The sequence below is a fragment of the Galbibacter sp. genome, assembly GCF_035306585.1.
GTDB lineage: Bacteria > Bacteroidota > Bacteroidia > Flavobacteriales > Flavobacteriaceae > Galbibacter.
Genome location: NZ_DATGNU010000044.1, coordinates 1 through 57,671, shown reverse-complemented (window position 1 = coordinate 57,671; position 57,671 = coordinate 1). Strand labels below are relative to the sequence as shown.

Annotated in this window: 52 protein-coding genes and 1 pseudogene (1 of these 53 running past the window's edge); 23 read left to right on the top strand and 30 right to left on the bottom strand. The window is 38.7% G+C overall.

Translation table 11 applies throughout. The features are described from left to right. From VKY50_RS04960 to VKY50_RS04910, 11 genes are all read right to left on the bottom strand, one after another. A protein-coding gene (locus tag VKY50_RS04960) for a beta-ketoacyl-[acyl-carrier-protein] synthase family protein (RefSeq protein WP_324299469.1) crosses the window boundary here: on the bottom strand, window positions 1-57 show its beginning. It extends 1,170 nt beyond the left edge of the window; the window shows 57 of its 1,227 coding nt (coding positions 1-57); its start codon is at window positions 55-57; its stop codon lies off the left edge, out of view. Between the two features lie 11 nt (window positions 58-68). Further along, window positions 69-821, bottom strand: coding sequence for an SDR family oxidoreductase (locus VKY50_RS04955; RefSeq protein WP_324299468.1), 753 nt, complete (start codon window positions 819-821; stop codon window positions 69-71). Beyond that, window positions 805-2,028 (bottom strand): beta-ketoacyl synthase N-terminal-like domain-containing protein, encoded by a 1,224-nt coding sequence (locus VKY50_RS04950; protein WP_324299466.1) that lies wholly within the window; start codon window positions 2,026-2,028, stop codon window positions 805-807. Before VKY50_RS04950 ends, VKY50_RS04955 begins: the two co-directional genes overlap by 17 nt. A 1-nt stretch (window position 2,029) precedes the next feature. Next, entirely contained in the window at window positions 2,030-2,467 is a 438-nt protein-coding gene (locus VKY50_RS04945; RefSeq protein WP_324299464.1) for a 3-hydroxyacyl-ACP dehydratase FabZ family protein, read from the bottom strand. Further along, window positions 2,442-3,008: a 4'-phosphopantetheinyl transferase family protein gene (locus tag VKY50_RS04940; protein ID WP_324299462.1), complete on the bottom strand. Its 567-nt coding sequence runs from the start codon at window positions 3,006-3,008 to the stop codon at window positions 2,442-2,444. Before VKY50_RS04940 ends, VKY50_RS04945 begins: the two co-directional genes overlap by 26 nt. Then, window positions 2,983-4,389: an AMP-binding protein gene (locus tag VKY50_RS04935; protein WP_324299460.1), complete on the bottom strand. Its 1,407-nt coding sequence runs from the start codon at window positions 4,387-4,389 to the stop codon at window positions 2,983-2,985. Before VKY50_RS04935 ends, VKY50_RS04940 begins: the two co-directional genes overlap by 26 nt. 1 nt (window position 4,390) lies before the next feature. Beyond that, window positions 4,391-4,807 carry a hypothetical protein gene (locus tag VKY50_RS04930; RefSeq protein ID WP_324299458.1) on the bottom strand — a complete coding sequence of 139 codons (417 nt, stop codon included), beginning with the start codon at window positions 4,805-4,807 and terminating at the stop codon, window positions 4,391-4,393. Window positions 4,808-5,253: 446 nt separating this feature from the next. Further along, window positions 5,254-6,687 carry an alpha-amylase gene (locus tag VKY50_RS04925; protein WP_324299456.1) on the bottom strand — a complete coding sequence of 478 codons (1,434 nt, stop codon included), beginning with the start codon at window positions 6,685-6,687 and terminating at the stop codon, window positions 5,254-5,256. A gap of 72 nt (window positions 6,688-6,759) precedes the next feature. After that, window positions 6,760-7,899 (bottom strand): SusE domain-containing protein, encoded by a 1,140-nt coding sequence (locus tag VKY50_RS04920; protein ID WP_324299454.1) that lies wholly within the window; start codon window positions 7,897-7,899, stop codon window positions 6,760-6,762. A gap of 16 nt (window positions 7,900-7,915) precedes the next feature. Continuing rightward, entirely contained in the window at window positions 7,916-9,544 is a 1,629-nt protein-coding gene (locus VKY50_RS04915; RefSeq protein WP_324299452.1) for a RagB/SusD family nutrient uptake outer membrane protein, read from the bottom strand. A gap of 11 nt (window positions 9,545-9,555) precedes the next feature. Next, window positions 9,556-12,468, bottom strand: a complete 2,913-nt coding sequence (locus tag VKY50_RS04910; RefSeq protein WP_324299450.1) for a SusC/RagA family TonB-linked outer membrane protein — start codon at window positions 12,466-12,468, stop codon at window positions 9,556-9,558. A 294-nt stretch (window positions 12,469-12,762) separates the two neighbouring features. On the opposite strand from VKY50_RS04910, the gene VKY50_RS04905 reads away from it, so the two are divergent. The 13 genes from VKY50_RS04905 (at window position 12,763) to VKY50_RS04845 (ending at window position 30,384) form a co-directional block, all read left to right on the top strand. Then, window positions 12,763-13,785 carry a LacI family DNA-binding transcriptional regulator gene (locus tag VKY50_RS04905; protein WP_324299448.1) on the top strand — a complete coding sequence of 341 codons (1,023 nt, stop codon included), beginning with the start codon at window positions 12,763-12,765 and terminating at the stop codon, window positions 13,783-13,785. A 199-nt stretch (window positions 13,786-13,984) separates the two neighbouring features. Next, window positions 13,985-15,358, top strand: coding sequence for an MFS transporter (locus VKY50_RS04900; protein WP_324299446.1), 1,374 nt, complete (start codon window positions 13,985-13,987; stop codon window positions 15,356-15,358). An 81-nt stretch (window positions 15,359-15,439) separates the two neighbouring features. Then, window positions 15,440-16,099, top strand: coding sequence for a beta-phosphoglucomutase (pgmB, locus tag VKY50_RS04895; RefSeq protein WP_324299444.1), 660 nt, complete (start codon window positions 15,440-15,442; stop codon window positions 16,097-16,099). 1 nt (window position 16,100) lies between these two features. Next, complete coding sequence (locus VKY50_RS04890) at window positions 16,101-18,407, top strand: glycoside hydrolase family 65 protein (protein ID WP_324299442.1); 2,307 nt, start codon at window positions 16,101-16,103, stop codon at window positions 18,405-18,407. Between the two features lies 1 nt (window position 18,408). Next, window positions 18,409-20,517 carry a glycoside hydrolase family 97 protein gene (locus tag VKY50_RS04885; RefSeq protein WP_324299440.1) on the top strand — a complete coding sequence of 703 codons (2,109 nt, stop codon included), beginning with the start codon at window positions 18,409-18,411 and terminating at the stop codon, window positions 20,515-20,517. A 2-nt stretch (window positions 20,518-20,519) separates the two neighbouring features. Continuing rightward, complete coding sequence (locus tag VKY50_RS04880; RefSeq protein ID WP_324299439.1) at window positions 20,520-22,361, top strand: glycoside hydrolase family 13 protein; 1,842 nt, start codon at window positions 20,520-20,522, stop codon at window positions 22,359-22,361. Window positions 22,362-22,379: 18 nt separating this feature from the next. Continuing rightward, complete coding sequence (locus tag VKY50_RS04875) at window positions 22,380-24,266, top strand: alpha-amylase family protein (protein WP_414652294.1); 1,887 nt, start codon at window positions 22,380-22,382, stop codon at window positions 24,264-24,266. A gap of 30 nt (window positions 24,267-24,296) precedes the next feature. Next, a complete protein-coding gene (locus VKY50_RS04870) occupies window positions 24,297-25,058 on the top strand; it encodes a glycerophosphodiester phosphodiesterase (RefSeq protein ID WP_324299437.1) in 762 nt (253 codons plus the stop codon). A gap of 20 nt (window positions 25,059-25,078) precedes the next feature. Then, window positions 25,079-26,341: a BaiN/RdsA family NAD(P)/FAD-dependent oxidoreductase gene (locus VKY50_RS04865; RefSeq protein ID WP_324299435.1), complete on the top strand. Its 1,263-nt coding sequence runs from the start codon at window positions 25,079-25,081 to the stop codon at window positions 26,339-26,341. A gap of 88 nt (window positions 26,342-26,429) precedes the next feature. Continuing rightward, window positions 26,430-27,512 carry a diphosphomevalonate decarboxylase gene (locus VKY50_RS04860; RefSeq protein ID WP_324299433.1) on the top strand — a complete coding sequence of 361 codons (1,083 nt, stop codon included), beginning with the start codon at window positions 26,430-26,432 and terminating at the stop codon, window positions 27,510-27,512. A gap of 29 nt (window positions 27,513-27,541) precedes the next feature. Further along, on the top strand, window positions 27,542-28,480 hold the full coding sequence (locus tag VKY50_RS04855) for a mevalonate kinase family protein (RefSeq protein ID WP_324299431.1): 939 nt from the start codon (window positions 27,542-27,544) through the stop codon (window positions 28,478-28,480). Between the two features lie 15 nt (window positions 28,481-28,495). Continuing rightward, a complete protein-coding gene (locus VKY50_RS04850; RefSeq protein WP_324299500.1) occupies window positions 28,496-29,401 on the top strand; it encodes a geranylgeranylglycerol-phosphate geranylgeranyltransferase in 906 nt (301 codons plus the stop codon). A 107-nt stretch (window positions 29,402-29,508) separates the two neighbouring features. Further along, window positions 29,509-30,384, top strand: coding sequence for a pseudouridine synthase (locus VKY50_RS04845; protein ID WP_324299429.1), 876 nt, complete (start codon window positions 29,509-29,511; stop codon window positions 30,382-30,384). Between the two features lie 290 nt (window positions 30,385-30,674). Here VKY50_RS04845 and VKY50_RS04840 read toward each other — a convergent pair whose 3' ends face one another. From VKY50_RS04840 to VKY50_RS04790, 11 genes are all read right to left on the bottom strand, one after another. Next, complete coding sequence (locus VKY50_RS04840) at window positions 30,675-32,030, bottom strand: MptA/MptB family glycosyltransferase (RefSeq protein ID WP_324299427.1); 1,356 nt, start codon at window positions 32,028-32,030, stop codon at window positions 30,675-30,677. 39 nt (window positions 32,031-32,069) lie between these two features. Next, window positions 32,070-33,554: a cellulose synthase family protein gene (locus tag VKY50_RS04835; protein WP_324299425.1), complete on the bottom strand. Its 1,485-nt coding sequence runs from the start codon at window positions 33,552-33,554 to the stop codon at window positions 32,070-32,072. Beyond that, entirely contained in the window at window positions 33,551-34,243 is a 693-nt protein-coding gene (locus VKY50_RS04830) for a glycosyltransferase family 2 protein (protein ID WP_324299423.1), read from the bottom strand. The genes VKY50_RS04835 and VKY50_RS04830 overlap by 4 nt, the downstream gene beginning before the upstream one ends. 70 nt (window positions 34,244-34,313) lie before the next feature. Then, a complete protein-coding gene (locus tag VKY50_RS04825; protein WP_324299421.1) occupies window positions 34,314-35,909 on the bottom strand; it encodes a 4Fe-4S binding protein in 1,596 nt (531 codons plus the stop codon). Continuing rightward, on the bottom strand, window positions 35,887-37,200 hold the full coding sequence (locus VKY50_RS04820; protein ID WP_324299419.1) for an NAD(P)/FAD-dependent oxidoreductase: 1,314 nt from the start codon (window positions 37,198-37,200) through the stop codon (window positions 35,887-35,889). Before VKY50_RS04820 ends, VKY50_RS04825 begins: the two co-directional genes overlap by 23 nt. Before the next feature lie 182 nt (window positions 37,201-37,382). After that, complete coding sequence (locus VKY50_RS04815; RefSeq protein ID WP_324299417.1) at window positions 37,383-37,925, bottom strand: ClpP family protease; 543 nt, start codon at window positions 37,923-37,925, stop codon at window positions 37,383-37,385. A 29-nt stretch (window positions 37,926-37,954) separates the two neighbouring features. After that, window positions 37,955-38,854, bottom strand: a complete 900-nt coding sequence (locus VKY50_RS04810) for a sterol desaturase family protein (protein ID WP_324299415.1) — start codon at window positions 38,852-38,854, stop codon at window positions 37,955-37,957. A gap of 52 nt (window positions 38,855-38,906) precedes the next feature. Continuing rightward, on the bottom strand, window positions 38,907-39,737 hold the full coding sequence (locus tag VKY50_RS04805; protein WP_324299413.1) for a purine-nucleoside phosphorylase: 831 nt from the start codon (window positions 39,735-39,737) through the stop codon (window positions 38,907-38,909). A gap of 2 nt (window positions 39,738-39,739) precedes the next feature. After that, window positions 39,740-40,348, bottom strand: coding sequence for a TIGR04282 family arsenosugar biosynthesis glycosyltransferase (locus VKY50_RS04800; RefSeq protein WP_324299411.1), 609 nt, complete (start codon window positions 40,346-40,348; stop codon window positions 39,740-39,742). A gap of 9 nt (window positions 40,349-40,357) precedes the next feature. Continuing rightward, window positions 40,358-41,413 (bottom strand): arsenosugar biosynthesis radical SAM (seleno)protein ArsS, encoded by a 1,056-nt coding sequence (arsS, locus tag VKY50_RS04795; protein WP_324299409.1) that lies wholly within the window; start codon window positions 41,411-41,413, stop codon window positions 40,358-40,360. Window positions 41,414-41,443: 30 nt separating this feature from the next. Then, window positions 41,444-41,779 carry an arsenosugar biosynthesis-associated peroxidase-like protein gene (locus VKY50_RS04790; RefSeq protein ID WP_324299407.1) on the bottom strand — a complete coding sequence of 112 codons (336 nt, stop codon included), beginning with the start codon at window positions 41,777-41,779 and terminating at the stop codon, window positions 41,444-41,446. 133 nt (window positions 41,780-41,912) lie between these two features. Between VKY50_RS04790 and VKY50_RS04785 the strand changes: the two genes are divergently transcribed. The 10 genes from VKY50_RS04785 to VKY50_RS04740 all read left to right on the top strand — a co-directional run bounded on the left by VKY50_RS04785 (window position 41,913) and on the right by VKY50_RS04740 (window position 49,866). Beyond that, complete coding sequence (locus VKY50_RS04785) at window positions 41,913-42,692, top strand: HAD-IIA family hydrolase (RefSeq protein WP_324299405.1); 780 nt, start codon at window positions 41,913-41,915, stop codon at window positions 42,690-42,692. Between the two features lie 97 nt (window positions 42,693-42,789). Next, on the top strand, window positions 42,790-43,029 hold the full coding sequence (locus VKY50_RS04780; protein ID WP_324299403.1) for a MoaD/ThiS family protein: 240 nt from the start codon (window positions 42,790-42,792) through the stop codon (window positions 43,027-43,029). A 55-nt stretch (window positions 43,030-43,084) separates the two neighbouring features. Then, a complete protein-coding gene (gene moaA / locus VKY50_RS04775) occupies window positions 43,085-44,068 on the top strand; it encodes a GTP 3',8-cyclase MoaA (RefSeq protein WP_324299401.1) in 984 nt (327 codons plus the stop codon). 28 nt (window positions 44,069-44,096) lie between these two features. After that, window positions 44,097-44,570, top strand: coding sequence for a cyclic pyranopterin monophosphate synthase MoaC (gene moaC / locus VKY50_RS04770; RefSeq protein ID WP_324299398.1), 474 nt, complete (start codon window positions 44,097-44,099; stop codon window positions 44,568-44,570). Continuing rightward, complete coding sequence (mobA, locus tag VKY50_RS04765; RefSeq protein WP_324299396.1) at window positions 44,554-45,162, top strand: molybdenum cofactor guanylyltransferase; 609 nt, start codon at window positions 44,554-44,556, stop codon at window positions 45,160-45,162. Before moaC ends, mobA begins: the two co-directional genes overlap by 17 nt. Further along, window positions 45,155-46,222 (top strand): HesA/MoeB/ThiF family protein, encoded by a 1,068-nt coding sequence (locus tag VKY50_RS04760; RefSeq protein WP_324299394.1) that lies wholly within the window; start codon window positions 45,155-45,157, stop codon window positions 46,220-46,222. Before mobA ends, VKY50_RS04760 begins: the two co-directional genes overlap by 8 nt. Further along, on the top strand, window positions 46,213-47,001 hold the full coding sequence (locus VKY50_RS04755) for a sulfite exporter TauE/SafE family protein (RefSeq protein ID WP_324299392.1): 789 nt from the start codon (window positions 46,213-46,215) through the stop codon (window positions 46,999-47,001). Before VKY50_RS04760 ends, VKY50_RS04755 begins: the two co-directional genes overlap by 10 nt. A 4-nt stretch (window positions 47,002-47,005) precedes the next feature. Then, window positions 47,006-48,202 carry a molybdopterin molybdotransferase MoeA gene (locus VKY50_RS04750; protein WP_324299390.1) on the top strand — a complete coding sequence of 399 codons (1,197 nt, stop codon included), beginning with the start codon at window positions 47,006-47,008 and terminating at the stop codon, window positions 48,200-48,202. Window positions 48,203-48,221: 19 nt separating this feature from the next. Further along, window positions 48,222-49,256: an XdhC family protein gene (locus VKY50_RS04745; protein ID WP_324299388.1), complete on the top strand. Its 1,035-nt coding sequence runs from the start codon at window positions 48,222-48,224 to the stop codon at window positions 49,254-49,256. Window positions 49,257-49,266: 10 nt separating this feature from the next. Continuing rightward, on the top strand, window positions 49,267-49,866 hold the full coding sequence (locus VKY50_RS04740; protein WP_324299387.1) for a nucleotidyltransferase family protein: 600 nt from the start codon (window positions 49,267-49,269) through the stop codon (window positions 49,864-49,866). A gap of 13 nt (window positions 49,867-49,879) precedes the next feature. On the opposite strand, the gene VKY50_RS04735 is transcribed toward VKY50_RS04740, so the two are convergent. The 8 genes and pseudogenes from VKY50_RS04735 to bla all read right to left on the bottom strand — a co-directional run bounded on the left by VKY50_RS04735 (window position 49,880) and on the right by bla (window position 57,585). After that, window positions 49,880-50,614: an MIP/aquaporin family protein gene (locus VKY50_RS04735; protein WP_324299384.1), complete on the bottom strand. Its 735-nt coding sequence runs from the start codon at window positions 50,612-50,614 to the stop codon at window positions 49,880-49,882. A gap of 7 nt (window positions 50,615-50,621) precedes the next feature. Next, window positions 50,622-52,115, bottom strand: a complete 1,494-nt coding sequence (gene glpK, locus VKY50_RS04730; protein WP_324299382.1) for a glycerol kinase GlpK — start codon at window positions 52,113-52,115, stop codon at window positions 50,622-50,624. 113 nt (window positions 52,116-52,228) lie between these two features. Continuing rightward, on the bottom strand, window positions 52,229-52,861 hold the full coding sequence (locus VKY50_RS04725; protein ID WP_324299380.1) for a trimeric intracellular cation channel family protein: 633 nt from the start codon (window positions 52,859-52,861) through the stop codon (window positions 52,229-52,231). A gap of 21 nt (window positions 52,862-52,882) precedes the next feature. Then, on the bottom strand, window positions 52,883-53,710 hold the full coding sequence (gene ygiD / locus VKY50_RS04720; protein WP_324299378.1) for a 4,5-DOPA-extradiol-dioxygenase: 828 nt from the start codon (window positions 53,708-53,710) through the stop codon (window positions 52,883-52,885). Between the two features lie 11 nt (window positions 53,711-53,721). Beyond that, a pseudogene (gene rclC, locus VKY50_RS04715) lies at window positions 53,722-54,301 on the bottom strand (reactive chlorine resistance membrane protein RclC). A 13-nt stretch (window positions 54,302-54,314) separates the two neighbouring features. Continuing rightward, window positions 54,315-54,713 (bottom strand): OsmC family protein, encoded by a 399-nt coding sequence (locus tag VKY50_RS04710; RefSeq protein WP_324299376.1) that lies wholly within the window; start codon window positions 54,711-54,713, stop codon window positions 54,315-54,317. A gap of 559 nt (window positions 54,714-55,272) precedes the next feature. Then, window positions 55,273-56,538, bottom strand: a complete 1,266-nt coding sequence (locus tag VKY50_RS04705; protein ID WP_324299374.1) for a chloride channel protein — start codon at window positions 56,536-56,538, stop codon at window positions 55,273-55,275. A 243-nt stretch (window positions 56,539-56,781) separates the two neighbouring features. Continuing rightward, the gene (gene bla, locus VKY50_RS04700; protein ID WP_324299372.1) at window positions 56,782-57,585 is read right to left on the bottom strand and encodes a subclass B1 metallo-beta-lactamase; all 804 of its coding nucleotides are present in this window, start codon (window positions 57,583-57,585) and stop codon (window positions 56,782-56,784) included. Between the last annotated feature and the right edge of the window lie 86 nt (window positions 57,586-57,671).

Genomic DNA, 57,671 nt, shown 5'->3' with positions numbered 1-57,671 from the left:
AGTTCCTAAAGCACTCAGTACTCCCATTCCAGTAATTACTATTCTCCTTTTTTTCATTTCGAATTGATTTATCCAGATATTCCACCATCTACAATAAGTTCTTGTCCAGTCATATATTCCGGTGAAGTTGATCCGAGAAAGAACACCACACTAGCAACTTCATCGGCATATCCCATCCGTTTGTATATGCTATTTTCAATTCGGAGCTTGTAGTATTTTTCAGGGATATTCTGTACACTTTCAGTTTCTATAAAACCAGGAGCTACGGAATTTATGATGATTCCCATGGATCCAATCTCTTTTAGTACGGATTTCGAAAAGGCATTCACTGCGGCTTTGGCTGCTGCATATGGAGCGTGTCCTGGATTTCCTTTTAAACCTGAAATGGAGGTGATGTTGACAATTCTTCCTTTCTTTTTTTTGATAAACACAGGAAGGATTTCACGAACAGTGTTCACCACAGATTTTAGGTTTAGCTCCATGATTTCCCAGAAGTACTCATTACTACAGAACAAAAATGGAGCTGTTTTTCCGTGCCCACCAGTGTTGTTCACAAGTACATCAATTGCAGTGAATTCAGTTTTATTTTCTTTAAAGAGCTTCTTTACCTCCTGTGCACTGGACATATCACATTGGAATGCGACCGCCTCTGGGCAATTACATTTATTTTTGATGGTGGCCACTAATTCATCAGCGGCATTCTTATTTGATTTGTAAGTGAAATACACTTTATAACCGTTTTCGGCAAATTTTATGCAAATTGCTTTTCCGATTCCTCTTGAACCTCCAGAAACAAAAACAGTTTTATGATCGTTGGTCATTTCTCATTGATTTTAGCATTAATAATGTATTGCTGCCGCCTACAGAAAAGGTGTGCGTAATACTTGTAAATTCTTCCTTGGGGTTGAAAGGCACTAAACAGATATTTTTAGGGGGCTCGCCAAGTACAACGGCCTCTTTTAAAACATTCGCCAATCGTCCTTTAGTGTGGGCTAATAGGGTGGAGACTAAGGTGCAATTATTCGATCCAGATAACCCTTCTCCAATGGACGCTTTAACGTTTCCATAAGTAAACTCAAAAGAAAGTTTTGACAGCGCCTTCCATTCGTAGGATTGTATGTGCCAAGGCAGACAAGCAGATCCGTAGAATAATAACGGATCTTTGTCTTTTATTTGGTTTTCATTCAAAAGTTCGTTCAAATTATGTCGGAGTGAATCGGTGCATCTTTCAAATATGACTTTGCTTGAACGCTGATCTCTGAATTGTTTGTAATCGACAATTTCAGCATATATTTTGGCGCCTCTTTTCTTGGCAGATTCTAAAGATTCGATAACCACAAACGATGCAGCCTCGCTAAAAATCGACTGATCCTTTTGGGTATCATTGATCAAATGCTCGTACGTAGGGGTTCCATTTGGAGAAACTAATCGTGCTTTCTTATCAGCTAGTAATACATTTAATTCCGTAATTTCATCTACTCCTCCACACAGGACTATATCCGTGTGGTCATTGTTGATTAGATCAACACCATAGATGACACTTTCCTCACCATACACAAGAGAACCTGGCCCTTTAAGCCCTAATATTCTCGAAATATCACCAAGGATACTATTGGATGTTGCTTTAGAAAAATTAAACGGACTTACTCGATCAGGCCCCTTTTTGTACAATTTAGATAAATAGGATTGTATGGCAGTACTCGCGCCTAGAGTTGTGGTAATTACAAGACCCGCCTTTTGAGTAAGTTCTATATCTTCAGCTAACCCGGCATCTTTTAAAGCGTTCATGCAAGCCAATAGCCCTATACTCGAATATCTATTAGGAAAGGGTGGTCTTAGAGAATCAATCTGTTTTAAAATATCAAACTCAGGAATCGCGCCAAAGTAATGCGGCCCCAAATGCTCTAATTCCCAGTCCTCTTTCTTGGAATAAGCTAGTTTGTTGTCAAAATTAGATTCAAAATCTTGATTGGACAATCCGAAAGGACTTACAATACCCCATCCCGATATAACAATTCTTTTATACATTTTAAGAGAGTACTAATTCACTGTGACAAACCAATTTACCGTCCAAGTGTATCTGACAGTCGAACACGAAAAAGGTCATCATCTGATGTTTAAATTTTGCTAATATTTCAATAGACTGATCCGGTTTTACCTCTTTTGAGAACGAGGCATTTTTAACCTTTACAGCTCTTCCCATTATCATTGGAAATCCAGGGGTGGTTTCAGCAGAAATCCGTAAATACAATCCGCAGGTTTGAAACATGCTCTCTAGAAGAATAACTCCAGGAGTAATTGGATTTCCCTTAAAATGACCTTGGTAAAAAAAAGCCTTCTCATTAAAGGTGGTAGTAGCTTTTATCCATTTTCCAGGTTCAAATTCAGTGATCTGATCCACCAGTGACATGGGCTTATCATGTGGAAGAATATCCTCTGGTTTAGGAAACGTTTTGGTAGTTCGCATAATCAATTGCTTTTTTTAACATAATTTCTTTAATCAAAATAGTTTTCGGTTGGCCTTGATAACAAAGCACACAATGATAATCATGATGAATCTGGAGATACTCCGTTTTTATATTGTTCAACTCAAGGTGCTCTGGTTGAAAGTTTCCAAGACGTTGTCCCTTTAATTTTAAAACAGCCTCCAACCGACACCAATGGACTAATTGAGTAATGTTGAACGACTTCCCATAGCGTTCATTGGCAAACTCAAAGCATTTCATCGGTAGGGGACGCTTAAATTCAATATCAATACCCACAGGTTGATCTGAAATTGCACAGATAACGACATCCTTGGAATGTGAGATGCTAATATGGAATGATCCTCCCACAATTATAGGTTTGCGATGATGATCGTATTTAAGTTGTAACTGTGGTTGATCCTTTACCAAATAGTTAAATAGAATCCTGGAGAGTTTCTCAGAATAGGAGCCCTGTAGCGCTGTTTGACTATGGCCATAGAAGACCATTACCGTATCCTTATTTAGAAAAGGTAAATTTCTCATGGTGGTCGTTTATAATTAAAGATTGCATTACAGAAGGGCTAAATCGTTCTTTCAATCGATCTCTGAAATGAACTCCACTGTCGTTATTATTTCGTTTGTTTCTAATTAAACCAAGTTGTAATTTCTCGGTTTGATCACTATAAATATTCACCTTTAACAGGCCCGGTATTTCGTCAAAGAGAATGTCTTCGATTTGGAAACGCCATAGCGAACCCGCAGCCCTAAAAAAATCCGTTTCCCGGCCGAGAATATAATAATCTTGCTGTTGCTTGTACACGATATCCCTAGTCTCCAATCCAAGTGTTTTCTTATGGCAGTGCTGGTGGTCTATCAGGTAACCTGTATATACTGAAGGAGTGTTAATATGAAGATAGCAACTTACTTTTCCTTGGTAATTTCCAATTGCCTTACCCGTAGCTAATTGCACATTTTCCAATGGTGCACCTATATAATTTGGTTGGAAGTTATGGATTTGATCATAAGCTATGGTATAGGTGGATACGCGAGGTCCAGCTTCAGTTATGCCATAGGTTTTATAATAATATGCGCAAGTGAATTGCCGTGTAAACTTTACAAAACAGTTTTTACTTAGATACCCACCGCCAATAGCTACAAACTTCAACGGGTCACAATTTATATGGCTCTGGTAGGCGCTTAAAACACGAACAAGCGTAGGGGTTATAAAGAAATTTGTCGGCTGATGTTTTTTAAGGACTTCATTGAGGTAAAGTGGGATAAAGCGATTGGGAGCTAGAATAATATCCGCTCCAGCGATCAAATGAGATAAAAACTGTCCAATTAAACTATAGGAATAATATATGGGCAAGCAGATTAATGTACGATCCTTTTCATTAATTCCTAATGCTGTTATATTTGATTTTATATTCTGAAGAACCCCAGATTCCCTACATTTAATTATTTTTTTGGAACCAGTTGAACCGGAACTTGTCAGTAAAAGAGAACAATTTTCAACCATGGAAGTATCCAGTTGAGATTCGTTGATTCTCAGTTCTCCGAAGGGTGTTTTATAGGTTCGCAAATGGCTATCGGAAACACTTAAAAGACTTTGTCTTTGACCAATAATGGCAAAATAAGGTATTTCTTTTAACAGGTTTGGTTGGTTTTTAGACACTTCAAGAATTAGAGGAATTCCTTTTTGTTCCAAAACAAAAAGAAACAACACCACTAGATCCAAGGAATTCTCATAAAAGTCGAAGACAACTATTTTTTGCTCGAAATTTACATTGCGAAAGGTTTGTTTGAGTTGAGCGATCGCAGTGGAGACCTCTTGATAATTTAGGGTTTTATGCTCCTTTACATCTACAATTGATGACGATTTAAAATGGTTCAGGGCATATTTTATTTCACGAATTAAACCCATCTTAAGACAGCTCGTTTAGTTCCATAAACTTAGACATGAACCTTTGAAAGGATTCTTCGAAATCTTGATCTTCTACTTGATTTTTATGCTCGGTTAGATAGCTATAATCCTGTCTTAAATTATTGGATAACCCAAGTCCAAAGGGAATGTTTTTCTCGATCATAAATCTCAGAAATACAATTTCATAGGATTTTTGATGCGCTACAATGGGGTCCATCATTTCTTTATAAGTATGGAGAAGCTCTATTTTCTTTAATGGATTTAGTGCAATTTTAGCCTTGTATGCAGTCGCAACGGCCGAATAAGCTTGTAAAAGGGGAGTGGTTTTTTCTCTGGATTCGAGTTCCTTTATGAATTTTTTAATTTCCTTTTTGTTTCCTTCTCTACAGTTTGAAACCAGTCGTCTTATAGTATTCATGTTTTGGGGCTAAGGTTATCAAATGTAATCAATAACCTAAATTTTATAGTGTGTTACTTGTTAAAGAAATTGTTAATAAAAAGAACCCTTAAAGTTAATATCAGATTATTACTACAATTAGGGTGCTTTGAAATTTCACAACGAATAGGACAATATAATATTGTGTATTAGTGCAAAAAATATGTAAATTTCTTATATTATGGTACTATAATACGAAAATATATTTAATTTTTATGAAAATTTAAATAAATAATTAAACAATTCTTACAAGTGTCGTAATTATTAATCTTAGAAGTAAGTTGAAATTCTGGGGTGTTTGCTGCCTTGGGATGATCTTTTTTTGAAAGAAAAAAGCTATTAAAAAGGTTTTTTCAATAAACCTTAATAACAGCTTTTATTAGCATACTAAACTAACTAACTATAATAATGTTGTATGTAAAATCGTATTAATTTGTTTCTGCAATACTGTATATTGCAAAACCATTCGCAGGAACTTCTAATTGGCTCATGCCTTGTTCATCCACAGTGGCAACAAAGGAGGTGTTGTTACTGTAGTCTAATAATACGCGCTGTTTCCAATTTGTTGACACGGAACGTCTTTTAACAGTGTCCGAATGGTTGATATACAAAATTAGCCCAGGGTTGTTTTCATCTCCATCTCTTCTCATAATGTATTCATCACTGTCTACATAAAGGATATGGGTTTGTCCAACTGCTAAGCTGTTGTGTATTTTAATTAATTGTTTAATGGGGGTCTTAAAGTCTTGGTTTTCGTAATCCGAATAAAAAATAGTAGGATAACCAGGATGTGTTAAGATGTACGCATAAGCCTTTAATTTATTTTCAGGGGCTATGTTATTATCCTCATTGGTATCTTTCTCAGTATCGTGATTTGCAGTAAAGGTCACCGCTTTTTCTGGGTGCGTCTGCCATAACATGTCTTTATCCAAATAGGTCAGATCATTAAATCGATCGAGTGCTTCTTCCAGTTTATAAAAGGTAGAAAAATCAAAAACTCCGCTGCCAGTTTCATCCACAAATTTGGATAAAACAGTGGCGTTTCCGTCCCATAATTCACTTACTGAAAATCCACCAACCTCCTCGAGCCATGCTTTCACTACCCATGGTTCATATCCCAGCACATAGTCAAATCTCCAACCATCAAATCCCATGACATTTTTATAATATTTTGCCACAGAATTTTCAGATTTCCACAACCAATTCTGAACATAGGCTTGATTGTGATCTAAATTGGTTTCCTCATAAAACAAACTTCCATCATCATAGTTACTGGTACTATTTGGGTAGAAATTCTCATAGGTTCTGTTAAACATTCCAGAGGCGTTCCCATGAGTTTGATCAAATAAGGTATAGGTGTTTTTCTCGCGATACGGATTGTACTCTTGACCGCCACCCGAATTATGATTGATAACAATATCTGCGATAACCTCTAGACCCAATTCATGCGCCGTAGCAATTAAGGCTTCAAGTTCTTTTCTACTCCCGAATCGAGTAATCACAGTTCCATGTTGATTGTACTCTCCAAAATCAAAGTAATCTGAAGGGTCATAACCCATAGAATAACCACCTGATTGCCCTTTGGTAGCCACCGGTAACCATATTCTGTCTACTCCGCTCTTACGCCAATCCTTAAGATGGTCGGTTATAATGTTCCACCATTGCCCTCGGGGTTCAACGTCCCAATAGAAACTTTGCATCATCACCCCTTGTTCACTGTTATATGTCTCTAATGAAATTGGGGTGACCACTACATCCACTGGTGGAGGGTCTACCTCTGGCTCCTTCTCTAGCGAGTCATCACTTGAACAACCAATACTTAGCAGTGTAAGTAGAATGCTTAAAAAGTGTATTGCTTTCATACGTTGTTTTTAGCTTGGAAAATAAAAGCCTGATACATTACTTTTTGTACCAGGCTTCATTTATGTGGTTTATTATTGTTGCGGTATTAAAATATATCGTCCATCAAGATCATTAAACCATACATTGTACGTTCCCGCAGCTACTGGAATATTTGGATCATTATCGTTGAATCCTTGACCGCTTAGCGGTGTAGAAGCTCCCCAGCTGTTAGTCCAATCATCGTCCGCTCTGAATTTAACTTCCCCTTCGGAAAGCTCAATACCTTCTATTACCCATATATGCGGGTCAAAGGTGGTCGGTGTCATTTCTTGGTCTGCATCCCATCCATCAGCTGTGGCATCACCGATAAGTCCAATGGTTGTATAGGTAGGTGCCGTAGAAATATCCACTGCATCAAAGGTATAACTCATATCTTCCTTGTTAAGTGTTAGGCTATAGTAACCGTCCGCATTAACAGGGAATGCCGAAGGATCTGATCCTAAAAGATCACTATTGCTAAGAGCGGTGCCATCCAGACCCCACTGTGGTTGCCATTCACCTAATACTTCAAGAATTTTAAATCCTTCCGTATCTGCAGTTCCTGCAAATCTACCAGTGAAACTAAATACTTGATCGTTTTCTCCATCTCTGAACAATGGTGTATTGCTATTGTTTGGATTCCAACCTGCGGCAGTAACATCACCAACAAGATACATCTGTGGCTTCATTTCTACGCCTCCCTCGCTAGCCTCAGTAAGTACTACTGGAAGCGCGATCACAGCGGATAGTTGTTCAGTATCTCCACCAGTATCTCCTATATACGCTTTTACTCTAAAGTATAATGAACCTGTATTAGGAGCTTCTGTGTCAGGGTCGTTATCTAATCCAGCCTGCCCTGCTAATTTTAATAGATAACTTACTGTAACTCCATAATTATTAACAGTTAGATCACCTGCTACGACTTCTTCCGCCTCAAAAGCCTCTGTAGTAGAAGCCTGTAGTTCGTATTTAACTGGAGATGGGACTCCGAAATCGGTCTTGTTCCATACAAAACGTTCTGCTAGATTATCTCCATTAGCTGCATTTAGAGGATACGTCTCCAAGAAGGTGTTCTCAAAGGCGATCCCTTCTGGGTTTGGCCTTGCCACAAATGTGAAATCATCGTCCTCGGAACATGCGTTAAAACCTAGGACAGAAAGTAGGGCGACGAATATAAATATTGTTTTTTTCATCAGTTTAATTTTAGTATTAGTAACCAGTATTTTGAGTTAGATTAGAGTTGATAGAGAGTATATTTGATGGTAATGGGAATAGGACTCTGTAACTATCTACAGAAGTTCCATTTTTAACGCCACCTTTAAAAGGCCATAAATAACTTGCTCCAGTAAAATATCCGTAACGGATTAGATCAGTTCGACGTTGACCTTCCCAATACAACTCTCTTGCACGCTCATCAAGAATAAAACCTAATGTAAGATCACTTACTGAGATGTTTCCACTTGAATTTCCGTAAGCTCTTGTACGTAATTGGTTAATTAAACCAGCAGCTGTATTAACATCGCCTCCAGCACCACCTCTTAGCACAGCCTCAGCATAGGTAAGGTAAATTTCAGCCAGCCGAATTAACGGTAAGTCAGTATCGGTAAATTCACCACCTGTATCACTTCCTGCATTTCCTTGTGAGTCTACATTCTTGAATTTAGAAACGGCATAACCATCTGTAAAGGTATTCGCAATAGTATTGATCTCATAGGTTTGACCATCGGTATGAAACATTGCTCTACCATCGTTCCAAGCCACTGGATATCCATCGGCATCGCGATCACTAACTGAGCTGTCAAATTTACTTACTAATGCACTGGTGGTACGGGTACCGCCCCATCCACCGTTCACTCCGTAGACTGCTGGGTCCATGCTTCCACCGATGGCTGCGTGAATCAAGAATGTTGTTCCACCATAAGTACGTGATTGGTTTCCATCGAAGTTAAGTGCAAAAATGAATTCGTTTTGTGCTCCGTTGGAATTGTTATCTGCTAGAAATAATTCATCATAAGCACTGCCACTTTGATTTGCATCGGTGGTGTTAATGCTATAAGAAGATTGAATTACTTTGTTGGCATAGGTAATCGCTTCTGTATAGAGTTGCTCACCTGTCCAAACTTCTGCATTTAAATACAATTTAGATAGTAATGCCCAAGCAGCCACACGATCAACTCTACCGTACTCGTTCGCTTGACTTTCTTTTAGTAGATCTTGAATCTCTAAAAGCTCCGCTTCTACAAATTGGAAAATTTCAGTTCTTGTATTCTGTACTGGTAAATCAGTTGAAACGGCCGTTACTAAAGGCACATCACCATAAAAATCAATCAAGTTGAAATAAGCGAATGCACGAAGAAAACGGGCTTCCCCGATATAAGTCGCTACTTCTGTATTTTCAGTGAGTTGCGCTGCATTTTCGATAAAGGAGTTACAGAAAGAAACTTCCTGAGCTAAACGATAATACATCGCAGCACTAAAGTCATTGGAAGCATCCCAATTCATTTCATGAAGATTAGGAAGTCCTGGATCTCCCCAACCCACTACGGCATTATCAGTAGTCAGTTCGTTGAGGTTGAACAGCATACGGCTGTACTGAGAGGTTCCCTCATCAATCCCTGTAATATCAGGCTGTCCTGCAGGTCCTGCCTGACCTGTCAATGCCAATGAAGCATATAACTTGGCTAGCGCACCTTTGGCATCCTCAGCAGTGGCAAACACATTTTCTTCTGTAAAGCTATCTGGATCAATGGTTGGATCGACATTTAGATCGTCATGACAGCTTGTAAAAACGGCGCCTGTAATGACTAGGCTTAATATTATCTTATATGTTTTTTTCATGTTGTCTTTTTTTAAAAATCTAGGTTAACTCCAAATACAAACGATCTTGGTCTTGGGTAAAAATTGTTGTCAATACCACCGTATATTTCAGGATCTAAACCGTCATAATCAGTGATGGTAAGTACATTTTGAACCGAACCATAAAGGCGTACACTCAAATCATCATCGATAAAATCTCTAAGAGTGTATCCCAGGGTGATGTTATCTACTTTAAAGAAAGAAGCATCTTGTACATAATAGTCACTTTGTAGATTTACCTCAGTTAGGGTGTTAAATCCAGTGTTGAAATAATCTGTGTGTAAGTTTGTAAGGATGCTATTTTCTCTTGATCGCAATCCGTAGGTTTTACTAGATGCCATGTTGTTGTAGGCATAATTTCCAAGGTTTGCCCTAGTGGCTACAGATAAATCCCAGTTTTTGTAGTTAACACTGGTATTGAAGCCCATAATGATATCAGCAAATGGATCTTTGTAAAGGTAACGGTCTGCATTGTTAATTTGATTGTCTCCGTTTCTATCTACAACTGCACCTTCAATTGGGCGATTTTGATCATCATAAACTTGCTTGTACACCCAGAAACTATATGGAGCATATCCTTCCTTGTGTAGTTGGATGCTGTTTCCAGTTCCTCCATTGATTCCACCAACTTCTACCTCATCAGGAAGATTGGTTAGCTCGTTGTCATTAAAGGAAATGTTATAACCTACATTCCAAGTAAAATCTTCGGTCTGTACTGGAGTAGCATTTATTTCAAACTCAATACCTTTGTTCTCCATATCTCCAATGTTCTTATCGATGGCATTAGAGAAGTTGGTAAATGGATCCACAGTAACTAGACTAATAAGGTCTTCTGTTTTTTTAATGTATGCGTTCACCGATCCTGAGATTCGATTGTTAAATAAACCAAAGTCAATTCCAGCATTTAAAGTATTTCCAACTTCCCATCGTAGGTTCTCATTATAAGCCTCTGGACGGTAGGTTTGGTAGAATCCACTTCCTAATTGATAATTGGCGTTGGATTGGCTTTGCGTGTATCGCGTTAGGTATAAATAGTCACCTAAACCAGATACGTTACCGATCTCTCCATATCCCAATCTGATTTTTAAATTGCTGATCACCTGAGAATTTTCTAGGAATTGCTCGTTATTGATGTTCCAAGCAAATGCGAAGGATGGGAAATACCCCCATCGGTCATCTGGATTTAATTTCGAAGAAGCATCCGCTCTAAGGGTTGCAGTAAATAAATAGCGGTCGTCAAAGCTGTAGTTCAACCTTCCAAAATATGAAAGTAATACGCTTTCCCATCTATCGATAAAGATAAAATCATTTCCATCTTCTTCTGCCTCACTATCATAACTGTCATTATCAAATTCAAAGCTTTGATAAGAATAACCTGCTACCGCATTTATGGAATGTACCTCATTGATGTCTTTGGTATAGGTAAGATAGGCATCAAATAATTTGTTCGTCGACTTGTTTGAATAGGTTGCTAAAGAACCATTCCAATCATTTTGTGATGATGGCATTTCAATAGGAAGAATTGTTCTACCGTTACTATCCGACTTGTCAATACCCACATTTACAGTGGCCGTTAAGTCTGGGAAGAAGTGCAGTTGATAATCTACCTTTGCATTGGCGATTAAATGTCTTACCTCCGCAGTATCATCCTTAAGATCAACTAATGCGACTGGGTTAGTCGGTGCTAAGCTATTTTGTGCTCCTTGTGCATTTAACCAAGTAAAGTAATTGGCAAATGGAGAATTAGGATCATAAATCGATTGCGTTGGATCAAAATCCACAGCTGCGCCTATAGCATCTCTGTTTCCAAAAGCATTTTCGGTATAGGATCCACGTCCGTTTAGTTCAATTTTTAAATGACCATCAAATAACATTGGACGAAGGTTGATAGACCCTGTAGTTCTTGTGAAATTATCTCCTTTTAAAATACCACTTTGATCGGTATAACCTAATGATGCCCTTACCGGCATAAATCCTTTGATGTTTCCAGTGGTACTGAAGTTGTGATCAAAACCAATGGCTTGTCTGTATATTTCATCTTGCCAGTTGGTGTCGCTATTTCCTAAACGCGAAATGGCTGCATCATCTCCAGAATTTTGAATAATACTTCTGAATTGATCTGCATTCATAACCTCTACGAAATCTGTTGGATCATATACAGTAGTGGTCGCGGCGTAGTTAAATTTAAATTCTCTTCCTTTCCCTTTTTTAGTGGTAATCATAATTACCCCATTGGCCGCACGTGCACCGTAAATGGCAGTTGCCGAAGCATCTTTTAATACGGTCATACTTTCAATATCGTTCGGGTTGATAAAGTTAAGTGGGTTTCTACTCCCCCCTATATTACCATCGGCTAATGGGATTCCATCTACCACATAAAGTGGGTTACTGCTCAAAGAAAGAGAACCTTGACCACGAATTATGATGTTTTGACCCTCACCAGGAGCTCCTCCACCAGAACTTATGGAGACCCCCGCTACTTTCCCTTGGATTAATTGTTGGGCCGAAACAATTGGTCCTTTGTTAAAATCCTCGGCGGTAACTTGGTCCACAGCACCTGTAACATCTTTTTGGCTTACAGCACCATATCCGATCACTACCACTTCTTCAAGTTGTTCTGTATCCTCTTGAAGGGATACATTCATAGTTGTTCCACTTACGGCGACTTCTTGGGTGGTAAACCCAATATAGGAGAACTGTAGCACAGTTCCGTTTTCCGCTTCCATCTGGAAGTTTCCATCAAAATCTGTAGAAGTCCCTTGTGTGGTTCCTTTAATCACTACATTCACTCCTGGTATCGGAGTTCCTGTCCCTGCATCAGTGACTGTTCCTGTAACGACCTGTTGTGAGAATGCTCCAAGTGGTATAAGGAAAGCCAGCAGTTTTATTGTCTGAATTAGCTTCATAGATTGTTTGAAAAAAATTAATTAAGTGTTAGCTTTATTTTTACTTCTCAAGGTAAAACAACTGTAAAGTTTAGGTAAAGTTTAAGTATACGCAAATCGCAATTGTAGCGAAATCGATTTAGTGTTCACAAGTTTTTGTTTTTTAACAAATACCTAATTAAGGGGGGTAGTGCTCTTTAATTCCTTCTAAAGTTACTTTTTTAGAGATTATGATTCAAGCATGCTATAAAAATTAGTTAGATTTCTAGAGATTTAGTCCTTATTTTTGTTAAATTACCACTCAAGCCTAAACCAATGAAGAAGAAGATTACCATGAAGGAAATTGCCAGGGAACTGGATGTGTCTATTTCTACAGTTTCTAAAGCCTTGAACAATAGCCCTGAGATCAGTCAGGATACCATTGATAAGGTTCAAGCTTTCGCAAAATTATACAATTACAAACCCAACAATATAGCCTTAAGTTTAAAGAATAAAAAAACGAAAAACATTGCCGTGATTATTCCGGAAATTGTGCATCATTTTTTCACCTTAATTATCAGTGGTATAGAACAAAAGGCTAATGAGTTAGGCTATAATGTGATTGTGTGTCTTTCTAACGAATCCTTTGCTAAAGAAGTCATTAATATGGAAACCATGGCAAGCGGTAGTATTGATGGATTTTTATTGTCACTTTCTAAAGAAACGATGGCAAAAAAGGATTTTCACCACCTAAGGGAGGTGATTAATCAAGGGATGCCGCTTGTGATGTTTGACCGTGTCTCTGATGAAATTTATTGTGATAAGGTTATTATTGATGATGCCCGTGCTTCTTATAATACGGTGAAGCATTTAATCTATTCAGGGTGTCAAAGGATAGCACTGCTAACGACCCCAGATTATGTGTCTGTTGGGAAACTCAGAACCTTAGGATATAAAAATGCCCTCAAGGATGAAGGTATCGAGATCGATGAAAACCTTATTGTTAGGGTGGAAACAGTAGAGGAATTAGATGCTAAAGTGAAGGCGCTATTTGATTCGCAAAAATTTGATGCTGTTTTCGGAGTTAACGAATTATACGCAGTTGTTGCCATGCGTGAGGCGCATAGTAGAGGTTTTCTAATTCCTCATGAGATGAGTTTCGTTGGTTTTAGCGATGGGATCCTATCTAAGTATGCATATCCGAGTTTGACAACGGTCGTACAACATGGTTTCGAAATGGGCCAGAAAGCTGCTAAAATGCTTATTGATCGATTGGAAAGTGACCAAAACGATGACTCCTATAAAATGGAGGTTATAAAAACTTCCATCCTGCAACGAGAATCTACGAAACCCGTTTAGGAATTTTACGAAAAAGTTTCGTAACTCCTCTTATATGAGTGTGTTAAAATGTTAAGATCTTCAATAAATGCTTTGTTGGTGATAAAAATATTGTATCTTCGCCCACATCAAAACTTATTTTTACTTCTCAAAAAATAAACATAAGTAAGTTTTGATAAGTCGTAGCGCTTATCGTATTAAGAATTAATAAATTACGATAATGAAAAAGCGTATTTTAGGATTCTGGGAGATTTGGAACATGAGTTTCGGATTTCTAGGAATACAGTTCGGGTTCGCCTTACAAGGTGGTTTTATGTCCCGAATATTTCAAACCCTGGGTGCAGATAAAGAGAGCCTTCCGCTATTGTGGATTGCTGCTCCATTAACAGGTCTGATCGTCCAGCCCATCATTGGATATTTAAGTGATAAGACATGGCATGCTAGATTAGGAAGACGCCGTCCTTACTTTTTGATTGGTGCTATTTTGAGTTCATTGGCCTTGTTTTTGGCTCCACATTCTTCGGCATTGTGGATGGCAGCTGGTTTCTTATGGATTTTAGATGCCTCCATTAATATAAGTATGGAGCCCTTTAGAGCCTTAGTAGCCGATAAACTACATGAATCACAACGATCTTACGGATTTGTTGTTCAGGCACTCATCATTGGTGTAGGTACCTTAGTGGCTAGCAATTTACCTTGGCTAGTAAATATTTTAGGGGTGAGCAATGAAGCCGCTCCTGGCGTGGTGCCTATGTCAGTTAAGGTAGCCTTTGGAATTGGTGCAGTAGTGTTTATAACCAGTATACTTTATACCATATTTACCACCGATGAATACCCTCCAGAAGACATGGAGGCCTTTGAAAAAATGAAGGCCGAAAGCAAGGGGCGTTTTATTCAGGATATCGTCGAAAATATTGGCAAGATGCCTTCAACGATGGTTAAATTGGGAATAGTGCAGTTCTTTAGCTGGTTTGCGTTTTTTACTATGTGGAGTATGGCTATGCCCGCTTTAACAGAACATGTTTATAATGCGCCAGCACCTATGGAATCCGCTTATGACTTTACTCTTATTGAACAACAAAAGCAATTTGATACAGCGAACGCTCGTTATCAAGATGCATCAGATAAGGTCGGATCAGCCATGGGGATCTACGGACTCTCCTCCATGGGATTTGCATTGGTGCTCGCTTATTTTTCTTCCAAATTCAGGGTCAATCGGAAATTGACCCATATGATTTCTCTTACTATAGGAGGAATTGGATTTATTTCGATGTATTACGCTAGTAACATTTGGCATCTTTATGGCAGCTTTCTCCTTGTAGGAATAGCATGGGGGAGTATCCTGTCCATGCCTTACGCGATGCTCTCTAGTGCTATAGATGCCAAGAAAATGGGTGTCTATATGGGGCTGTTTAATATGTTTATCGTATTACCACAGATCATTGCGGCTGTTGGAGGCATTAATGTAAGTTATAAACTCATGGGGGATCACACGATCAACGCGATGATTGTAGCTGGAATAGCTTTACTACTAGCTGCATTAGCTAATTTACTGATCACCAATAAAAAGGCTATAGCCTATACACTCGATTAAGAGATCAGATATCAAGATTCAAACTAGGAACAATATTAAAAATAAGTCTGTAAACTTCGCCCTTACAGATATATTACGCAGATGAAACAACAAAAAGGATTTATTTTTGATTTGGACGGTGTTATTGTCGATACCGCCAAATTCCACTTTTTAGCTTGGAGAAAATTGGGAGAGAATTTCAATTTTCAACTCTCTGAACAACAAAACGAACAGCTCAAAGGAGTCAGTAGAATTGACTCATTGAATAAGATATTAAATTGGGCAGGGGTCGAAATTTCTCAACAGGAATTTGATCGCCTAGCGACCCTTAAAAATGAAGATTATTTAGGATACGTGGCTCAAATGACCCCAGATGATATACTTCCAGGGGTAAAAAGTACTATTGAGAAATTAAAGGCTGCTAATTATCCAATTGCTTTAGGATCTGCTAGTAAAAATGCCCCAGGTATCTTACGTAAAGTAGGCCTGATTGATCTATTTGATGTCATTGTTGACGGAAATAGTGTTGGCAAAGCCAAACCAGATCCAGAAGTTTTTCTTCAAGCAGCAAGCCAATTAGAGGTTGCACCAAGAGACTGTGTTGTCTTTGAGGATGCCTATGCGGGGATTACGGCAGCTAATAATGCTGGGATGACTTCTATTGCTATTGGTGATGCTCAGTTGCTACACCACGCGGATTATGTGTTTAACACATTTAATGAAATTACGTACGATTTTTTAACTCAACTTCAATCAAAATAAAATGAATCAAGATTATATAGTGCCAAATGAATGGTCATTGATAGAGGAAGGATTTAATCCTCAAAAGGTAAAATCTTCGGAGAGCATATTTAGTCTAGGTAATGGAGCCATGGGGCAGCGTGCTAATTTTGAAGAAGATTACAGTGGAGAAAGTTTCCAAGGAAGTTACATCGCTGGTGTATACTATCCAGATAAGACTAAAGTAGGTTGGTGGAAAAATGGATATCCAGAATATTTTGCCAAGGTATTAAATGCACCCAATTGGATTGGAATTCATGTGCATGTTGATGGGGAGACCTTAGACTTGAATACCTGTACAAAGGTATTTGATTACCGTAGGGAATTGAATATGAAACACGGATGGTATCAGAGGAGCTTCGTGGCTAGTATGCCCAATGGCGTGGATCTTAAAGTAACCTCCACTCGATTTTTAAGCATGTCTTTAAATGAAGTTGGCGCGATAAGATATGAAGTGACCCCTTTGAATCGTCCAGTAGAGGTGGTTATTACCCCTTATGTAGATGGAGGAATTACTAATAAGGATAGTAACTGGGATGATGCCTTTTGGCAAATCAATGAGGTGGGAGCAAAAGGTGATTTTGCTTATGTCAGATCAATGACTAATAAAACAGCATTTGAAGTTTGTACTGGTATGCTAAATGAACTATATCTCGATGACCAGAAACTCGATCTTAAAGCTGAGGTGGAATCTGGGTCACGAAAAATAGCATCGAAATATACCCTTACACTTGATAAAGGTCAACGAGCGACTTTAGTGAAATTCGCGGGATATGTAACAAGCCTAAATCATACTTCAGAGGCATTAGTGGATGCTTCTGAGCAAATTCTTTCGAAAGCACGAAATTACGGGTTCGATGCACTGATGGAGTCCCAAATGAAAGAATGGGATACCATATGGCAAATGGCAGATATTACCATAGAAGGTGATGTCAAGGCACAACAAGGAATCCGATTTAACATCTTCCAGCTCAATCAAACATACTCTGGAAAAGATTCCAGGCTGAATATAGGTCCAAAAGGATTTACTGGAGAGAAGTATGGAGGAAGTACCTATTGGGATACCGAGGCATATTGTATTCCATTTTACATGGCTACTAAAAATGAAATGGTAGCGAGAAATTTACTAACCTATCGTTATAACCAATTAGATAAGGCGATAGAGAATGCACAGAAACTGGGCTTTACAGATGGAGCAGCGCTTTATCCTATGGTAACGATCAATGGAGAGGAATGTCATAACGAGTGGGAAATTACCTTTGAAGAAATCCATCGTAATGGCTCCATATTATTTGCCATTTACAACTATACTCGTTATACTGGAGATCAGAGCTATATCCCAGAGATGGGGCTGGAGGTTATGATTGCTGTTGCTCGTTTTTGGAAACAACGTGCTAATTTCTCTACGGATAAAAACCAGTATGTGATCCTAGGGGTAACTGGTCCAAACGAATACGAAAACAACGTTAACAACAACTGGTTTACCAACTATATTGCAAAGTGGTGCATGGAATATACGGCTCAGTCCATCGAAATGGTAAAGCAGCACTACCCAGTGGATTTCGAGCGTATCATCAAGAAAACCAAACTTTCAGATACGGAGGTTGCTAAGTGGCTTGAGGTCGCAAAAAACATGTATTTCCCATACGATGAGAAGCGTCAGGTTTACTTGCAGCAAGATGGCTTTTTGGATAAAGAACTAGTTCCTGTATCGGAGCTTTCGAAAACCCAACGACCGATCAATCAAAAATGGTCATGGGATCGTATCTTGCGTTCCCCTTATATTAAACAGGCCGATGTATTACAAGGTTTCTACTTTTTTGAAAACCATTTTACCAGAGAAGAGTTGGAGCGTCATTTTGATTTTTACGAACCATTCACCGTTCATGAGTCATCGCTCTCTCCCTGCGTTCATAGTATTCAAGCGGCGGTATTAGATCGTATGGACCAGGCTTATACCTTTTATTTGAGAACCTCACGATTGGATTTAGATGATTATAATAAAGAGGTTCACGAAGGACTTCATATCACATCCATGGCAGGGACATGGATGAGTGTTGTGGAAGGATTTGGAGGAATGCGCGTGAAGAATGATACCCTTTCTTTTGATCCCAAAATCCCTGAACAATGGGATGCTTTTAGTTTCAAGGTTAATTTTAGAAATCGAATTCTAAAAGTGGAAGTATCCCATAGTGGAACAACTTTTAAATTAGAAGGAGACGATGAATTGAAGATTCTAATAAACGGGGAGAGCATCCTGCTTCAACCGGATAATAAAATTGTTTTGTGATATGATCAAATACCTTTTCTTTAGCATATGTATGATTTTTGTTGGACAGATTTATGGGCAATCCCTTGAATCTCCTAACGGAAATTTAGTGATGGATTTTTCCCTTTCTTCCACTGGAGAACCTACTTACTTGCTTAATTTTAAGCAAAAGGAAGTTATCAGATCAAGTAAACTTGGTTTCCAGATAAAAAATGATTCTATTTCTCTTAAGGATGATTTTGTAGTGGTAGATACCCAAGAGTCAAGCTTCGACCAGTGTTGGGAACCCGTATGGGGAGAAGAGAGTTCCATCAGAAATCACTACAATGAACTGTTAGTGAAGTTAAAACAACAAAGTACCCAACGGGCCTTAAATATCCGTTTTAGGTTGTTTGATGATGGTTTAGGGTTCCGATATGAATTTCCAGAGCAAGATCAATTGATCTATTTTGTGATCGAAGAAGAACGTACGGAGTTTGCCATGACGGGAGATCATACTGCGTTTTGGATTCCAGGGGATTATGACACCCAGGAATACGACTATACCAAAAGTAAACTATCGGAGATTCGCGCTAAGATGGCTTCAGCGATTACTCCGATCTCATCACAAACCCCTTTTTCACCTACGGGAGTGCAAACGGCCTTGATGTTGACTACCCATGATGGGTTGTATATCAACCTTCATGAAGCAGCACTGATTAATTATTCGACCATGCATTTAAACTTGGATGATAAGACAATGGTTTTTACATCTTGGTTAACGCCAGATGCAAACGGTGATAAGGGGCATGTGCAGGCACCTTTCAATACACCCTGGAGGACCATTATTGTAAGTGATGATGCTAGAGACATATTGGATTCAAAAATCACCTTGAATTTAAATGAACCGTCTAAGATAGAAGATACGCACTGGATTAAACCAATGAAATATATCGGGGTATGGTGGGAGCTAATTACTGGAAAAAGCAGTTGGGCCTATACCAATGATTTTCCATCGATCCAACTTGGGAAAACAGACTATGACTCGGCCACTCCCAATGGAACACATGGTGCCAATACAGCGCATGTTAAATCCTATATTGATTTTGCTGCAGCGCATGGCTTTGATGGTGTACTGGTGGAAGGCTGGAACCAAGGTTGGGAGGACTGGTACGGGAACTCTAAAGAGTATGTTTTTGACTTTGTGAGTCCTTATCCTGATTTTGACCTCAAGAGCATACAGGAATATGCAAAGCAAAAAGGAGTAGAAATGATCATGCACCATGAGACCTCGGGTTCCATTCGAAATTACGAACGTCATATGGACACCGCCTATCAGTTTATGAAGGATTACGGTTATAATGCTGTAAAAAGTGGCTATGTTGGTGATATCCTTCCAAGAGGAGAATACCACTATAGCCAATGGGTAGTGAACCACTATCAATATGCATTAGAAAAAGCAGCCGAATATGAAATTATGATTAATGCGCATGAGGCTGTTCGACCCACTGGTATTAGCCGTACTTATCCGAATTTGATCGCGAATGAATCTGCTAGAGGGACGGAGTATCAGGCCTTTGGCGGATCGAAGGCTAATCACGTTACTGTATTGCCTTTTACACGACTTATCGGAGGTCCCATGGATTATACCCCTGGAATATTTGAGATGGATATCAGCAAATTAAATCCGAACAATAATTCTCATGTCAATGCAACGATTGCCAACCAATTGGCTTTATACCTCACGATGTATAGCCCGCTACAAATGGCTGCTGATCTTCCAGAGAACTATATGCGTTTTCCCGAGGCCTTTGAGTTTATAAAAGATGTGGCTGTAGATTGGGATGAATCAATTTATTTAGAAGCTGAGCCAGGGGAATATATCACGGTGGCTAGAAAAGCGAAAGGTACCTCAGATTGGTTCATTGGTAATGTCAATGGATTCCAAGCCAGAAAAACGAGCCTTACACTAGACTTTTTAGAACCAGGAGAAACCTATACCGCTCGTATTTATGAAGACGCAAAGGATGCCCATTACAAGGATAATCCACAAGCGATAAAGATTCGAAGCGTACAAGTGAAAAAAAATAGTAAATTGAAATTCAGATCCGCTCCAGGTGGAGGATTTGCAGTAAGCATCATTAAAAATTAATCATGAAGAAAAATATATTTTTTATAACGGCAATTTTTGCGCTGTTACTGCAATCAGTAAGTGCGCAGATCCAACGAATTGAGCCCCCTTTTTGGTGGAGTGGCATGCAACATTCACAGTTGGAACTTATGGTATATGGTGAAAATATAGCCGAGTTAAGCCCTAAAATTGATGGCATTAAAATCCTTGAGGTGAAAAGGACTGAGAATCCAAATTATTTATTTATAACCTTGGATACTAAAGAAGAGGAGCCTCAGAAGTTTAAAATTGTATTTGAAAAAAATGGAAAACGCAAGTTTTCTAAAACCTATGAACTTAAAGAGCGAAGACCTGAGTCCGCCTTGCGAAAGGGTTTTGATTCCTCGGATATGATTTATCTCATCATGCCAGACCGTTTTGCCAATGGTGACACGTCTAATGATAGTCATAAGGATGTTGTGGAAAAAGTAAATAGAGCACATCAAGGTGGACGTCACGGTGGGGATATACAAGGGGTCATAGATCATTTGGATTATATTAAATCTCTAGGTGCTACCGCAATTTGGAGTACGCCCATGAATGAGGATAATGATTCAACCTATTCTTATCACACCTATGCACAGAGTGATGTTTATAAAGTAGATCCTCGTTATGGAACCAATGAAGATTACAAAAGATTATCTGAGGAGCTTCATAAACGGTCTATGAAACTCATTATGGATTATGTTGTCAACCACTGGGGAATTACACACTGGATGATGGATGACCTACCAACCTATGATTGGATTCATCAATTCCCTGGCTATGGTCAGACCAATTATAGAATGAGTACACAGATGGATCCGAATGCCTCTGAAATAGATGCGTATTACTGTATGGATGGTTGGTTTGTCAGTACGATGCCTGACCTTAATCAAAGAAATCCATTGACACTTAATTATTTAATTCAGAACGCGATTTGGTGGATTGAATATGCAGATTTAGATGGCTTTAGAGTAGATACGTATTCTTATAATGATAAACAAGGCGTTGCGAAGTGGACTAAAGCTATAATGGATGAGTACCCTAACTTTAACATTGTTGGAGAGGTTTGGATGCACGATCAGGCGCAAATTGCCTACTGGCAGAAGGATAGTAAGGTTGCTGCAATTCAGGATTACAACTCTTATCTCCCCTCGGTGATGGACTTTACCTTACATGACGCCATTACGGCTTCCTTCCAAGTGGAAGAACCTAGCTGGGATAAAGGAATGATACAGGTATATGAAAATTTTGTAAATGACTTTTTGTATCCAGATATTAATAACATTTTGGTCTTTGCGGAGAATCACGATACACAGCGGATCAATCAAATTTATAATTCAATAGCGGATTACAAACTTATTATGACACTTCTAGGCACAGTTCGCGGTATTCCACAACTTTATTACGGATCGGAAATCGGAATGAAAGGTGATAAGGCAAAAGGCGATGGTGATATTCGCAGAGACTTCCCTGGAGGATGGGAAGGGGATGCGCACAATGCCTTTTTAGCGGAGCAGAGAACCGAGTCAGAGAATGCATATTTTGATATAACTTCCAAGATTTTCAATTGGAGAAAAACAGCTACAGCCATTCACAATGGTAAAACAACTCAGTACATTCCAGAGAATGATGTGTATGTGTATTTTAGATACAATGACCATCAAACTGTAATGGTTGTGATTAACAATAGCAAGCAGGAACAGACCTTGGAACTAAGTAGATTTAAAGAAAATATCAAGGGTGCCAAATCAGCAAAGGAAGTGCTTTCCGATCGTGAAATAAACCTTGGTGATACGCTTACCATTGCCGGTAAAGAAAGTTATATCTTGGAGATTTTGTAATACAAAGGAGTAATAATAATGATGAAGAAACTTTCGGTTATCTCACTGCCCGTTCTGGTAATGTTGTTTTTGATCAGCTGTACACCAACAGCCAATGATAAAAAGCAAAGTACTACTGTGGCACAAACACCAACGGAATCCAAAAAAGTAGTATATCAGGTGTTTACTAGATTATTTGGAAACACCAACACTACCAATAAAGCTTGGGGAACCAAACAGGAGAATGGCGTAGGTAAATTTAAAGACTTCACCCCGGAGGCCTTAAAGCAAATTAAAGATTTAGGGATTACTCATATTTGGTATACTGGAATACCGCATCATGCACTTGTTGGTGATTACACCAAATATGGCATTACCAATGATGACCCAGAAGTTGTTAAAGGAAGAGCTGGCTCTCCGTATGCGGTGAAGGATTATTACAATGTCAATCCTGATTTGGCAACTGACCCCGCAAATAGGTTGGAAGAGTTTAAACAACTCCTTAAAAGAACCCACCAAGCTGGAATGAAAGTTATTATCGATATTGTTCCAAATCACCTAGCAAGAAATTACCACAGTGTATCAGCCCCTGAAGGTGTTGAAGACTTTGGGACAAGTGATGATACTACAGTACAATACAAGCGGGATAATAATTTCTATTACAATCCAGGGGAAGCTTTTGAGTTGCCTAAATGGAGGGATGGTTATCTTCCCTTAGGAGGAGAAAGTCACCCACTTATTGATGGTCGTTTTAAGGAGCATCCTGCAAAATGGACAGGTAATGGTGCTAGGTCATCACAACCTGATCAAAATGATTGGTATGAAACTGTGAAGGTTAATTATGGGATATCTGTCGATGGTACAAGAGCGTTTGACTCTTTGCCAAAGGGATATGAAAATGAACCTTTTCAGAAGCATTTTGAATTTTGGAGAGATAAACAAGTGCCTGATTCGTGGGTGAAATTCAAAGATATAGCGCTATATTGGATAGCCATGGGGGTTGATGGATTTCGATATGATATGGCCGAAATGGTCCCTGTAGAATTTTGGAGTTATATGAATTCCGCTATTAAGATGAAGAACCCAGATGCATTTTTACTGGCTGAGGTCTATAACCCGGCCTTATATCGAGATTATCTATATAAGGGTAAAATGGATTATTTGTATGATAAAGTTGCCATGTATGATTCTATAAAACAAATCATGAAAGACAATGGTAAGACGAGTTATATTGCCCAAGTGCGTAAAGCCTCCAAAGACATATCACCTCATTTACTCTACTTTTTAGAAAATCATGATGAGCAACGAATTGCAAGTCCTGAGTTTGCTGGAGATGCCCAAATAGGCAAACCAGCGATGACTGTACTTGCGACCATCTCTACGGGGCCTGTAATGATTTATTTTGGACAAGAAGTCGGAGAACCTGGAGCAGAAGATGCTGGTTTTGGTAAACCCAGTAGGACTTCTATTTTTGATTATGTGGGGGTACCTCACCATCAAAGATGGATGAATGGAGGAAAATTTGATGGTGGACAAAGCACCCCACAGGAAAAGCAATTGCGAGACTTCTATAAACGATTGCTCAATGTGGCCGAGAGTCAGCCTGCGATCATGGGACATATGAAGGATATTCATGAGTATAATATTGAGAATAGCCCTGGTTATAACCAAGATGTATATTCCTTTGTAAGGTACACTGAAGATCAACAATTAGTGGTGATTTCAAACTTTGATACTCAAAACACCTATGCGTTTGAATTGCAACTCCCAAAGGATCTTATGGCGACTTGGAACCTTGATAAAACAAAATACCCTTTGAAGGATTTGCTCTATGGAGGCAGTAACAAATTAACGTTAAGAAATGATATTGGGACTGTAAAAATTAGGATAAATCCATTGCAATCATTTATTTTTGAAATTCAGTGATGTGGAAGTACCACCTGTAAAACTTCAAAGATGTTAAAAAAACAAGGACTATTGACACTCGCAATGGTGAGTGTATTAAGCTGTACTGAAATGAAAGAAGATCCCATTATAATAGGCCATAGAGGCGCTCGTGGTCATGTGGTAGAAAATAGCCTGCCATCTATTGAGAAAGCAATTGACCTAGGTTCTGATGCCATTGAAATTGATGTTTTCAAAATAGCCGATGGATCCATTATTGTTTTCCATGATCAAACGGTGGATCGGTTGACTCAGGCAACAGGACCTATTGAAGCCTACAGGAAAGAAACCTTGGATACGCTCTCATTAGAAGGAGGTGTAAAAATACCTACCTTAGCGCAAGTGTTGGATTTGATCGATGCAAGGGTAGTTTTAAATGTAGAGCTCAAAGGAGCTGGGACAGCCAAACCAGTATTTGATATTTTACAGTATTATATAGATACAAAAGGTTGGAAACTCAATGATTTTATCATCTCTAGTTTTCGGTGGGATGAATTGGAGGCCATCAGAGAATTGAGTCCACAGATTCCTATAGGGATTCTGACAAGCGAAGATATCGACGGTGCTATTTTAGAAGGAGAAAAGTTAGATGCGGTCGCTATACATCCTCATTTTAAAAGTTTGAATTCTCAGAATGTCGAACGTATGCATGAAAAGAATTTTAAAATATATCCCTGGACTGTCAATGATACGGCCGATATCAATGCTATGAAAAGATTTAAAGTGGATGGTATCATTACGGACTACCCAGATCGGATTCAGGGAAGCCGATAAAATAAACCTAATTTTGCTGCATGGATTTTGACGTTATCATTGTAGGAGGCGGAGCAGCGGGTTTTTTTACTGCTATACAACTGGCTAGATTGCAGCCAGAGCGAAAGATCGTAATACTTGAACGTGGCAAGGAAGTATTAACGAAAGTTAAAATTTCTGGAGGTGGACGTTGCAATGTGACACACGCCATCTTTGATCCCAATGAATTTGTAAATGCCTATCCTAGGGGCAAACGTGAACTAAAAGGTCCCTTTCATAGCTTTTGCAGTGGCAACATCTTTGATTTTTTTGAATCATGTGGAGTGGCTCTTAAGATTGAAGAAGACGGAAGGGTTTTTCCACAAAGTGATTCATCACAAACCATCATTGATTGTTTTGTGGATCAAATCAATACTCTTGGTGTGAAGGTTCATGCCAGTTGCGCAGTAAAATCCATCCACAGAACGGATCTAAAAGAAACTCCATGGGCGCTAGAAACCACACAAGGAGACTATCGTGCTGCTCATGTGGTGATTGCCACTGGAAGTAATCCTAAAATGTGGGTTCAATTAGAAAATATGGGTCATAAACTGGTAACGGCAGTGCCTTCGCTCTTTACGTTTAATATAAAAGACCACAGAATTCAAGGCCTTATGGGACTCTCCACAGAGGCCAAGGTTAGTCTGCTTAATCAGGCTGGGGAACCGATTGATTTGGAAGTCTCTAGTGCATCTACCTCCAGTGGACCTTTACTAATTACCCATTGGGGGATGAGTGGCCCTGCAATTTTAAAATTATCCGCCTGGGGTGCACGAGCGCTCCATCAAATGAACTACCAATTTAAAATTCGTGTAAATTGGTTGCCCCAATATACCTTGGAGGCTATGGTATTGCATTTAACTGAATTAAAACAGGAATTTGCTAAAAAGCATGTTTATAACACCAGACCATTTGATCTTCCAAAACGTCTTTGGCTGAAATTACTTGAAGCCATAGGCGTTTTAAAAGAAATGAAATGGGCTGATATACGTAAAATTCAATTAAGGCATTTAGCCCAGCAGCTCACTCAATGCCAATTCAGTGTCAGTGGAAAGAGCACTTTTAAAGAAGAATTCGTAACAGCAGGAGGAGTGGATTTAAAAGATATTAATTTCAAAACCTATGAGAGTAAAGTGTGCGATTCACTTTATTTGGCAGGTGAGGTTTTAGATATAGATGCTATAACAGGAGGTTTTAACTTTCAAAACGCTTGGACGGGAGGCTTTATTGTTGCTAGCGCCATTTCTAAGAAGTTAAGTAACTAGTTAAATCTTTTGAAGTACTTTTTGGATATGTAAAACTTGCAGCCACGTTCACACTTTAGCGTATCTTTGCCTAAACTGTAATTGACACATGATTTATAAAGATTTTATTTCTAAGCCTTACACTGACCAGTTGGAAGAGGTAGACTTTGGATGGCAATCTCCGAGCAATATCGCTCTTATAAAATATTGGGGAAAGAAAGAAATTCAGATCCCTGCAAACCCGTCCATAAGTTTTACCTTGGATAAATGCCATACCAAAACCCGGGTTCAGGTAAGTCCTAAAGTTCAATTGGAGAAGGAATTTAGTTTTGAGGTGTTATTGGATGGAAAGCCAAAACCTGATTTTGCGCCGAAGATTGAAACATTTTTCAAAAGAGTTCAACCTTATTTGTCTTTTGTCGATTCCTATCATTTTAAAATTCAGACGACCAATTCGTTTCCTCACAGTAGTGGTATAGCATCTTCTGCCAGTGGGATGAGTGCTTTGGCACTTTGTTTTATGAGCATGGAGAAAACCTTGGTTTCCGATATGGATCAGGAGTATTTCTATAAGAAGGCGTCCTTTTTGGCTCGCTTAGGTTCGGGAAGTGCATGTAGAAGCACCCAAGGACCTTTAATGGTTTTTGGGAAGCACCAAGAAATACCTCAGAGCACTAATCTTTATGGAGTCAACTACCAAGGTGAGGTACATGATCGTTTTAAAAATTACCAAGACACTGTTTTACTTGTGGATGTCGGGGAGAAAAAGGTAAGTAGCACCGTTGGGCACGATCTTGTTAATGGGCATCCTTTTGCAACTGCTCGATTTGAACAAGCTCACAAAAATCTATCTGCGCTATTGCAAATTTTAAAGCAAGGAGACTTAGAAGCATTTACTAAGGTCGTGGAGAGTGAGGCTTTGATGCTTCACGCCATTATGATGAGTTCTATGCCTTATTACCTATTGCTTCGTCCTAATACCCTTAGCATTATAGAAAAAGTATGGGAATATAGATCTGAGACCAATAGCAACTTGTGCTTTACGCTGGATGCAGGAGCGAATGTTCATTTGCTCTACCCTGAGGCAGAAAAAGAGACTGTTATTCAATTTATTAGAAATGAACTGGTTGTATATTGTAAAAACGAGCAGTATATTTGCGACCAGATAGGATTTGGTGCTAAAAAATTGTAATTTAGAAGTACCATGCAATAAGAGCATACATGAAAGGACCACTATTTTATTCAAAGATTTTGCTTTTTGGCGAATATGGGATTATTAAGGATTCCAAAGGCTTGTCCATACCTTATAACTTTTATAAGGGTGCTTTAAAGCTAAGTGATGATTTAACCCCAGAGGCAAAAAAATCAAATGATAGCTTGAGACGTTTTGCCGAACACTTAGATTCGCTTCAGCAAGAGGAGTCTCCTATAGTAAGTTTTGATATAAAACAATTAAAGGAGGATGTGGCTAAAGGCATGTATTTCGATAGTAGTATTCCTATGGGGTATGGTGTTGGGAGCAGTGGTGCTTTAGTGGCAGCTATTTACGATAAGTACGCTCACGATAAAATTACTGTACTGGAGAATTTAACTAGAGAAAAGCTCTTAAAGTTAAAACAAATCTTTGGCGCAATGGAATCATTTTTCCATGGGAAATCCTCGGGTCTTGATCCTTTAAATAGCTATTTGAGTCTTCCGATTTTAATACATTCTAAAGATAACATTCAGCCAACTGGTATTCCATCTCAAACTACCGATGGAAAGGGGGCTGTGTTTTTATTAGATAGTGGAACCACTGGAGAAACTGCGCCTATGATTCAGATCTTTATGGAGAGTATGAAGCAAGAAGGTTTTAGGAAAATGTTGAAAGATCAGTTTATCAAGCACACTGATGCTTGTGTCGAAGACTTTTTAAAGGGAGATGTGAAATCCTTGTTTGGCAATTTAAAACAACTTTCAAATACCGTTTTCACTAATTTTAAACCGATGATACCTGCAGAATTTCATAAATTATGGAAGCATGGTATCGATACCAACGATTATTATTTAAAACTCTGTGGCTCTGGTGGAGGAGGTTACTTCCTAGGGTTTACACAAGATATTGATAAGGCAAGAAAAGCGCTAGAGGGATATAAGCTAGAGGTCGTTTATAATTTCTAAGAATTTTACATTATGATAATTAGCCGAAGGCAGAAACTTTTACTTCTTAAGTTCCTAAGCCTTTTTTCGGTAATTAGGGGGTACAATGTTTTGGTGATCGCACTTGCGCAGTACCTTACCTCCCTTTATATTCTTGCACCTGATAGTTCCGTAACCGCAATTTTATTTGATCCTTATCTGTTTTGTATTGTAGCCGCATCTGCCATCGCAATTGCCTCTGGGTATATTATCAATAGTTTTTACGATGCTGAAAAGGACCTTATTAACCGTCCTCGAAAAACGTTGCTTGATCGCATTGTAAGTCAGCGTTTTAAATTAACCACTTACTTTGTACTTAATTTTGTGTCCGTTATTTTCGCCAGTTATGTTTCTTTTCGGGCAGTGGTGTTTTTCTCCAGCTATATTTTTGGAATATGGTTTTACTCCCATAAATTAAAACGAGTGACCTTTTTAGGGAACTTGGTTTCAGCGACCTTAGCTATTGCGCCATTCTTTGCTATTTTCGTCTATTATAAGAATTTTGAGTTAGTCATATTTGTTCATGCCTTGTTCTTGTTTTTAATTATCTTAATTAGAGAGCTGGTAAAGGATCTACAGAATATCACAGGAGATTTAGCTCAAAATTACAAGACCATTGCGGTGGTGTATGGCGAGCAGAGTTCTAAGTTAATTATTACCTTGTTTACATTATTGTCTTTTGTTCCTGCCTATCTTCTTATCGCCAGATTTGAGGTAGGATATATGCACTTATTCTTTTATGCTTGTGTATTTCTTATGTTGGTATTCTTATTTATTTTATGGCGATCATCCACTAAAACACATTACGTAGTACTTCACAATATTCTTAAGTTTATCATCATCTCTGGTGTATTGAGTATTCTTTTAATCGATATTAATCTGGTATTACACCGAATTAGCTGAAACCTACTGTCTTAATGCATCGAATACTTCTATGTAGCGGCTTAAGTGATTGGAGATGTTTTTTAATAATTGATTAGAATTAACATATCTTTGTTGAAAATTTAAAAATGAGCAGAGCAGATAATTCAAAAAAGGGGAAAAGTTTTGAAAGACAGGGTGGGGATCATAAGAAACGCTCTGGTAGACAAGGAGGACAGCCAAAGAAAGTGAGCTATTCTCGCGGAAGCGCCCCGATTCAAAAACAACATAAATCTAAGAAGACCCAAATTTCGCCCGATCAAATCAGGTTGAATAAATACATTGCCAATAGCGGAATTTGTTCTCGAAGAGATGCCGATATTTACATCGCCTCTGGAAATGTCACTGTAAATGGCCAGGTCATTACTGAGATGGGATATAGAGTTAATCTAAACGATGTGGTCAAGTTTGATGGTCGAGCAATTAACCCAGAGAAGAAAGTGTATATTCTTCTCAATAAACCCAAAGGATTTTTAACTACCACTAGTGATGACAAGGGGCGAAAAACAGTAATGGATCTTGTAGCCAAGGCTACCAAAGCTCGAATTGTTCCAGTTGGAAGGCTAGGGCGAAGTACTACAGGTTTACTCCTTTTTACAAATGACGGTGATCTAGCTAAAAAATTGACTAACAGTGGTCGTGAGGTCCGGAAAATATACCAAGTCACCCTAAATAAAACCGTTCAAATTAAGGATTTATATGCCATTAGAGAAGGATTAACCCTTGAAGATGGATTGGTGAGGGTGGAAGATGTTTCTACCATCGAAGGAGGAAATAAAAATGAAGTTGGCATCAAAATCCACAGTAATAAAAATAAAATTGTACATCGTATTTTTGAACATCTCGGCTATGAGGTGATTAAACTCGATAGGGTTGCCTTTGCTGGTCTTACCAAAAAAGATCTTCCAAGAGGAACATGGCGTCATCTTACGAAGCAGGAGGTAATTAACCTTCAGATGTTATAAGGGCAAAAAAATACCAGCAGTCATTTATGGCAATGGAAAGCTTATTTTATAAACCGGATTTGCAGATTTCGCTAGAGGTATCTTATAAACTATCACAATAAAGCCTAACAAATGTTATATTAAGTAATTGTTAGGCTTTAATTGGTTAGTAGTAACCTTTTTGTTTCCCTGAATTATATTCCAATAAAATTTGTGCTAGAACCTCGGGTAACGTACGTTCTATTAATCTTACGTTGTTATAGAATATAGTGTTTCCCGTCCTTTGGAAGCTTATCTTACAACTATACCTACTACTTAATGCAAATCGGCTGTTTGAGATATACTTCTTTTATAAAACAACCAAATAGGATACCGTATTCTATGGAAAGCACCCACAGATTCTCTTCAACATTGGGATTGGCATAGGCCTGATAACTCAAAACAACTATAAAACTCCAAACAACAGGGAATTTATAATTTGTAAAGACACTTAATAAAAGTGGGGTGACCACATACCAAGGATGTAAGGTCGTGGTGAAAAACAAATAAAAAGAAACTCCAAATAAAAGGCTTGCTGTAAGGGTTCTGGGTTTCTCATTTTTCCTTAGCAAGCTTAGAAGGAGGATAAATACCACCACGACTACTGCCATTTTCAAGCCAGCTAATGCTATAATGTTATATCCTTTGTACCAAAATCCGATTTCTCTGATGAGGTAGTAAAAGCTCGCGTTAAACTCGAAACTATTAAACCATAATCCAATGGTGTGTAGGTAGTTATCTTTAAGTTCATCAGAGAGAAATGGTATGAAAGTGGCAATGGCTACAATTATAGCAAGTACATAATAGCTTACAGGCTTTATTAAATTCCAATGTAATTCTGTTTTTGTCTTTCTCTCTGAGGTGAGTTGATCACCACTGGTACTTACACTCAGCCAACGAAACAATATGGGTAGCAGCAATAAAGGAATGAGTTTGGTGGCAATGGATATGCCAATTGAAACCGCAGACCCCACCCATTTTTCTTTTAATAAAAGGTATAAGGCTAGGAGAAAGAAAAAAATCATGACCCCTTCAAAATGTAAATTTCCAGTAAGTTCAATACAGATGAAAGGATTTATAAAATACCAAAAGGCTTGGTGCTTTTCTCGGCCCAATAGTGTCAAAACATTTCTGGCCATAAGAAGCACACCAATGTCAGCTGCAATAATTACAAGACGCAGAAAAATAACACTTCCCAATAGATTGTCCTGGCCAAAAAATGCGCTTAGAAAATAAAAGAGTTGGCTTACAGGTGGGTAATTACTGTAGTGGCCAGCACTTAAGCTTCCCATGCCTTGATAGAGCTCTTTAGCGGTAGGAAATAAAACCTCGCCTGCGGCCATTAATTCATCTGGTGTGTATAGAAATGGGTTGATTCCATTAAGGATGAGCTGACCATCCCATAGAAAGCGATAGAAGTCTTGAGAAAGATTTGGAATGGCGATCATAAAAACCAGCCTAGATAATACGCCAAAGCACACTAGTAATTTAAAATTGAATTTTTCTATCTGGAGGATTTTATAGAATAGAAAGAATAGCCCGGCGTATAAACTAATTAATTTTATGGTGTCATTTCGCTGTAAATCATAAGCAAACCCTCCATAAAAAAGCAAGCTGGAAATGATCAATAAAATCGAAAATTTATGAGCCTTTAAATAGTGCAATGGCTAGGATTTATAATTAATAGTGTGGTAAAGTACAAAACTAAACCCTAAAAACAACATGATATGAAATGGTAGCAAGCTATAATCCTTTAATATAAATGCACTACAGATACCAAATAAAAAATACAATAACAGGAAGGCTTCTAAAATGACCTTTTTTGAAATATTATTTGAGAGATACCTATTTCCTTTCCACTGGTCTTTGAGGGAATTGATGTTGAATTTTGGGGTTCGTACAAAGTCCGTTTTCTTTCCAGCATGACCCTGAACCACGGCAAGACTATTGTGAAAGGTAAAGCCCAGTAATACGGTAAAAAATGTAATAAATAGAGCGCAGTAACTTAAAAAATTTTTGACCTTACTACCTCTGAGTTGCTTATAAGTAAACCAATAGCATACAAACAAAATTAACGTGCTAAGAAGAAAGACAACGCTAATATCAAAGATCCAATTAGCAAATGTAGGTCGTTGTTTAAGATATAACACAGGAACACTAAGAACCGCTACTAAAAAAGCACATAGAAACATAGAGCTGTTTAAAAGGTGCAGCAGCCCATGAATTTTCGTTTTCAATGGTATATTTTTTGAATTTAATAGCTTTGGCAAACTCTTTCTGAAATTCTCTGCACCGCCTTTGTTCCAACGAAACTGTTGGCTTTTAGCTGCGCTGAGCACCACTGGAAGTTCTGCAGGTGTTTCCACCTGTTCTAGATATTTAAATCTCCAGTGCCTAAGCTGAGCTCTATAGCTTAAATCCAGATCTTCAGTTAGGGTGTCACCTTCCCAATTTCCAGCGTCCAAAATACAAGACTTACGCCAAATACCTGCTGTGCCATTAAAATTGATAAAATGTCCACGAACACTTCTACCGCCTTGTTCAATGGTAAAATGTATGTCCAGGGCAAAGGCTTGAATTTTGGTAAGAATAGAATAATCCCGGTTAATGTGGCCCCACCTGGTTTGTACAACACCAATATGTTGGTCTTTAAAATAAGGTACAGTCTTTTTAAGCCAGTCCGATTTAGGTAGAAAATCAGCATCAAATATGGCAATATATTCTCCTTTGCAAATAGCTAGGCCTTCCTTTAGGGCCCCAGCTTTAAACCCAGTCCTGTTATCACGCCGAATATGGGTGATATCAAGTCCTTTTTCTTGAAGTTGTTGAATCTTATGGACTGTTTTTAAGATGGAACTGTCTGTAGAATCATCTAGCACCTGAATCTCAAGTTTATCCCATGGATAATCCAGTTTTACAATATTGTCTAATAAACGTTCCACCACGTATGCCTCATTATAAATCGGGAGCTGTATGGTCACTACAGGGATTTGTGAAGGGTCATCGAGATCAAAAACTTCAGCCTGGATAGGTTCCTTTCTGGATCTTAGATAATTTATCAGTAAATTTAGTTGTGTTAGACTATAGAAGAGAATTAGTAGCAGTGCCAAAAGATAAATTCCAAAGACTATATAAGAAAGGATTTCTATCATTTTTTCATACTGTATTTGAAGATCCAACCTAATATTTTAATCCCCGCCATCACCGTGCCCTTTACCGTGCCAGATACCTTAGATACACCAATACGCTCTCGGTATTTTACAGGAACTTCCGTGTAGGAAAATTTCTTTTTTAATACCTTTAGTTGCATTTCTACGGTCCAGCCATAGGTTTTGTCTTGCATTTCTAAAGCCAATAGTTTAGAATACTTGATTGCTCTAAATGGGCCTAAGTCGGTATAAGTGGCATTAAAAAACAACCTCATCAGAGATGTCGCTAGCCAATTCCCAAAAAGTTGTTGAGGCGTCATCGAATTTTTTGCCCTTCCCACGGCGGATCTGGTCCCAATAACCAAATCAATATCCTTGTCAATAATCGGGGCGATCACGCTCATGAGCTCCTCTGGATAGTCGGAGTAATCCCCATCCATGAAAACGATGACGTCTGGTTTAATTTCTTGGTTTTTAATATAGTCCATTGCCTTTAAACAAGCATAGCCATAGCCCTTGCTTTTTTCTGTTAAAACTGTTGCTCCAGCGCTTTGAGCAACCTGGGCGGTGTTATCAGAGGAATTGTTATTAACCACAATTACTTGATTGACTATAGCTGGAATATCCCCTATGACCAATCCGATGGAAGCCTCCTCATTATAAGCAGGAATGATTACATTTATTACGTGCATTTAAAAAAGATCTTTGACACTTGGGGCAAATATACTTGCAACACATTTAACGATCGCTTGGAAGCTGCTTTTAATTTATTTTACTAAGATCAACTAGATCAAAATCATCTTCCTTGGCTATGATAGTTTTACCTATCCTTCCTTTTAAAGGTCCGTTCTCTAGCTTGAGGACTCCTCTAGGGCAGACGGAAGAACATATCCCGCATCCTACACAAGAAGCTCTGATGATATTCTCCCCTTTTTGAGCATAGGATCTCACATCAATTCCCATCTCACAATAAGTGGAACAGTTTCCACAGGAGATACATTGGCCGCCATTTGTAGATATTCTAAATCTAGAAAACAACCGCTGCTGTAGCCCTAAGATAGCAGCCATAGGGCAACCAAATCTACACCACACTCTATTTCCAAAAATAGGATAAAACCCTGTTCCAATAACTCCAGAGAAGATCGAACCAATTAAAAAAGCATAGGTGCTTCTTATGGATTCTGGATTAAATATAAAAACATTGTTTCCAAAAATAAAATGAATACCAATTAGCCCTACGATCACTGATAAAAAACCAATAGCTCCATAACGTGCATCTTGCTTGAGCTGCTCTTTTCGATATCGCCAAATAAGGGCAAAAACAATCGTGAGTACCACAGCTACGCAAATAAGAAATACATCTTTATTTAGCCAGTACTTTTCGGCATCATAGGTTAAATAACTGTGAACCACAGCGGTGGTCATCAAGATGCTAAATACTAAGACGCTGTGTACCATCCAACGCTCCCATTTCCATGCCACCAACCTCTTGTCTGATAAGTGTCTAAAGGCGTCGCCAGTGGTCTCTGCTAGTCCGCCACATCCGCAAACCCAGGAACAATACCAACGTTTTCCATAGAAGTAAGTGAATATTGGGGTGATTATAACAATAGAGGCAATACCAAAAATCAATAAAGCTAATCCAAGATCCCCGGAATTAATAAAGCCATCGATTCGATATTGATCGAAATTATAATAGTTTAAGGGCCAAATGTTTTTAATATCATAGTAAGGAAGATTGTATCCTTTTTCACCATTGAGCCGCGCCATAAGTTCTGGAATCATAAAGGCAAAACAGAGTTGAAAAAACATGACACTGAGGGTACGAATCACTTGATAACTGTTACCCCAGTACTTCCAAATAAATTTTACCCCAAAGGCCAATATGGAAAGCGTATATAATGTCCCATAAACGAACCACTGACTAGCTGGACTACCACTTAATAACCTGCTCAAAGGATCAAATAGCGCAATCAGGCCAGTATTCGAACCCTGATAGCGAAGTCCCAAGTACTGTGGGAAAAAATACAGAATAATGTAAAACCCTGTGATGCAAATACCTAAAATCCATGCGTAGAGCCCTCTTGAGGTTAAAGATCGCAACCAAACACCGTCATTTTTAATACCTGCTGATTTATCGTTATAATATCCATAGCTATACAATACAATACCAGATGTGATCGATATTAAAGCTAGTGAAAGCCAGGTTGATTTATTCGGAAAGCTTAAATTAAAAGCGGCTAAAAACAAGATTATCATACCGAAAACTCCAATTAAAACAGCGAGTTTTTGGAGGGCGTTAATTCCAATAGGAGGTTCTCCAGATAGGGCCATGCTATGTGTTACTTTTGACTTCATCGTGCTGGATTTGTTCTTTAAATTTAATGGCTGCTCGCTTTATAACTTTAGGATAAAACTCAGGGTCAAAATTTAGTTTTGGCAAATTGTCAATGACAAAGGTAATATCCTTTTTTTCTGAGATCCAATGATCCGCAAGGGGATGACTTAAACGAATGCCAAGTGCGGTAATACCTAGTAATTCAGAAGTGTTCTTGTCATAGGCTAGGGTGATGCTTTTTCTGCCAGCGTCCTCTTCCCAGTAGAGATGGTTTTCAGCGCTGGAACAATGCGCACTTACCTTGCCATAGGTTTGGTATTCAACATCAAAAAACTTAGCAGAATTAAACCATACCCCAGGTTGGTAAGGGGTCCTTACCCCAGCAATTGTTTTGGCAACTGTTTCACCCATTATCCTTCCCGTGTACCACACGGCTTCGATAGCTTTTCGATTGGGTAAACTCACTCGCCGTTGTGCACAATCACCAATGGCATAAATGTAAGGGATATTGGTTTGTAAGACCTCATCTACTAATACGCCGCTATCTACCTCAAGCTCACTTGACTTTAAAAAGTCAACATTGGGCACAACACCAGTACTAAGACCTACAAAATCACACGCAATTGACTCTCCTTCAGTGGTGTTGATAGAAGCCACTCGACCATTGGAATCAGCAATGACTTCTTGTAGCGTCGAATTGAATTTCAGTTCGATTCCTTTGGATTCAATATGCCTCCCAATGAGTGTCCCCTGCTGTTTTGTAAGTATGTTTCCCCAATAGACCTCTTCTCTGACTAAAATAGTGACCTCAATTTCCCTAGAATGCAACATTTCTGCGAGTTCAACTCCGATAAGACCTCCTCCAACGATTACGGCCTTTTTACAACGTTTGTTGTTGGGTGCATTGGTTTGTAGCAATTCGAGATCCTCTTTGGAGTAAAATCCCTGTACACCCTTTAAATCACTTCCTGGCCAATTGTAATAAGCGGGCTTAGACCCTGTTGCGATAATTAGTTGGTCAAAGGTTATAACAGACTGATCATCTAGAACTAGTTGTTTCTGCTTTGTCATTAAGGTGATCACACGGCGCTTTAAAAGGTCAATGTTGTTCTTTTTCCAAAACCAATCTTCATAAGGTTTGATTTGATCAAATGTCAGATGTCCCATATAGACATACATCAGCGCTGTTCTAGAGAAAAAATAGTTCGATTCACTCGAGATGACCGTGATTTTAAAGTCACCTAACTTTCTAAGATGGCGTGCTGCGGTGATGCCCGAGATTCCATTTCCAATAATTACAATATGTCTCATTTTAATGTATTGTAGGACAAAGCATTCTCTGCAATATAAGAACTTCATCAAGAATAACCTTGAAGAGACATTCATTTTGGGTAGCTTAAATTTTGTAATAAACTACTTTGGATCATAAACTAAAAAATGCCAACCGCTCGGCTGGCACTTTTATAGATATGCGTCTTATTTTATGCTGGGTATTATTTTAAAATACCATCAATGATACCGTATTCAAGAGATTCATCAGCATCCATCCAGTAGTCACGGTTAAAGTCCTTCATAACTTTTTCAAAGGGCTGCCCACAATTATCTGCTAGAATTTGAGCACTTATCTCTTTTGTTTTGATAATTTCTCTGGCTTGAATCTCAATATTAGAAGCCTGTCCTCGCGCTCCTCCACTAGGTTGATGAATCATGACGCGAGCAAAAGGATAAATAAATCTTTTTCCTTTTTCTCCGGCAGATAAAAGGATCGAGCCCATAGAGGCTGCAAATCCCGTACAGATTGTTGATACAGGACTTTTTATAGCCTTCATTGCGTCGTGTATTGCAAATCCAGAGGTAACATAACCACCTGGACTATTAATGATAAGTTTAATTTCTTCATTATTTAAACTGTCCAAATACATCAGACGATCTACTACATGTTTGGCTGATTTATCATCTACCTGCCCCCATAAAAATACAGTGCGCTTCTCTAGATGTGCAGCATCAATTTTATCTTGAATCTTTGTTTTTGCCATAGTTTCCAATTTTTCCAGACCAAATATACTTAATTTGCATTCAAATCTCCTTGTTTTTTCTTGTGAAATGGATAGAATTCCTGTTGGATAAAATCTTCGGGGATTTCTTCTTCACCTCTAAATCCAAGTTCGATATCTCTTCCGCTATAAGGAATATAGTTAGTTCTAAAGAGGTAATCCCACAGGCTTAAGGTGATGCCAAAATTCACTCCATAGGAATTGGGCATTTTTTTACTGTGATGCCAAATGTGCATTTTTGGGTTGTTTAACAGGTATTTAAATGGCCCGTAGTCCCAACCGATATTTGCATGATTTAAATGGCCAATAGCAATATTGAAAAAATGCACCAGTGCTACAGCCTCTACCTGAAATCCTCCAATTAACGCAACCGGTATGTAAAGCATGGAGTTGTAGAGTACTGGCTCCATCCAATGGTATCTAAAATGCGCAGCAAATCCCATTTCTTTGACCGAATGATGAATTTTATGAAAATTCCATAAAAACGGAATTCGGTGCAATCCTAAATGGGTAGCCCATTGAACAAAATCCGTGATTAAAAAGAAAATAATGAGGGATAACCACCATGGCAAATGGGATAAATCAAATAATTGAAGATGCGCTAAGGAAACCCCAAAACTGCCGAGTAAATCAATGAAAATGGCCTCCACTGTATTTGATAGTGCAATGAGTACCATTAAATTCAGCAGGAAAAAATTGAAAAACAAATAGAATAGGTCTAACCAGAAATCCTTTCGAAATACTTTTTGATTTTTTCGCCAGGGAAAAAGAAGCTCTAATGCCCACACTCCAAGAGAAATTACCAGCAAGCCATAAAAATAGTTGTCCCAGTGAAAACTGGCGATTTCAGAGATCAAGTAGTTAAAATACTCTGAATACGAATTGTAGAAAATATCAAAATACTTCTTCATTGAAATGCTATCAAAACAACCGAAAAATTAAGAAATTTTGTCACCACTAATTTTAAAGCGACCTACTTCCAATCCCCTTAATAACCTCCTTGAATAATCGCATCATTTTAGGTTCTGCCTCTTCCGCTATTTTAATGATCTCACTGACGCTTACTGGTTGTAAGTTGTCGGGATCTCCTTCATCAGTAATAACAGATATTGCGGCAACAGGTAGATTTAAATGGTTGGCCACAATCACTTCAGGGACGGTGCTCATTCCTACTGCATCGGCCCCGATTAGTTTTAAATATCGATATTCCGCTCTGGTCTCTAGTTGAGGTCCTATTACCGAAGCATAGACCCCTTTTTTAAGGGTGATTCCTTCTTTTTTAGCAGCATTCAATAGAGCCGTTGAAAGTTCTTGGTTATAGGGTTGACTCATGTCAACAAAACGTTCTCCAAAAAGGGATACCTCCTTGAAGGCCAGTGGGGAACCACCTTGTAAATTAATGTGATCATCGATGAGCATTAGCATCCCTTTTTTAAGGTCCAAATTAATGGAACCAGCAGCGTTGGAAATTAATAGTTTTTTAATTCCAAGACTATGCATCACCCGAATTGGGTAGGTGATATGTTTGAAATCATACCCTTCATAGAGGTGAAACCTTCCCTGCATCACAACAGTTTTAACTCCTTCTATTTGGCCAAAAATCAGCTTGCCGCTATGAAACTCTACCGTGGCTAATGGGAAGTGTGGGATGTGGTTGTAATGCGCCACAATAGGGTCTTTAAGCTCATCTGCAAGTTTTCCTAATCCTGTTCCTAGGACTATTCCGATCTCAGGAGCATCAAATCCTTTTTTAATTAAATATTGTGATGTCTCATTTAGTTGTTCTTGAATCATTTTTAATAGTTTAAATATTTTTGAAATACCGAGTGTTGCTCTAAGTCCTGGTAAATATCAATGTCATTATACCTATGCAACAAAGCTACCTCTTGATCTTTAAAATGCGATAAGGTGTCTTTTAAAACCGAATTTTGTCCCCAATTCTTATTTTCAAACAATCCAGGGAGGATCTCTTTTAGCCCTATCAAGTAGTATCCGCCATCGGTAGCTGGGCCAAGTACCACCTTGTGATCTGTTAGCTTTTTAAATGCCATTGTTATATCCTCTGGAGTTAATTCATATAAATCGCTTCCGATAACCACTACTCTTTTGTATCCAGCTTTAAACCCATCTTTAAAAGCATTTTCCATTCGCTGCCCTAAATCTTCACCTTTTTGTGTTTTTTTGCTGTAATTAGGGCCGCTCCACAGATCGTCCTCTATGACTTCCGGGGTGTAATACACCCATTTGTCCGTTTGGATCAATGCAGTGACAGAAGCTGTTTTTCTCAACAAAATATGATAGACTTCCAGGGCTTTTTCAGCACCAATTTTTTTAGCTAGTCGGGTTTTAACTTGACCTAAAACGGGATTACGAGTAAAAATAATTAGTAAGGTGTCCTTATCCATTATAAAAATTTAAATAATACTTCCCTGACAGCTACTACCCGCACCCGCGGTGCACCCATAACAATGCTGAGAGCAGACGACCGATCTATTGTTCAACTCCTGGAGGTTGAACTCGGAGATGTGCTGTGATTTACAATCGACCTTTAGCTCGAGCATTTGATTAAAATCACAGTCGTATAACCAACCATCCCATCCCACTGATAGGGTGTTGGTACACATGAGGTCCATTATCGCCTTTGGATTAAAAGCCTCCACCAACGCGTACATATAATCTTCGTAATTCTCCGAAGCTACTAAATAATCCAGATACCTTGAAATAGGTAAATTCGTCAGCGCAAAAAGCCTGTGAAATTCAATCTTGAAATCTCGGTACAGCATTTTTTTAAAATCAGCCTCCATGGCACTTTGATCACCTGGTAAAAACGCTCCCGAAGGATTGTACACTAAATCGAGTTTTAGCGCACTATTCTTTAGTCCATAGCCTACTTCATTAAGCTTTTTTAAAGCTGAAATGGATTTATTAAAAACACCCTTTCCTCTTTGTTTATCGGTTTTATCCATAGTCCAATGGGGCATGGAAGAAACCACATGAATGTTATGAGCTTTAAAAAATTCTGGGAGGTCCTGGTACTTTTTATTAGCCTCAATAATGGTTAGATTACTTCGAACAATAAAATCTTTAATTCCCATTTGGGAGGCTTGTTGTACAAACCATCGAAAGTCGGGATTCATCTCTGGGGCTCCACCTGTTAAATCCAAGGTGTGAATTCCAGTGGATTGTACAACGGCTAAACATTGCTCCATGGTTTGCCGAGTCATGATTTCTTTACGATCTGGACCAGCATCCACATGACAATGTGAACAGACTTGGTTGCACATATAACCAAGATTAATCTGTAAAATTTCCAGCGATTTCGGCCTTATTGGAAACTGGTCCAATTCACTGAGCTTATCTTTAAACTTAGGAAGACTTCCATCGGCAAAAATCCCCTCAGATAACAGTTCTAATTGTGGTTGTGACTTCGCTAGTGCATTTGCTCTTTTGTGTAAAGATTGTATAGACATTTATCTTTATAAATTTTTTATCACTCTTCATTACATAGAGAGCTTTTCATATTTATTCATCATCTGAACCCCGTGTACGAGCGTTGCGCCACTTTCAATGGCGGCCCCTGCATGGACCGCTTCCATCATTTCTTCTTTGGTAATACCGCGTTGTAATCCATCTTTGGTATAGGCATCGATACAATAGGGACACTTTACTACATGTGCCACTGCAAGTGCAATTAACGATTTTTCTCGAGCACTTAATGCGCCTTCTTCAAAAACCTTTCCATAATAATCAAAGAATTTATTGCCAAGTTCTTCACTCCATTGCGTGATGTTTGAGAACTTTCTTAAATCTTCTGGCCTATAATATGTTTTTTCCATGAAATATAAGTTTGTAATGTTAAATTATTAAATATGCTATCTCAGTAATGTGATTTGCCCCTATTTATTTACATAGCTAATTTTTAAGTTGTAATTTAGAGATTCACTAGTAAAGATAAAGAAAGAAAAAATTATGAAGAAAGGATTTCTAATAGACATGGACGGGGTTATCTATGAAAATGACACCTTAATTCCAGGAGCAGATACGTTTATCAAAACCCTGCAAGAGGAAAAGATTCCATTTTTGTTTATGACAAATAATTCCCAACGCACGCCCCTTGATACTGTAAATAAAGTCGCTAGAATGGGGATTGATATAACTGAAGAAAACGTATATACTAGTGCCATGGCTACAGCCTATTTTTTGTCATTTATGAATCCTAACGGTACTGCATACGTACTTGGTGAAGGAGGACTAATAACGAGTCTTCATCAACATGGATACACCTTGGTGAATCAAAATCCAGATTTTGTGGTGGTCGGTGAGGGTAGGAATTTCACTTTGGAAATGGTTAATAATGCGGTGGATATGATTCTCTCAGGTTCGAAATTAATTGCGACGAATCTCGATCCTTCGCCCATGAAACAAGGTTGGTCCAATCTAGGGATTAAGGCTATTGTAGCCATGATCGAAGAGGCGACCAATAAGAAGGCATTTTCTGTTGGCAAACCAAGCCCAGTGATGATGCGTTCGGCTAGAAAGTACCTGGGAATGGAAGCCAAAGAAACCATTATCATTGGCGATACCATGGATACCGATATTTTAGGAGGAATCCAACTAGGGTATACCACTATTTTAACCCTGTCCGGGGTATCCAAAAAGGCAGAATTAAATAACTACGCCTTTAAACCAGATATGATTATAAAATCAGTGGCGGAATTAGACTTAAATAAAGTGCTTGAATTAAAGTAACTATTAGGGATGTTAAATAGTCCTATGTGCCAATAGAATTTTGGTAGATTTGTCTAATTTATACTCAGGGTGTTCGAACTGGAAAATTACAAACATTATGCAAGTATTACTCTTTGGTATTACAAAAGAAATAATAAATCAGGATGTCTTGATTATTCCCACAAGTGAAAATATTAAAGACGTCGGTGAATTAAAGGCCTATTTAAAACAAAAATATCCTGATCTAAGTCGTTTGTCATCCTTGGGAGTGGCAGTAAACAGCGTTTATGCCAAGGAGGATGTTTTGATTGGTTCCTCCGATGAGCTCGCACTGATTCCACCTGTAAGTGGAGGATGATCAGACAAACCAAGGCTTAGAATTAGTCAACTAGTAGGTAAAGTAGAAGAGAATTATGCTGATAGATAACCATAACAGAGTCATCAATTATTTACGATTGGCCATTACCGATCGCTGTAATTTACGTTGCAATTATTGCATGCCGGCCGAGGGAATTGATTTTGCCAAACGCTCTGAGGTATTTACTATAGAGGAGTTATGCCAGCTTAGTAGTATTATGGTCGATCAAGGTATTGATAAAATAAGACTAACAGGTGGAGAGCCCTTTGTCCGTAAGGATATTATGGGTCTTTTCAGACATTTGACAACCTTAGATGGGCTCAAGGAGATTTCTGTAACTACCAATGCCACCCTTATAGGACCTTATATAGAGGAGCTTGCAGCTTTGGGTATTAAAGATGTCAATCTAAGTATGGATGCGGTGACCAAAGAAACTTTTGAGCGTATAACAAGAAGAAATCAATTCGATATCGTTTATGAGAATATGCTCCGACTTATCGAGCAAAACTTTAAACTTCGTATCAACTGTATTGTCTTGGAGGGCCAAAACGAACAAGAAATAGTCCCCCTATTAGAACTTACCAAATACCATAATGTTTCCGTTCGATTTTTAGAAGAAATGCCCTTTAATGGAGGGGTCAAATCATTTCATAAAATTCGATGGGACTATAAAGCAATCTATAAGTATATTTCGGAGCGTTTCGACGGTATTGAAGAATTAAAATCACCATTAACTTCCACGGCCATAAATTATAAAATTCCTGGTCACATCGGTACTTTCGGAATTATTCCTTCTTTTTCGCGCACCTTTTGTGGCAGTTGTAATCGTTTGAGGATTTCTGCCACGGGAGATGTGATAACTTGTTTATATGGAAAACCACGAATGAACATTCGCGCACTTTTGAGATCAGAGAATTGTAACGAAAAAATTAGCACTGAAATCGAAAGAGCCATTGGTAGTAGATCCAAAACTGGATTTGAGGAGCAACAGCGCTATAAGGATGTGTTTAAAAATTCAATGACCTCGATAGGGGGGTAATTAACCCAACGAAGAAAATAGAAATACCATGAACAAACAACTCTCACATATAGATCAACAGGGCCGGGCAGCGATGGTAGATGTTTCTACAAAGGCCGTAAGTAGTAGAGTGGCGGTTGCATCCGGTGTGGTTTCTTTTCCTGAGGAGGTATTCAAGAGTTTAAAGCAAGAGCAATTCAACCACGAAAAAGGTAGTATTATTCAGACCGCAGTAATCGCTGGCATACAAGCTGTAAAAAAAACAGCTGATTTGATCCCACTGTGCCACCAATTGGCCTTGTCGAATATTCAGATCGATATTCAACCCAGAGAAAATAGCCTAGAGATAGTCTGCACGGTAAAATGTAACGAGCGAACTGGGGTTGAAATGGAGGCGCTAACAGGTGTTTCCGTCAGCGCCCTAACCATTTACGACATGTGCAAAGCCTTATCACATGATATTGTAATTAACAACATTCAACTCAAATATAAATCTGGAGGTAAAAGTGACTACCATCGCTAAACTTAACGCACTAGTACTTGCTGGCGGGCAAAGCGCTCGGATGGGGGTTGACAAGGGGCTTTTAGAATACCACGGTCAACCGCAGCGTTTATTTATCTACAACCTCCTTAGAGCGCACTGCGATATGGTTTATATGAGTATTCGACCGGATCAACAGGAGGAGTTCTCATCAGATGTTGACTGTATTGTAGATCAGAATAAATACCCAGGCCCCTTTAATGGTATTATGAGTGCCCATCTATTGTACCCAGCTCATGCATGGCTTGTGGTAGCGTGCGATATGCCGTTAATCAATAGAAAGGCCATCACCAGACTCATAGCTAAAAGAAACCCTTCCAGCGATGCTACCGCATACAAAGCGAAGGATAAAACAATTCCAGAACCTCTTTTTTGCATATGGGAACCCAGGGGTTTAATGGCTGCACATGATTATTTAGAAAATGGAATTAGCAATTCACCAGTTAAATTTTTAGCCAGTAGTTGTTTGGAAATTGTAAAGCCATTGCGCGATGATGTTCTTGTCAATATAAACCATCAAGATCACTATCGAAATCTAGTAAAGAGCATTAAAGAAAAAAATTGTAATGATTAAAAATAGATATATACGACAAACAACCTTAAGGGGCTTTGGGGAAGAAGGACAGCGGAAACTTCAAAATTCGAGTGTTCTTGTCGTTGGGGCTGGAGGATTAGGTGTTCCAGTGCTGCAATACCTCAATGCCATGGGTGTGGGAACAATCGGAATTGTTGAAAATGATAAGGTCGAGCTCAGTAATTTACAGCGACAACCCATTTACAGCGAACAAGATATTGGGAGACCTAAAATATCAGTTTCCATCGAGAAATTACAAGCTCAGAACTCCACTACTAAATTCCATTGTCATAATGAATTTCTAGGGACAGACAATGTCTTAGAAATTTTAAAGTCTTATGATGTGATTGTGGATGCTACAGATAATTTTCCAACGAGGTATTTGATTAATGATGCTTGTGTGATATTACATAAGCCCTTTGTTTACGGGGCTTTACATGCCTTTGAAGGACAAGTTAGTGTGTTTAATTATCAAAATGGCCCAACCTATAGGTGTCTTTTTCCGCAAATGCCAGGAAAAGATGAAATGCCCGATTGTAATGTCAATGGTGTTTTAGGTATTTTGCCTGGGATCATTGGAAATTTTCAAACCCTTGAAGTTATAAAGATCCTCACTGGAATAGGTCAGCCCTTATCTGGAAAATTATTACTTTACGATGGATTGGTGCAAATGATCCAACAGGTTAGCTTTGAGCCAAAGGTGGAAAATCAAACCCGTAACACTTTGGAGGAGAACTATCAATATAAAAGTTGCGACCTTAGCGCATTAGTAACACCAGAGGAGTTCCAGAAGATGCTCCTTAGTAAAAGTCAATACCAATTGGTGGATGTAAGAAGCCCAGAAGAATTTAGAGACTTTCATCTTGAGGACACCATAAATATTCCGCTGCAAGAACTTCCCAACCGCATTAGTGAAGTAGATATTAAACGGACTGTTGTTTTGATCTGCCAATCGGGAATTCGAAGTGAGAAAGCATTCAATTATTTAACAGAGTACTTAGATGGTGCCATTTATCAGCTCGAGGGCGGATTACAAAATTACACGCAGTTATGGAAATAACCACTGATTCACTCTTGTTGTTGGCACTGTGTTTTTTTGTGATCGCCACACTGTATTCCTCTGTAGGTTTCGGTGGTGGTAGTAGTTATCTTGCTATTCTAACCTTATTTGTGGGTAGCTTTTTTGTCATTAGATCCCTAGCGCTAGTGTGTAATTTAATGGTAGTCTCAACAAGTACCTACCTGTATTATAAAAAGGGTCACTTTGAAATTAAGAAGGTTTTACCCTTTGTGGGGGCTAGTATACCCTTGGCTTTTATAGGAGCGTCATTTCGGTTGGAGGAGTACATATTTTTCATTATTTTAGGGATCGCACTAATGAGCTCTGCTATTTTATTACTGACCCAAAATATAAAAAAAAGGAAGAATAATAAGGAGCAAGAAACTAAAATTTATCCCATGTGGATCACTGCAGCCTTAGGGGCTGGCATAGGCTTTCTCTCTGGTCTAGTTGGAATTGGAGGAGGTATTTTCTTAGCACCGATATTAAATCATATGCGCTGGGATTTGTCCATTAAAATTGCAGCCTTGGCAAGTTTCTTTATTTTGGTGAATTCTATATCGGGAATCGCTGGACTTGTGATAAATGAAATGTTTGTCTTTCCGTGGAAACTTGGCCTGATTTTATTAGGGGCTGTTTTACTCGGTGGACAATTGGGAATTAGAATTAGCCTTCATAAATTAAGTGGAGCTGGAATCAAAATACTCACTGCGATTCTCGTTTTTATAGTGGGATTAAGAGTGTTATTGAACAATGGATTGGGACTGATAAATTTTTAACCTTATGGAAATGATATCTTATCGAGAAGCTTTTGATATTGTACATAGTCATATACAAGATTATGGGATGGAAAAAGTGCCGTTTACCAGATCCTTAGGACGGGTGTTGGCACAAGATATAAAAGCGGATCGTGATTTTCCTGCTTTCGATCGAGCGACAAAAGACGGTATTGCGATTTCATTTGATGCTTTAGGATCCAAGAGTGAATTTGAAATTGCTGGGATTGTCGCAGCAGGAACGCATCAGATTTTATTAAATAATACAAATCAATGTCTTGAAATTATGACAGGGGCAGTCGTACCACAGGGGGCCGATACGGTGGTTATGTACGAAGATACCTATATAGACAAGGGCATTGCAAGGTTGCAAACCGAGGTTCGAAAGGGACAAAATGTGCACCATCAAGGAAGCGATACCAAACAAGGTGATGTGATTATCCCAAAAGATACTAAAATTAGTGCTGCGGAGATTGGCATACTTGCCGCGGTTGGGGCCGTGGAGGTAATGGTCAAAAAATTACCTGAGGTTTGTTTAATTTCAACTGGTAATGAACTTGTAGCGGTACATGAACTACCAGCTGCACACCAAATTAGGGAATCCAATATGCATACCCTCCACGCATTATTATCCTTACAGAAAATCGAGCCCAATCATCGCCATTTTGATGATGATAAAGAAGCTATTATTGCCTCCTTGGATGGTTTGCTAAATACTAATAATGTTCTGATCATTAGTGGTGGAGTATCCAAAGGGAAATTCGATTACATTCCAGAAGCATTAGAACAATTAGGGGTAAAGAAATGTTTTCATCGGGTATTACAAAGACCAGGGAAACCGTTTTGGTTTGGGGTTTATCCAAAGACCAACACCTTGGTGTTTTCCTTTCCTGGAAATCCCGTATCCACTTTTGTGAACTACCATGTGTATTTTAAAAGCTGGTTGCATCGATCTTTAGGATTAGATCAAACGGGGATTAAAGTGGTATTAGGCGAAGCTATGACCAATGAAATTCCACTAACAGTTTTTAAAAATGTGTATTTAAAAATAGAAAACGGCGTGCATACAGCCTATACTGTACAAGAGAATGGATCAGGGGACTTAATTAGTATGGGAAGAACAGACGGGTTTATTGTCCTACCTCCACAAAGCGAAACAATAGACCAAGGTGCGGCAGTGTACTTTTTCCCAACCAGAGAATAAAAGCCAATAGGTTAAAATTATGATGTATGAGTTTGAAAATATTATCACTGCCTATCAAAAAAATAAACAGCAGGGTAAACCATCTGTGCTAGCCACTGTGGTGGCCTTAGAAGGAGCTTCTTATCGCAAGCCAGGAGTTCGTATGCTGATCGATGTTGATGGAAAAATGGTGGGTGCAGTCAGTGGCGGATGTGTTGAAAAAGAAATTTACCGACAAAGTCAATCTGTGTTTGAAGTTGGCATCCCAAAGGTAATGACCTATGATGGGAGGTTTCGTTTAGGTTGCGAAGGGATTCTGTATATTTTAATTGAGCCAATGGAGTTATCCCAAAATTTTATAACGGCTTTTAGAAATAGTTTGGATCGTCGCGAGTCGGTACATCTTCAAAGTTATTTTACAAAAAAAGATCAAGAATTGGACCGCCGTTATGGAACCCTGGTAAGGTTTTCTAATAACACCTCTTACACTATCGGTGACCAATTAAATACTTCCACACCGCAAAACATGGATGGTTTAGAGATTTTTAAGCAAAACTTGCCTGCGGCATTACGCCTTATAATCATTGGTGCAGAACACGATGCGGTGCAGTTATGTAGCTTTGCTGCACTGAGTGGTTGGGAGGTATGTGTAATTGCAACAGATTCTGATCCCAAAGAACTCGTAAATTTTCCTGGTGCAAAGTCCGTGATCAATACCAGGGCCGAATTGTTTGATATGAATTTAATCGATGATCGAACCGCGGTGATGTTAATGACTCATAGCTACTCAAAAGATCTAAAATACTTACTACGATTAGAGCAAGCAACTACCATTTCTTATATTGGTCTTCTGGGACCCGCAAAGAGACGAGAACGGTTACTGAATGAGATCATGGAACAAAGGCCACAAGTTTCAGAGGCGTTTTTTGATACTATTCACGGCCCTGCAGGAATAAATATTGGGGCAGAAACTCCTCAAGAAATAGCTATTTCCATTCTATCAGAAATGCTTTCGGTATTCAGACAACAACCAATCATGCCATTGAAGAATAAAAAAGGAAGAATACATTCCTAAACAAAATCATATGAGTCCCAACATCGCTATAGTGATTCTTGCAGCTGGAGCCTCTTCGAGAATGGGGGTGCCTAAGCAATTATTGCCGTGGGGAAATAGCTCACTTCTGAATCACGTGATTCATACGGCTTGCACTTTGGATCACCAAGTACATGTGGTCCTAGGGGCTCATGGTGAAAGAATAAAAAAAGAAATTCCTGAAATAGTAAATTTACATTCTCATATTAACCCGAAGTGGAAGGAAGGTATTGGCAATTCGATTGCTTTTGCAATGACCAAATTAATGGATGTAAATCTAGATGGAGTATTATTTCTACTGGGAGATCAACCTTTTGTTAGTGCCAACTATTTGATGGAGTTGCTAAGGTGTTTTAAAGGGAATTCTACGGGGATAATAGTTTCTGAGTTTTACGGAAATCTAGGGGTGCCTGCCGTGTTTTCATCAGCGTACTTCAAAGAGTTATCTACACTAAGTACCGATGTTGGAGCGAAATTCATCATTAAAAAACACCCTAAAAAGGTACTAAAGCTAAATGCCGAAGAGTATGTTCGCGACATTGATACCCTAGCGGATTATCGAAAAGCCCATCAGATAATGTTTGGTAACTAATGGGTTATTTTTCTCAAGTGGATAATAACAGATGCAACCCTGCGGCTAGTACGGCTCCGACAATAGGTCCAATAATGGGGACCCAAGCGTAATGCCAATGACTACTGCCTTTTCCTTTGATGGGCAATATAGCGTGGGCAATTCTAGGGCCTAGATCACGTGCAGGGTTTATAGCATACCCAGTGGTTCCACCAAGCGACAGGCCGATCACCCAAACTAAAAATGCTACGGGCAAAGCTCCGATCGAACCTAAGCCAATAGGTGTTTGAGATGTATCGCCGATGATGGGATCCGTAAAATAAAAAATTACAAAGATCAAAACAAATGACCCGATGATTTCACTTATTAGGTTACTTGTTTTATTTGGTATGGCGGGTATGGTACAAAATGTGGCTAACTTTAAAACAGGGTCCGGAGTTTCTAGATAATGATCCCGATATACCAGAGCAACCATCGATGCGCCTAACATAGCTCCTATCATCTGAGCGATAATATATGAAGGAACCAGGACCCAATCTAAAAGCCCCGCTGTGGCTAATCCGACACTTACAGCTGGATTTAAATGAGCACCACTGTAGGGCGCGGCGATCACAACGCCAGTAAATACCGCTAATGCCCATGCGGTGGAGATGACCATCCATCCGGCATTATGTCCTTTGGTTTTGTTTAATACCACATTGGCAACAACACCATTACCCAGAAGAATGAGCATAAAGGTGCCAATGATTTCTGCTATGAATGCTGTCATGATTGATTTAATTTGGGTTTGTCCAATAATTGGTGGTTTGTACTGCTTTTTTCCAAGACTCTAATTGCTGTTCTACCTTGACGTTTTGTTCTGGTGAGTACGTTTTGTCAACCTTCCATTTTTCTATAATGTCTTGTTGATCTTTCCAATACCCCACACCTAGACCAGCTAAATATGCAGCTCCTAAGGCGGTTACTTCGGTAGTTTTGGACTTTACAATTTGCGTATTTAAAATAGTGGATTGAAACTGCATTAAAAAATCATTTTCCGTGGCACCGCCATCAACACGTAACTCTTTAATGGAGATGTTTGCATCAGCTTCCATAGCTTTTAAAACATCATAGGTTTGAAAGGCAATACTTTCCAAAGAAGCCCTAACGATATGTGCTGCTGAGGTTCCTCTCGTGATACCTACCATGGTGCCTTTGGCATGTTGATTCCAATATGGGGCACCTAGACCTGTAAATGCGGGGACGAAATACACCCCATCGGTGTCCTTAACTTTTCTTGCCATTTTTTCAGATTCTTTGGCATTTTTGATAAGACCTAGTCCATCTCTAAGCCACTGCACTACTGCACCAGAGATAAAAATACTGCCTTCCAATGCGTAATGAATATCGCTTCCAATTTTCCAAGCGATAGTGGTTACAAGTTTATTTTTAGAAACCAATGGTTTATTACCAATATTCATCAGCATAAAACAACCTGTTCCATAGGTGTTTTTAACCATACCAGCCTTGTTGCACATTTGACCAAAGAGCGCAGCATGCTGATCGCCTGCTATGCCTGTAATGGGGATTTTTCGTGCAAAGAGCATTCCAGAAGTATAAGCAATGTCGCCACTTGAATCACATACTTCAGGAAGCATAGTTGAAGGAATATCGAAAAGATTTAAAAGCTCTTGATCCCAATCCAGCGTATGAATATTAAACAGTAAAGTTCGGGAGGCATTGGTGATATCTGTGAGGTGTTTTTGACCATTGGTAAGGTTCCATAGGAGCCAAGAATCCACGGTGCCGAAAACTAATTCTCCAGCTTCCGCCTGCGCTCGAGCATTGTCCACATTATCCAAAATCCACTTTACTTTTGTAGCTACGAAATAGGCATCGATCACCAACCCAGTTTTTGCTCGTATTTTATCTTCCCAACCTTCTTTTATTAATTGATCACAGTAATCAGCGGTCCTTCTATCTTGCCAAACAATTGCATTGTATATGGGTTCACCTGTTTTTCGATTCCAAACAATAGTGGTCTCTCGCTGGTTGGTTATACCGATCGCTGCTATGTGATCGGCATGAAGTTTGGCCTTTGACACCGCTTCTATCGTAACAGCCATTTGAGAAGACCAGATTTCATTTGCATCGTGTTCTACCCATCCTGGTTTAGGGAAGTACTGTGTGAATTCTTTCTGTGCAATGGACTTGGTGTACCCATGCTTATCAAAAACCAACGCTCGTGAGCTGGTGGTTCCTTGATCTATGGCTAATATATATTTTGACATTTTGGTAAATTACATTTTGGTTGTTTGATAGATTTGTGGAATTTCGCCAAAAAAATCCAATAATCTTTAAAAGTGCCTTTAAAATTTAGTCAAAATGGAATGATTTCGTCGATTTACCTTTTGTCAATGGTTTCATTGATTGGTTTAAGTAATGGCAATTGTAAATGAAATTTAGCGGCGATTAATCTAGCGATGATAACTGTTATTGCGGTCATTAATTCGGTGATGTCAGATGAAAAATTAAGTTTGTAAAACAGATAATACACTCCCCCACCAAAAACACAAGCCAGTGCATAGATGTCCCTGGTAAATACTAGTGGGACTTTATTAAGTAATACATCTCGAAAAACACCACCAACGGTTCCAGTGATTGTTCCCATCATAACACATACCCAAAAAGGTAATCCCATGGCCAAGCTTTTACTGATTCCTACCACGGTAAATAACCCTAATCCAATGGCATCAAACATAAATAAAGTACTGCCCCAACGGAACAACTTTTCTTTAAATAAGATAGCGGATAAAAAGGCGATCCCAGTGGTTATAAAATACATGGGGTTCATCATCCAAAATGGCCGAACATCTAGGAGTAAGTCACGTGTTGTTCCACCACCGATAGCGGTAACTAATGCGATAATAAAGGCGCCAAACCAATCAATTCTTTTTCCTGAAGCCAACCTTAGACCACTGATAGCGAAGGCAAATGTCCCTAGTAGGTCAAGGAATATAGTAATGCTGAATTCCAATGTGTTTTATATTAATAGGTGTTATCCGATTTTTACAGAAGTCATGCTTAATGAACCTCCAAGGGTATTATCATTAAACAAACTTACGCTTTCGTCAGAATCTTTCAAACCTAAGACATATAATAAAGGCAAATAATGTTCGGGAGTAGGTATGGCCAAATCAAAAACGCGCCCTTGGGATCTAAAGTTAATAAGGGCAGTATGATTTTGGTCTAATATGAACTTTTTCATTTTCTCATCTGCTTCAATCGCCCAATCGTATCCAGAACCGGAAGTGTTTATGTTTCTCCAATCCACCATCCTTAGATTGTGAACCATATTCCCGCTTCCGATAATGAGGATTCCTTTTTCACGAAGTAATTTAATTTGTTGTCCAAGTTCATAATGGTATTTCGGTACCTTATTGTAATCAATACTCATCTGGATAACAGGGATGTTTGCATTTGGATACAAATGGCGTATGACACTCCAGGCACCATGATCTAATCCCCAGCTCTGATCTAGAACAACGTTGGTTGAATGGATAAGTTCCTTGGTTCTAACAGCTAATTCAGGACTACCAGGTGCAGGGTATTGAACATCAAAAAGAGCCTGAGGAAATCCTCCAAAATCATGGATAGTTGGTGGATTTTGCATGGCGGTTACAAAGGTTCCATTGGTTTCCCAATGCGCAGAAATGCATACGATAGCTTTGGGCTCTGGTATTTGTGTAGCAACCTTGCGAAATCCTTGGACAAATTCATTTTCTTCTATGGCATTCATAGGACTGCCATGTCCTAGAAATAATACAGGCATCTTTGGAGTGTTCTCCATGGATGCTGACATTTTTGAAAGATCATTTAAATCCATGATAATAGCATTTAATTGTTAGTCCTGTATAGCATTCTGTTTGCGCAGTCTGAAGCACAAATAAGTCCGCCAACCAACATAATGATGTCCTTTAATACCAATCTTCCAGCCCCAGATAAATAAGGAAATCCATGCTGTGGTGTTGGAAAATCACCATCCAAGTTCGGAACGTAGACCTCTGGAGTTGTTATCAAAAAACTTAGCGTCACTATGGACATTCCAAAGGTGAGCAATCCTCCTACAAGACCTATTTTGGGTGACCAAATCCCTATTAAAGTCAAGATTCCTATAATAACAATGACGGTTCCAAGACCATAGGAAAAGACATAAGTATTGTTCTCTTTATGCCAGTCGATATTTTTTTGGACTGTTTTACCCTCTGGATTTTTATAGTCCTTGTATTCTGGCGCATTCTTGTGAATAGAAGAATGACATAAAAGGACTATTGGCAACAAAAGGCACAATGCCATCTGCTTCATATGGAAAGGCTTTCAACCTTCCAATCCAAATCATTACTATAAAAATAGCCAGACGGATAAGATTGATAAAATTTGATTGACTTTTTGCTAGGAATTTTACTATCTCGCTCATCAGTACTGTTGTATTAGTTTTTATACGCAGTTTCAATGTGGATCGTATTTTCAAGTATCTTATGAACTGGACAACGGTTGGCAATTTGTAATAGGCGGTCTTTTTGAGCGGTATCCAAGTCACCTACAAATTCTAATTTTCTTCGAATATTGGTTTTATGTTCATTGGGCATATAGTCTAGTTCAATACTTATCCTCACTTTTTGTAAGTCCCAATTTTTACGACCTGCATACATTTTAAGCGTTGCTGAGGTACAGGCTGCTAGGGCAGATGCTAGAAGTTCTTTCGGTGAAAAACCTAAATCTTGCCCTCCAAGATGCTCTGGCTCATCCGCAATGAGCGTGTTTCCAGATTCAGAGGTCAATACCACTTTATAATCTTGATCTTGGATGATAGAAGTAATTTTTGCCATGTTGAGATATGTTTTAAAGGTTAAATCGATTAATTCCCTAAAGCATGGTAGGCTATCCTTGGGGAGTGTTACACAAAGATGTGGATTATTTATACATAGCTGCTTATTGTAATAGGAAAAAGTGTGGTGGGTCTATAGAACCAAACTCGATTCCTGTGCGCTATATTCACTTGGGGTTTGTGCTGTTCTTTTTTTTCATATTCTAGTAAGGTGGATTTCAATGCTCTATTCCACGTGTAAACCGATCTACGATTTATTTATAGTTGGTTGTTGGCTCGTGCTGAATTTCCTTGTCTCTATAATTTTAATTACGGTTTGATGGATGTTGGTTTTGCTTTTCTATAATGGATAAAGTGTGCTAACCTTCCCTGATTTCTTATGACTCATTCTTTGAGATTTTGTACCAGTTGGGTGGCTGGTTTTGAAATAATTTGCTCCAGAAACCGAGGTCCTACTTTCGAAAATTTTGAAAGGCTGTTTCACGCTGAAAATTTAAAAAACTTATATTCAACCAGGTAATTATCTTTTAAAGACCCTTATCTATCCGATAGGTAGCTTTTTATTGTTTCAATTGAGAACCAATAAATGGGATTCTTGGTGCTAAAAAGTATCCTGTCAAACTTGCAAACAAAATAGGGATAAAATGTCCGAACCCTGTTAAAGTGGCCAATAAGATGGTAGTACTCATTGGAGTTCTAGTTACACAAGCATTAATGGCTGCCATACAACTCACAATTGCTAGTGATAGATTGACCGAAGGAAACAATTGATGGATGATTAATCCCAGCGTAGCTCCTGTGAAAAATAGGGGGATGATAAATCCACCTCTCCATCCTGAAGTTACCGTTATTGCAATGGCCACTACTTTAAACACTAGAATTGCTAGTAATAAAGTTAAGGAAAAATTAGCAGAAAGCAAATCATTGATCTCATGATGACCATAATACCTTGTGATAGGAAGGTAGTAGGCAATCACTCCCAATAGAATTCCACCGATAGTTGTTTTTATAAATATGGGGATGGGTCTTTTCTCAAATAGTGTTTTAAAGAATTTTGCACATATTATAAATCCCCAACCAAAGGCTGCTCCAACCATGGCGAAGAGTACTGCAAATGCAAAGTCAAATAATCCTGAGTACTCATAGGAAGATAAATCCCAGAGCGGTCCTAGTCCTAAATGAACGATAAAGGCAAATACCAAATAACTAAAACAGCTTGCTACAAAAGCGGGTATAACCGCCTTGTAATATTCTACAGCATGTTTATGGTGTAATATTTCCAAGGAGAATAAACTACTTCCCAATGGAGCGCCAAATAGGGCAGTGAAACCAGAGGCCATTCCAGCGATGCTCATCGATCTGAGATCTTCCCCTTTTAGGCGGCATAATTTACCAATATATGTTCCTGTTGACCCTGTGATCTGAACCATAGGAGCTTCAGGTCCAAGACTTCCTCCTGATGCTACACAAAGCAAGGACGATAGTATCATGGAGGGATTATTTTTAGGATCTAATTTTCCTTTATTAAAGCGAATATTATTTACAATCAAATGAATTTCACCAGGATCCCCTATGAAGTGGATAATAAGCCCTGCTCCAAGCCCACAAATAGCCATCAGTGGAATAACGGTCCAGCCAGTGAAGAATGCAAATTGATGTGTTATATACTCTAGTGTTATCCAGTAAAGTCCTGCAATGACGCCACCTAAAAGTCCAAGCAACGCCCATAAAACAAAATTTCTGCTGAAAACGAACGGGTTAAATTTAACGGGTTGATCTAATATACTTAAATAAGTTACTAATTTTCTTCTACGTTTTAATTTCACTTCTTCGTTCTTTCTGTTATTAGAGAGGCTTTAATGTGTTTCTCTGATAATTAAAGCGTTGTATTTGCTTATTTGTTATTGGACGGGCAAAATTAGGCATTTGTTTTTGTAATCTTATGCCTGTTTGAGAATTCTTTTGAAGCATTCTGAATGGGATCGGTAAATTTTAAATCATCCTATTGTGTAAATAAGTACATAATGGATGTTGTTTTGGTATGCGCCACTGTGCCTAGCTACTTACTCTTATTTTTCAAAAAGGTTGATGGTATAGTCCAATAGATCTCTTCCACCTATCTGGCCATGGCCAGGAATCACAAGCTTCACATTAGGGTATTTTGATTTTACTTTTTCAACAGTTTTTGACCATTGATCAATGTTGGCATCGTTTAAATTTCCTTTTCCTGCTCCGATCTCTTTAATCAGACAACCTCCAAAGACTACTTCCTCTAGCGGGAAATATCCAATGATGTTATCGCTAGTATGCCCTTGTCCGAAATACTCAGCATATATACTTTGGGTTCCGACACTAAGCGTGAATTTACGAGTAAAACTCTTTACTAGAGAAGAGAATATTTGACCATTTTGTGTTAAGAGCGATAAAGTTTCTTTACTGGCGAATGTAGGAATATTATAAGCTTCAAATTCTTCTATTCCTCCTACACAGTCTTGATGGAAATGGGTAGGAATAAGCGCAATTATCTCACTCTTTAATTGCTGGGTTATAAATTGAATCAGCTCTTTAGAACTTTGATTATCGGTTGGAGTATCAAATATAACTCCTTCATTGTCACTAATTACAATCATTCCATTGCAACCTACTTTTCCAAAATCATCTGTGTTTAGATAGGATACATGAAGGTAAATGTGGTCGGATAGTTTTTTGATTATAAGGTTACTACTCTGATAAACCACCATTGAATCAATTGAAAAATCGATTGTTTGTTGGTTGAGGATGTTTGGGGTATGTAAATGAGCGTTATCGGCAGTTGTATCTACTAAATTAAAAGCTAGTCCCAAAATAAAGGCGATGGTAATTCCCAAATTCATAAGTTGTGACATTTTTGACTTACGTTAAGGTAGGTATTATTGAAATCTTCAAAATGCTGGAAAATTACCAACTTTTGGAGAATTGG

Coding starts and splice junctions, on each gene's coding strand:
- VKY50_RS04750 (WP_324299390.1), top strand. CDS start 47,006: ATGGAAATGATATCTTATCGAGAAGCTTTTGATATTGTACATAGTCAT.
- VKY50_RS04755 (WP_324299392.1), top strand. CDS start 46,213: ATGGAAATAACCACTGATTCACTCTTGTTGTTGGCACTGTGTTTTTTT.
- VKY50_RS04810 (WP_324299415.1), bottom strand. CDS start 38,854: ATGAAGAAGTATTTTGATATTTTCTACAATTCGTATTCAGAGTATTTT.
- VKY50_RS04790 (WP_324299407.1), bottom strand. CDS start 41,779: ATGGAAAAAACATATTATAGGCCAGAAGATTTAAGAAAGTTCTCAAAC.
- VKY50_RS04745 (WP_324299388.1), top strand. CDS start 48,222: ATGATGTATGAGTTTGAAAATATTATCACTGCCTATCAAAAAAATAAA.
- VKY50_RS04710 (WP_324299376.1), bottom strand. CDS start 54,713: ATGGCAAAAATTACTTCTATCATCCAAGATCAAGATTATAAAGTGGTA.
- VKY50_RS04885 (WP_324299440.1), top strand. CDS start 18,409: ATGATCAAATACCTTTTCTTTAGCATATGTATGATTTTTGTTGGACAG.
- VKY50_RS04905 (WP_324299448.1), top strand. CDS start 12,763: ATGAAGAAGAAGATTACCATGAAGGAAATTGCCAGGGAACTGGATGTG.
- VKY50_RS04940 (WP_324299462.1), bottom strand. CDS start 3,008: ATGAGAAATTTACCTTTTCTAAATAAGGATACGGTAATGGTCTTCTAT.
- pgmB (WP_324299444.1), top strand. CDS start 15,440: ATGAAACAACAAAAAGGATTTATTTTTGATTTGGACGGTGTTATTGTC.
- VKY50_RS04855 (WP_324299431.1), top strand. CDS start 27,542: ATGAAAGGACCACTATTTTATTCAAAGATTTTGCTTTTTGGCGAATAT.
- moaC (WP_324299398.1), top strand. CDS start 44,097: ATGAACAAACAACTCTCACATATAGATCAACAGGGCCGGGCAGCGATG.
- VKY50_RS04870 (WP_324299437.1), top strand. CDS start 24,297: ATGTTAAAAAAACAAGGACTATTGACACTCGCAATGGTGAGTGTATTA.
- VKY50_RS04910 (WP_324299450.1), bottom strand. CDS start 12,468: ATGAAGCTAATTCAGACAATAAAACTGCTGGCTTTCCTTATACCACTT.
- VKY50_RS04955 (WP_324299468.1), bottom strand. CDS start 821: ATGACCAACGATCATAAAACTGTTTTTGTTTCTGGAGGTTCAAGAGGA.
- VKY50_RS04835 (WP_324299425.1), bottom strand. CDS start 33,554: ATGATAGAAATCCTTTCTTATATAGTCTTTGGAATTTATCTTTTGGCA.
- arsS (WP_324299409.1), bottom strand. CDS start 41,413: ATGTCTATACAATCTTTACACAAAAGAGCAAATGCACTAGCGAAGTCA.
- VKY50_RS04800 (WP_324299411.1), bottom strand. CDS start 40,348: ATGGATAAGGACACCTTACTAATTATTTTTACTCGTAATCCCGTTTTA.
- VKY50_RS04880 (WP_324299439.1), top strand. CDS start 20,520: ATGAAGAAAAATATATTTTTTATAACGGCAATTTTTGCGCTGTTACTG.
- VKY50_RS04945 (WP_324299464.1), bottom strand. CDS start 2,467: ATGCGAACTACCAAAACGTTTCCTAAACCAGAGGATATTCTTCCACAT.
- VKY50_RS04830 (WP_324299423.1), bottom strand. CDS start 34,243: ATGCACGTAATAAATGTAATCATTCCTGCTTATAATGAGGAGGCTTCC.
- VKY50_RS04820 (WP_324299419.1), bottom strand. CDS start 37,200: ATGAGACATATTGTAATTATTGGAAATGGAATCTCGGGCATCACCGCA.
- VKY50_RS04890 (WP_324299442.1), top strand. CDS start 16,101: ATGAATCAAGATTATATAGTGCCAAATGAATGGTCATTGATAGAGGAA.
- VKY50_RS04925 (WP_324299456.1), bottom strand. CDS start 6,687: ATGAAAGCAATACACTTTTTAAGCATTCTACTTACACTGCTAAGTATT.
- ygiD (WP_324299378.1), bottom strand. CDS start 53,710: ATGGATTTAAATGATCTTTCAAAAATGTCAGCATCCATGGAGAACACT.
- moaA (WP_324299401.1), top strand. CDS start 43,085: ATGCTGATAGATAACCATAACAGAGTCATCAATTATTTACGATTGGCC.
- VKY50_RS04875 (WP_414652294.1), top strand. CDS start 22,380: ATGATGAAGAAACTTTCGGTTATCTCACTGCCCGTTCTGGTAATGTTG.
- VKY50_RS04785 (WP_324299405.1), top strand. CDS start 41,913: ATGAAGAAAGGATTTCTAATAGACATGGACGGGGTTATCTATGAAAAT.
- VKY50_RS04760 (WP_324299394.1), top strand. CDS start 45,155: ATGATTAAAAATAGATATATACGACAAACAACCTTAAGGGGCTTTGGG.
- VKY50_RS04805 (WP_324299413.1), bottom strand. CDS start 39,737: ATGATTCAAGAACAACTAAATGAGACATCACAATATTTAATTAAAAAA.
- VKY50_RS04815 (WP_324299417.1), bottom strand. CDS start 37,925: ATGGCAAAAACAAAGATTCAAGATAAAATTGATGCTGCACATCTAGAG.
- VKY50_RS04900 (WP_324299446.1), top strand. CDS start 13,985: ATGAAAAAGCGTATTTTAGGATTCTGGGAGATTTGGAACATGAGTTTC.
- VKY50_RS04845 (WP_324299429.1), top strand. CDS start 29,509: ATGAGCAGAGCAGATAATTCAAAAAAGGGGAAAAGTTTTGAAAGACAG.
- VKY50_RS04930 (WP_324299458.1), bottom strand. CDS start 4,807: ATGAATACTATAAGACGACTGGTTTCAAACTGTAGAGAAGGAAACAAA.
- VKY50_RS04735 (WP_324299384.1), bottom strand. CDS start 50,614: ATGACAGCATTCATAGCAGAAATCATTGGCACCTTTATGCTCATTCTT.
- VKY50_RS04780 (WP_324299403.1), top strand. CDS start 42,790: ATGCAAGTATTACTCTTTGGTATTACAAAAGAAATAATAAATCAGGAT.
- glpK (WP_324299382.1), bottom strand. CDS start 52,115: ATGTCAAAATATATATTAGCCATAGATCAAGGAACCACCAGCTCACGA.
- VKY50_RS04865 (WP_324299435.1), top strand. CDS start 25,079: ATGGATTTTGACGTTATCATTGTAGGAGGCGGAGCAGCGGGTTTTTTT.
- VKY50_RS04825 (WP_324299421.1), bottom strand. CDS start 35,909: ATGAAGTCAAAAGTAACACATAGCATGGCCCTATCTGGAGAACCTCCT.
- VKY50_RS04920 (WP_324299454.1), bottom strand. CDS start 7,899: ATGAAAAAAACAATATTTATATTCGTCGCCCTACTTTCTGTCCTAGGT.
- bla (WP_324299372.1), bottom strand. CDS start 57,585: ATGAATTTGGGAATTACCATCGCCTTTATTTTGGGACTAGCTTTTAAT.
- VKY50_RS04950 (WP_324299466.1), bottom strand. CDS start 2,028: ATGTATAAAAGAATTGTTATATCGGGATGGGGTATTGTAAGTCCTTTC.
- VKY50_RS04935 (WP_324299460.1), bottom strand. CDS start 4,389: ATGGGTTTAATTCGTGAAATAAAATATGCCCTGAACCATTTTAAATCG.
- VKY50_RS04740 (WP_324299387.1), top strand. CDS start 49,267: ATGAGTCCCAACATCGCTATAGTGATTCTTGCAGCTGGAGCCTCTTCG.
- VKY50_RS04860 (WP_324299433.1), top strand. CDS start 26,430: ATGATTTATAAAGATTTTATTTCTAAGCCTTACACTGACCAGTTGGAA.
- VKY50_RS04915 (WP_324299452.1), bottom strand. CDS start 9,544: ATGAAAAAAACATATAAGATAATATTAAGCCTAGTCATTACAGGCGCC.